We start from the raw sequence: 57,671 nt of genomic DNA on the forward strand, positions 1-57,671 counted from the left end.
CGTTCTTTGCCAGATCGATACCAACGGTCGTAACCTTCATGATGGGCGTTCCCTCTGGTTAAGTGGTGGCTGACACTTCCACTTTGGCACATCGATGCCGTGCCGGGCGGGGGCGTCCATTCCATTAGCAGAGGTCGTAGTAGTCACAGGACAGGTCGATGAGGCTGAAGCTGGTGACGAAGGGCCGAACGGGAAGGAGTGTCCAGCGTCATGTCGATGCGACAGGCAATGCGTCAGATGCCCGTGCGAGCGGGGCGAGCGGGAAGCATACGCGGTGAAGCTGCGTCTATGCCCGTGAGCGACGAAGGCTGTTGCCCGCGCCATGAATCCGGGGACACGGGGTCATCGCTGCTGATGGCGGCGCTGACGAGGGAGAACCTGAAGCAGGCGTTCAAACGGGTACGGGCCAACAAGGGAGCCGCTGGCGTGGACGGTCTGGATATTGACCAGACGTCGCGCCATCTGGTGACGGCGTGGCCCGCGATCCGTGAACAGTTGATGAAGGGGACGTACCGGCCCAGTCCGGTACGGCGGGTGACGATCCCGAAACCGGACGGAGGCGAGCGCGAGCTTGGCATCCCGACGGTGACGGACCGGCTGATCCAGCAGGCGCTGCTGCAGGTGCTGCAACCGGTTCTGGATCCTGGCTTCAGCGAGCACAGCTACGGCTTCCGGCCTGGACGGCGTGCGCACGATGCGGTGCTTGCCGCGCAGTCGTACGTGCAGTCGGGTCGGCGAATCGTGGTGGATGTTGATCTGGAGAAGTTCTTCGACCGGGTCAACCACGACATCCTGATCGACCGACTGCAGAAACGTATTGGGGACGCCAGCGTGATCCGGCTGATCCGGGCGTATCTGAACAGCGGCATCATGGATGGCGGCGTGGTTCAGCAACGCGAACAGGGCACGCCACAGGGCGGGCCGCTATCGCCGTTGCTGGCCAACGTGTTGCTCGATGAGGTGGACAAGGAACTGGAGCGGCGAGGCCACTGCTTTGCGCGCTATGCCGACGATGCGAATGTCTATGTTCGTAGCCGCCGTGCTGGCGAGCGGGTGATGGCGCTGCTGCGTCGTCTGTATGGGCAACTGCGGTTGAAGGTCAACGAGACCAAAAGCGCAGTCGCCAGTGTGTTCGGTCGCAAGTTTCTGGGCTACAGCCTATGGGTAGCGTCCGGCGGTGTCATCAAGCGCAAGGTGGCGGCCAGAGCGCTGCTGGCGTTCAAACGCCGCATTCGTGAACTGACCGGCCGTAGCGGCGGGCGCAGCATGAAGGACGTGGTGGAACGGTTACGGCCCTATGTATTGGGCTGGAAGGCGTACTTCCGGATGGCGCAGACGCCACGAGTCTGGCTGGATCTGGACAAGTGGATGCGTCACCGGCTGCGTGTCATCCAGCTCAAACACTGGCGCCGCGGTCCGACCATCTACCGGGAACTGCGTGCGCTGGGCGCACCGTCCGCTGTGGCGCAACAGGTGGCGGCGAACAGCTGTCACTGGTGGCGTAACAGCGGCAAGCTCCTGAATAGTGTATTGACCCTCGCGTACTTCGATCGGCTGGGTGTGCCCCGACTCTCATAACCTCAACTTCCCGAACCGCCCGGTGCGGACCCGCATGCCGGGTGGTGTGGCAGGGGTACGGCCTCATGGCCGTCCCCTATGCCGATTGCGGGTTCCCGCTTTCTTTCGTCGCATGAACGATCGTCGCCGCTCGTCGCGCTGCCGGATGGAATAACCGGCCGTCGCCGTCCGTTTACATACCGAGTTCCGGCACCGCCGGCCGGCGGGATAATGATCGCGACGCAGCCGATCGTCCCGTCCGGCGGCACCGTGTCGCGACACGACGCCAAGGAGAACGGGAATGAAACGGATGATCTTCGCTGCCGCGCTGACGGCGGCGATCGCGCGGCCGGCGGCCGCCGAACCGCCACAGGCCGGCGACGGGAAACTGGTCGACGAAGCGCACATGACGCTGTACGTATTCGATCGCGATGCGCCGGGCAAGAGCATGTGCGACGGCACGTGCGCGGCCAACTGGCCGCCCGCGCTCGCCGACGCGTACGACAAGGCGTCGGGCGCGCTGAGCCTCGTCGCCCGCGACGACGGCAAAAAGCAGTGGGCGTACCGCGGCCGCCCGCTGTATCGCTGGAAGATGGACCACAAGGCCGGGGACGCGGGCGGCGACGGAATCGGCGGCATGTGGCACGTCGCGCGGCCATGACCGCGCGGCGACGCGCGAGGCATCCCGATGAGCTATGAGTCGGACCTGCTGGTGTGGCTCCCGCATCTCACGCGCTATGCGCGTGCGCTGACGGGCGAGCGCGCATGGGCCGACGACCTCGTGCAGGACACGCTCGAGCGTGCGCTGAACCGGCCGCCGCGCGACGGCGGCCACCTGCGCGCATGGCTGCTGACGCTGTTGCGGCACCGCTTCATCGACCAGTTGCGCGCGCGGCACGAGATCGCGGTCGACGACGCGACGGCGCCGTGGCAGACGATGGCCGCGCCTGCGGGCGCGGTCGGCGGGCTGGAGTTGCGCGACGTGCAGCGCGCGCTGTACCGGCTGCCGGTCGAACAGCGCGAGGTGCTGCTGCTGGTCGCGCTCGAGGAGTTGAGCTATCGCGATGCCGCGCAGGTGCTCGGCGTGCCGGTCGGCACGGTGATGTCGCGGCTCGCACGGGCGCGCGCGCAGATGCGCGCGTTGCTGTCGGACGCGCCGCCGGCGCACGGCACGGCCACGTTACGGGTGATCGGGAAGCCATGATGGACGATCCGCGCAAGCCTTCGAACCAGCAGGACGACGATGCGTCGGCGCAACTGCTGTCCGCGTTGCTGGACGGCGAATTGTCCGGGCACGAACGCCGCGAGATGCTCGAGCGCCTGCAGTCCGATCCGCAGGAAGCCGAACGATTTGCGCATTACCGTGCGCAGCGCGATGCGCTGAAGGCGCTGTTCCCGTTGCCGGGTGCCGCGCCCGCGTTGTTCGTGCAGCGCCGCGCGCCGCGCTGGCGCGCCGTCGCGCATGCGTTCGCGGGGCTGGCGGCCGGCCTGCTGCTCGGCGTCGCGCTGCATGCGGGCTGGGCGGCATTCGGCCGCGCACCGGCGTTCGCCGCGCGCGCCGATGTCGCGTACGCCGTGTACGCCGCCGACCGCGAGCATCCGGTGGAAGTGGGTGCGGCCGATCCCGCCCGTCTCGCCGCGTGGCTGTCGGCGCGCATCGGCCGGCCGGTACGCGCGCCGTCGCTCGACGAATACGGTTACGCGCTGCTGGGCGGCCGGTTGCTGCCCGGCGACGCGGGGCCGGCCGCGCAGCTCATGTACCAGCGCGCGGACGGCGCGCGCGTGACGCTGTACATGACCGCATACGATGCGCGCCGCCTCGCGCCGCGGGCGATGTCGGCCGACGGTCGCTACACGTATTTCTGGTCGGATCGCGGCATGGGTTATGCGCTGTCCGGCCGTGGCGACGAACGGCGTCTGCGCGAACTCGCGATCGACGCATGCGGTGCGCTGGGCGGCCCGACCGACGCGTGGAAGGGATGACGCGCGGCGCCCGCAGGGAGCAGGCAATGAAGACGGCGACGATGAAGGGGTTCGTGCTGGCGGCGTGCGTCGCGGGCACGATGCTTGCGCGAGCGCAGGGCGATGCGCCGGCGCGCGTGCCGGTCGATGCCGATGGCGTGCAGCGGGTGACGATCGTCGGCGGCAGCTATTTCTTCCGGCCCAACCACGTGATCGTCCGCGCGCACGTGCCGGTCGAGCTGACCGTATCGGCCGAACCCGGCGTCGTGCCGCACAGCTTCGAGATCGACGCGACGCCGCAGGCGGGCATCGCGGTGCATACCGAACTCGGCACGACGCCGAGAACGTTTCGTTTCACGCCGCAGCAGCCGGGGCGGTTCGCCTACTATTGCACGCACCGGCTGCTGTTTTTCGGCAGCCATCGCGCGCGCGGAATGGAAGGCGTGCTCGATGTCGAGGCGGCGCCATGATCGCCGCGTTGCTGGCCGCGAGCCTGATAGGAGCGAGCATGACAGCCGATCCCGTGACCGTCGCGCAGGCGCATTTCGACCACGTCCGCTCGTACCGCGCGACGATCCGCTCGTCGGCGCGCGACGGCGAGCACACCGAAATCCGCTACGCGTACCTGAAACCGGGCTTCGTCCGGATGGACTTCGTGTCGCCGCATCGCGGCGCGGTGCTCGCGTACGATCCCGGCGACGGCAAGGTGCGGCTGCGCCCGTTCGGCACGCATGCGCCGCCCGCGTTGACGCTGTCGCCGTCCAATCCGCTCGTGCGCGACCGCACCGGCCACCGGGTCGACCGCTCGGACGTCGGCGAACTGCTGCGCAACGTGCATGCGCTGCAGCAGGGCGGCGCGACGGTGACCGAAGGCGAGGAGGCCGTCGGTGGCCGGACCGCGCTGCGCGTGCTGGTCACGGGCGCGCCCGCGCACGCGGTCGACGGCGTGCATCGCTACCGGCTGTGGCTCGACGCCGCGGACGGTTTTCCGCTGAAGGTCATCAGCTACGCGAACGATGACGACACGCCGCTCGAAACCGTGACGCTCGACGACGTGGAGATCGACGTCGCGTTTCCCGAGCGTTTCTTCGCGCCCTGACGGCGCGCCATCCGCGTTCCTGACGCGCATGCCGGAGGCTGCATGGCGGAGTACCGGTTTTCGACGACCTGGCGGGTGGACGCGCCGCTCGCGGCGGTCTGGGACGCGATCTACCAGGTCGACCGCTGGCCCGACTGGTGGAAGGGCGCCGTGCGTACCGTCGAGCTCGAGCCCGGCGACGCGCGCGGCGTCGGCGCGCTGCACCGGTATACCTGGAAGGGCGCGCTGCCGTACCGGCTGACCTTCGACATGCGCGTGCGGCGCGTCGAGCGGCCGCATGCGCTCGAAGGCCATGCGAGCGGCGCGATCGAGGGCGACGGCCGCTGGTCGTTCGTCGCCGACGGCGCGCGCACCGTCGTGCGCTACGACTGGCACATCCGCACGCACGTGCGCTGGATGAACTGGCTGGAACCGCTCGCGCGGCCGCTGTTCCGGTGGAATCACGACGTCGTGATGCGCGAAGGCGCGAAAGGGCTCGCACGGCGGCTCGGTGCGGCCGTCGAGACGGACGGCCGGACCTTTCGGCCGCTGTCGGGCGCGGACTGCGCCGATGCGTGAGGATCGGCCCGGCGAAGCCGACTGACGGACGTGTCGCGACGGACGAAATCGGCGTCCGCGCGGTTTTTTCGATGCGATGTCAGTGGTCTTGGGAACTCCGGGCTTACCCGGTGTCCAAACGGGGCTGGATGAGATGCGCGGGCCGCACGAGCCTGCGGGCGGAGCCGGGTGTGTTCGGTTTGTCATTGTTTTAAAAGGGTTTTTTGTCGCTTTTGTCTGTTTTTCCCGCCGCGCCGCCGCCCCGAAAATTCCTCCGGTTCCCCTTCTTGAATTTGTCAAAACCCGTCCATATAATTAGCACTCGCTGCACGAGAGTGCTAACAATTCTCTGCCGGGCGATGAGCCGGGCAGATTCCCTAAGCGTTCTTCAATCTCAGTCAAGAGAGGAGTGAATATGAACCTTCGTCCTTTGCACGATCGCGTGATCGTCAAGCGCCTGGATCAGGAAACCAAGACCGCCTCGGGCATCGTGATCCCCGACGCCGCTGCTGAAAAGCCGGATCAGGGCGAAGTCCTGGCCATCGGCCCGGGCAAGCGCGACGACAAGGGTGCGCCGATCGCGCTCGACGTGAAGGTCGGCGATCGCGTCCTGTTCGGCAAGTACGCAGGCCAGACCGTGAAGGTCGACGGCCAGGAACTGCTGGTCATGCGCGAAGAAGACATCATGGCCGTGGTCAACGCCAAGTAAGCGTCATCCGACGGTACATATTCCCAAGAATTCAAGGAGTTAGAAGATGGCAGCTAAAGACGTCGTATTCGGCGATTCCGCCCGTTCGAAGATGGTCGAAGGCGTGAACATTCTCGCCAACGCAGTCAAGGTCACGCTGGGTCCGAAGGGCCGCAACGTCGTGCTCGAGCGCAGCTTCGGCGGCCCGACGGTCACCAAGGACGGTGTGTCGGTCGCGAAGGAAATCGAGCTGAAGGACAAGCTCCAGAACATGGGCGCGCAAATGGTCAAGGAAGTGGCTTCCAAGACCAGCGACAACGCAGGCGACGGCACGACGACGGCAACCGTCCTCGCGCAATCGATCGTTCGCGAAGGCATGAAGTACGTCGCATCGGGCATGAACCCGATGGACCTGAAGCGCGGCATCGACAAGGCAGTCGCAGCGGCTGTCGAAGAGCTGAAGAAGATCAGCAAGCCGTGCACGACCAACAAGGAAATCGCACAGGTCGGCTCGATCTCGGCGAACAGCGATTCGTCGATCGGCGATCGCATCGCTGAAGCGATGGACAAGGTCGGCAAGGAAGGTGTCATCACCGTCGAAGACGGCAAGTCGCTGGCCGACGAACTCGACGTCGTCGAAGGCATGCAATTCGACCGCGGCTACCTGTCGCCGTACTTCATCAACAACCCGGACAAGCAAGTCGCCGTCCTCGACAACCCGTTCGTGCTGCTGCACGACAAGAAGGTGTCGAACATCCGTGATCTGCTGCCGGTGCTCGAGCAAGTCGCGAAGGCTGGCCGTCCGCTGCTGATCATCGCAGAAGACGTCGAAGGCGAAGCGCTCGCGACGCTGGTCGTCAACAACATCCGCGGCATCCTGAAGACCGTTGCGGTCAAGGCGCCGGGCTTCGGCGATCGTCGCAAGGCGATGCTGGAAGACATCGCGATCCTGACCGGCGGTCAAGTCATCGCGGAAGAAACCGGCCTGACGCTCGAGAAGGCAACGCTGGCGGAACTGGGCCAGGCGAAGCGCATCGAAGTGGGCAAGGAAAACACGACGATCATCGACGGCGCAGGCGAAGCTGCAAGCATCGAAGCACGCGTGAAGCAAGTGCGCGCGCAAATCGAGGAAGCGACGTCGGACTACGACCGTGAAAAGCTGCAAGAGCGCGTGGCCAAGCTGGCAGGCGGCGTTGCAGTGATCAAGGTCGGTGCTGCGACCGAAGTCGAAATGAAGGAAAAGAAGGCACGTGTCGAAGACGCACTGCACGCAACCCGCGCAGCTGTGGAAGAAGGCATCGTGGCCGGTGGCGGCGTTGCGCTGATCCGTGCACGCACCGCGATCGCAGGCCTGACCGGCGCGAACGCCGACCAGAACGCCGGCATCAAGATCGTGCTGCGCGCGATGGAAGAGCCGCTGCGCCAGATCGTCACGAACGGTGGCGAAGAAGCGAGCGTCGTGGTGGCGGCAGTTGCAGCAGGCAAGGGCAACTACGGCTACAACGCAGCAACGGGCGAGTACGTCGACATGGTGGAAGCCGGCGTCGTCGACCCGACCAAGGTCACGCGTACCGCGCTGCAGAACGCAGCTTCGGTGGCAGGCCTGCTGCTGACGACGGACGCAGCTGTCGCAGAACTGCCGAAGGAAGACGCACCGATGCCGGGCGGCATGGGCGGCATGGGCATGGACATGTAATCGACTTCGGTCGACGGTGTCGGGGGCGCGCAGCGATGCGCGTTCCAGCCAAAAGAAAAGACCCGCAGCGATGCGGGTCTTTTTTTATGTGCGCGCGGTTTTCGATGCGTACGCGAGGCGGCCGGATACGCCACGCCTCAAAGCGTCGAGGCGCGGCGTGCGACGGCGGGGTCTGCCCGCCGCGTCGCGACTCAATGTCGGTGCGACGTCCTCGGCGCCGGGTCGGCCTTCACGGCCGGCGGCGTATCCGAATCGTCGTTGCTGCGCGCCCAGAAGAACCGGTCGGGCAGGTACGCGCCCATGCCGGGCCGGAACGCGTCGCGCACGGCCTGGTACAGGTATTCCTGCGCCTCGCGCACGGCTTCGGGCGGCTCTTGGCCGTTCGCGAGCAGCGCCGCGATGGCCGCGCCGAGCGTGTCGGTGATGCCCATCAGCCGGTGCGGCGAGCGATCCCACATGTCTTCGCGCAGCTGGCCTTCTTCGCCGTACAGCGTATTGACGAGCCGGTGCGAGCCGGTTTCCGACGACAGGATGTATTCGCAGCCCTGCGACAGCAGGTGCGACACGGCCGCGTCGAGATTCGGCGCTTCGGCATCGCCGTCCGGCTGGGCGAGCGCGATCAGCGTCGCGTGGTCGGCGACCAGCAGGGTGGTTTGCGGCGCCAGCAGGTCGGCGATCGATTCGCGCAGGTCGTCGGCGGCGAGCACGTGCTCGTCGTCGAGCGTGAAGTCCGGGGCGAGCACGAGCGGCACGCCGTCGTAGTCGGCGACGACTTCGGCGATCGCGCTCACGACTTCCGCACGCGTCGCCGCGCCGATCTTGAACGCGGCAACCGGCATGTCTTCGAGCAGCATGCGCGCCTGCGCGGCGACGACGTCGGGATCGAGGCCCGTGACTTCATCGCAGGCGGCCGAGTCGCGCACGGTATAGCCGGTCAGGACGGACACGCCGTGACAGCCCATGCTCGCCAGGGTCATCAGATCGGCTTGGAGGCCGGAGCCGCCGGTGGGATCGGACAGGCCGAAGGTGAGGACGATCGGAGGGGCGTTGCTGGACATGTAAAAATGGGGCAAGAGAAAAACGGACAAGCGACGGAAATGCGGACGGCGAGGCGAATGGGCTTTTTTTGCCCTGTGTTGCCCGGCAGGCCGCACTTTTCAACCATTATGCGGTGGAATCCGGCCGGTACGACGGAATTTTTAGCGCAGCGCAACGTAGTTGCCGTCCTCCAGCGCGATTGCTAGGCAGTCCGGCCCCGACACGGTACCATCATGGCTCCCGAATTTACCGACTTTTCCCCGACGCGGCTTAAGATGGAATACAAGAGCTGGATGTGCCTGATTTGTGGCTGGATTTACGACGAAGAAGCCGGGCTGCCGGAAGAGGGCATCGCCCCGGGCACGCGCTGGGAAGACGTCCCGATCAATTGGACGTGTCCCGAATGCGGCGCCCGCAAGGAAGACTTCGAGATGGTCCAGATCTGACCGGGCCGCTGGCCCACGGACACTCCGCTCAGGCCTCGCACCGGCCCGGCGCTCGCGCGCCGCGGTTCGCGCGAGCGACTTGACGATGACAGGCGCGCGTGTCCATGACGTCCGATCCGGCGAACGTTCCCCACCCTGACGCATTGCCCAACCCGCGTGGCGGAGCCGTGCGCGCGGCCGACGCGTGGCTGGCGGCGGCCGCCGACGCATTCGAGCGGCGCGATGACGCAGCGGCGCCGCTTTCCGCGGCCGCGGCCGTGCTGGCGGAAGCCGGCTGGTTGCCGGCCGCACGGTTTGCCGGGCAACTGTCGGCCGCCGTGCCGCTCGTCGCCACCGAGCCGACCTCGGCCGGCTGGCGCGCCGCACTGCGCGATTTTCGTGCGGCCGTCGGACGCCACAACCTGCGCGAGCTCGCGTGCTCGCCCGTTCTCTTCGAGCATTTCCGTGCGTTGCGCGCGCAAAGCGCCGCCGATCTGCGCACGCGCACGCCGCCCGATGCGCTCGCGCTGGTCGGCCGCGCGGTGCCGCCTGCCACGCTGCGCGCGTTGCCCGGCGCATTCGCGCCCCGGATTCGCGCCCGTTACGAGCAGGCGCTGCTCGGCGTACTGCGGGCCGAACACGGCGCACCGGGCGCCGCACTCGACGAACTCGACGCGCTGCTCGCCGCGCTCACCGACGACGGGCCGTACGATTTCTGGCGGCTCGCGGCCGCGTGTACGCGCGCGCTGCGCGCAAGCGGCGCGCCCGAGCTGAAGCGCTTTCTCGCGCGGACCAACCTGCTGCTCGGCGAACACGCGCAGGGCCGACGCAGCGCGCCGCCCGAATTGGTGCGCGAGACGGTGGCGCTGCTGTGGCGCGATTTCGCGCTGTTCGGCGCCGCGGCCGAGGACGTCGCGCTCGTCGACGTATTGCACGACTACGGATTGACGGTCGACTGGCACGTCGCCGGCACGCCCGCGTCCGAAGCGTTGTGGGAGGCCGATGCCGCGCGGGCCGAGCGCGATGCGGTCGCGGCCGCGCCCACTCGCGCGCTCGGCGTCGTGACCGTCAACGCGCATGCCTATGAGGATTTCCTGCAGACCGCCGATGCGTCGATGGCCGATCTGGCGGCCGACCCGGCCACGGCCGACGCCGGCGCCGCGTGGCACGCGTCCGGCGCGGCCTATCGGGTCGGCACGGCCGCATGCGCGCTCGGGCTCGGCCACGCGGCGCTGCTCGCCGACACGCTCGGCCTGGCGTGGCGCCGCGCGGCGCACGGCGTGCCGCTCGCCGACGGCGGCCTCGACGCGCACCGCCACGCGTCCGACATGCTGCGCGCGGCGCTCCTGAAGATCGCGGCCGGCGTCGCGCCGCCGGATCTCACCGCGGCGTCCGCCGCGCTCGGTACGGCGCTCGGCCGGAGCTGACGAACAAGGGGGCGGACACGCGACGGCGGCCCTTGTCGCGCGGGCCTGCAACACGCTGCCGACAGCGCCCGCGCGCGTGTTAGAGTGCCGTGTGATCCGCGCGCGCCGTTGCCAGCGTGGCGCGGCGTTGCTTGTTGATCGCGGCCCGGTCAGGTCGCGGCGTCTTTGCTAAAATTCAAACCATGTCAAAGCCTTCCGATCGCATCAATCTCACCAACCAGTTCCTGATCGCCATGCCCAACATGGCCGATCCGACGTTCTCGGGAACGGTGGTCTATCTTTGCGATCACAGCGAGCGCGGTGCGCTCGGCCTCGTCATCAATCGTCCTACCGACATCGACCTCGAATCGCTGTTCAACCGCATCGACCTGAAGCTCGACATCGAGCCGCTGCTGCACATTCCCGTGTACTTCGGCGGCCCGGTCCAGACCGAGCGCGGCTTCGTGCTGCACGAGCCGGTCGAGGGCGCGAGCTACAACTCGTCGATGTCCGTCGACGGCGGGCTCGAGATGACGACGTCGAAGGACGTGCTCGAGGCGGTTGCGACGGGCACCGGCCCGAAGCGCTTCCTGCTGACGCTCGGCCATGCAGGCTGGGGGGCAGGGCAGCTCGAGGAAGAAATTTCCCGCAACGGCTGGCTGACGGTCGCCGCCGATCCGCGCATCGTGTTCGACACGCCGGCCGAAGAGCGCTTCGAAGCCGCGCTCGGCCTGCTCGGCGTCAGCTCGTCGATGCTGTCCGGCGAAGCAGGGCACGCATGAGTGGCGCGAGCGCGCGCGATGCGACGCTCCTGGCGTTCGACTACGGCGAAAAACGGATCGGCGTCGCGATCGGCAACGCGCTGACGCGTTCGGCCCGCGCGCTCGTCGTGATCCAGAATTTGAACCGCGAACACCGCTTCAAGGCGGTCGGCGACCTGCTGGCCGAATGGCGGCCGGACGCGCTCGTCGTGGGCCTGCCGATGCATCCGGACGGCACGCCGCACGACATGACGCAGCAGGCGAAGCGCTTCGGCAACCAGCTGAACGGCCGCTTCGGGCTGCCCGTCACGTGGGTCGACGAGCGCTATTCGTCGGTCGAGGCCGAGGCCGGACTGCGCGAGCGCAACGTGCGCGGCCGCGCACGCACCGACATGCTCGATGCCGAAGCCGCGCGCGTCATCCTTCAACAGTATCTCGATCAATTGTCCGACCATGAGCACCATTGACGCCGAGGCGCTTTACCGCGTCCTGCTCGACCAGATCCGCGCCGCGTACGGCACGACGTTCGCCGCACCGGGCGGCCCGCGGCTCGCCGGCATTCACAGCGGCGGCGCGTGGCTCGCCGAGCGCCTCGCACGCGATCTCGGCGCACCGGCGTTCGGCGTCGTCAACGTCGCGCTGCATCGCGACGACTACGCGAAGAAGGGGCTGCACAGCCAGGCCAGCCCGACGTCGCTGCCGTTCGAGATCGACGGCGCGCGCATCGTGCTCGTCGACGACGTGCTGTACACCGGGCGCACCGTGCGCGCGGCGCTCAACGAGCTGTTCGACTACGGCCGTCCGGCCGCGGTCGAGCTCGCCGTGCTGGCCGATCGCGGCGGCCGCGAGCTGCCGGTCGCTGCGCGCTTCGCGGGCGGCGCGCTCGACGTGCCGGCCGACGCGACGCTCGTGCTCGCGCGCGACGATGCGCGATTCACGCTGCGTATCGAGGCCCAGAGCGAGTCGCACGGCGCCTGAACGACACGCGAACCGTATCCCGGGCCGCTGGTTTGCACCGCGGCCCGTTTGCATAGTTGGAATCACGCACACCATGACCACCGACACCACTGGCCGCACCGGCAATCCCGCGGCGGCCGCGAGCCCCGACCGGTTTCGCTACGGGTTCCTGAAGGGCAACCCGCAGCTCACGAAAAACGGCGAGCTGAAGCATCTGCTGTCGATCGAGGGCCTGCCGCGCTCGATCGTCAATCACATCCTCGATACGGCCGAGCAGTTCGTCAGCGTGACGGACCGCGAGGTGAAGAAGGTGCCGCTGCTGCGCGGCAAGTCCGTGTTCAACCTGTTCTTCGAGAACTCGACGCGCACGCGCACGACCTTCGAGATCGCCGCGACGCGCCTGTCGGCCGACGTGCTGAACCTGAACATCAACGCGTCGTCGACGAGCAAGGGCGAATCGCTGCTCGACACGATCAACAACCTGTCGGCGATGCATGCCGACCTGTTCGTCGTGCGCCACGCATCGAGCGGCGCGCCGTACCTGATCGCCGAGCACTGCGCGCCGCACGTGCACGTGATCAACGCCGGCGACGGCCGCCACGCGCACCCGACGCAGGGCCTGCTCGACATGTACACGATCCGTCACTACAAGCGCGACTTCACGAAGCTGCGCGTGGCGATCGTCGGCGACATCCTGCATTCGCGCGTCGCGCGCTCCGACATCCACGCGCTGACCACGCTCGGCGTGCCGGAAGTGCGCGCGATCGGCCCGCGCACGCTGCTGCCGGGCGGCCTCGAACAGATGGGCGTGAAGGTGTTCCACAACCTCGACGAGGGGCTGAAGGGCGTCGACGTGATCATCATGCTGCGCCTGCAGAACGAACGGATGAGCGGCGCGCTGCTGCCGTCCGCGCAGGAGTATTTCAAGACGTGGGGCCTGACGCCCGAGCGCCTCGCGCTCGCCGCGCCCGACGCGATCGTGATGCACCCGGGGCCGATGAACCGCGGCGTCGAGATCGATTCGCAGGTCGCCGACGGGCCGCAGTCGGTGATCCTCAACCAGGTCACGTTCGGCATCGCGGTGCGGATGGCGGTGATGGGCATCGTCGCCGGCAACAGCGACTGAGCCCGCTTTCGCGCCTCCTCGTTCAGGCATTCAACGCAATCAACGCATTCACAGACAGCGCATGAAGATTCATATCAAAGGCGGCACGCTGATCGACCCGGTCGCCGGCACCGAAGGGCAGGCCGACGTATTCGTCGCGGACGGCAAGATCGCCGCGCTGGGCAGCGCGCCCGCCGGTTTCAACGCGGACAAGACGATCGACGCGTCGGGCCTGATCGTCGCGCCCGGCCTCGTCGACCTGTGCGCGCGGCTGCGCGAGCCCGGCTACGAACACAAGGCGACGCTCGCGTCCGAGATGGCCGCGGCCGTCGCGGGCGGCGTCACGACCCTCGTGTGCCCGCCGGACACCGATCCCGTGCTCGACGAGCCGGGCCTCGTCGAAATGCTCAAGTTCCGTGCGCGCAACCTCCACCAGGCGAACGTGCATCCGCTCGGCGCGCTGACGGTCGGCCTCAAGGGCGAGGTGATCACCGAGATGGTCGCGCTGACGGAATCCGGCTGTGTCGGCTTCACGCACGCCAACGTGCCGGTGCGCGACACGCAGGTGCTGCTGCGCGCGCTGCAGTACGCGAGCACCTATGGCTACACGACGTGGCTGCGTCCGCTCGACGCGTTCATCGGCCGCGGCGGCGTGGCCGCGAGCGGCGCGCTTGCGTCGCGGCTCGGGCTGTCCGGTGTGCCGGTCGCGGCCGAGACGATCGCGCTGCACACCATTTTCGAACTGATGCGCGTGACGGGCGCACGCGTGCACCTCGCGCGGCTGTCGTCGGCGGCCGGCCTCGCGCTCGTGCGCGCGGCGAAGGCGGAAGGGCTGCCGGTGACCTGCGACGTCGGCGTGAACCACGTCCACCTGATCGACGTCGACATCGGCTACTTCGATTCGCAGTTCCGGCTCGACCCGCCGCTGCGCAGCGAGCGCGACCGCGAAGCGATCCGCGTGGCGCTCGCCGACGGCACGATCGACGCGATCTGCTCGGATCACACGCCGGTCGACGACGACGAGAAGCTGCTGCCGTTCGGCGAAGCGACGCCGGGCGCGACGGGGCTCGAACTGCTGCTGTCGCTGACGCTGAAGTGGGCGGACGAGACGCGCACGCCGCTCGCGCAGGCGCTGCGCCGCATCACGTCCGCGCCGGCCGACGTGCTGCAACTGCCGGCGGGCCGCCTCGCCGAAGGCGGCGCGGCCGACCTGTGCGTGTTCGATCCGCGCGCGCACTGGCGTGTCGAGCCGCGTGCGCTGAAGAGCCAGGGCCACAACTCGCCGTTCCTCGGCTACGAACTGCCGGCCACCGTGCGTACCACGCTCGTGGCTGGGCAGGTCGCGTTCGAGCGCCACTGAACCTCGCCGGACCTTCGCCATGATCGCCTTTCGCAAGCTGCGTCTCGTCTTTCACCTGTTGCGCGGCATGGTGATCGTCGCGCTGCGTTTTTCGCATGTCACGCCCGCGCGCCGCGCCGAGATGACGCGCCGCTGGTCGATCAAGATGCTGCGGATCTGCGGGATGCGCCTCGTCGTCCACAACGACGGCGCGCGGCTCGACGCGAGCGCGCTCGTCGTGGGCAACCACGTGTCGTGGCTCGACATCTACGCGGTCAACGCGTGGCGGCCGACGCCGTTCGTGTCGAAGGCCGAGGTGCGGCAATGGCCGGTCGTCGGCTGGCTCGCCGAGAAGCTCGACACCGTGTTCCTGCAGCGCGAGAAGCGCACCGAGGCGATGCGGATCATGCACGAGATGGCCGAGCGCCTGCGCACCGGCGGGCTGATGTGCGTGTTTCCGGAAGGGACGACGTCCGATGGCCAGGAGCTGCTGCCGTTCCATGCGAACCTGTTCCAGGCCGCGGTCTCGGCCGGCTGCGCGGTGCAGCCGATCTGCCTGATGTACGAGGACGCGAGCGGGCGACAGTCGGTCGCGCCGGCCTACACGGGCGACCTGTCGCTCGGCAAGTCGCTCGACATGGTGCTGCGCGGCGGCCCGCTCATTGCGCATCTGTACGTGTGCGAACCGATCGCGCCGGGTGGCGACCGTCGCGCGACGTCCGCGGCGGCGCGCGACGCGATCGCCGCTGCACTGGCGACGCTGCAGGAGAAGGTCGGCAAGCCGACGGCCGAATCGCTCGCCGAATTGCAGAAGCATGCGTATCCGGCGACCGAGCTCGGTGCCGGTGCGGCGGGCGAGGCGACGACCGACGCGCCCGTGCCGGGGCGCGAGGGCTGACGCGCCGCCCGGCCGGGGCCGGCCAATCAGCGTGCCGTCACTCGCCGCCCGGCGAGCGGCACGCTTCGCACTGCACCTGCGTGACGGTGCGCTGCGCCGGATCGGCCGTGAGCCGCACGGCCGACAACTGGTTTCCCCATACGCATCCCGAATCGAGCGCGACGACGTTGTCGCGCAACATCAGGCCGAGCGCGGCCCAGTGCCCGAACACGACCGTCACGTCCTCGGTGCGGCGCCCGGGCACGTCGAACCACGGCAGGTAGCCGGGCGGCGCGCTGTCGGGGCCGCCGTTCGCCTTGAACTCCATCGCGCCGTCGGGCGTGCAGAAGCGCAGGCGCGTGAACGCGTTGAACGCGACGCGCATCCGGTCGCGTTTTTTCAGGTTCGGACTCCATTGATTCGGCTCGTTGCCGTACAGGCCTTGCAGCGTGTCGCGCCAGTCGGGGGCACGGAGCGCGCGCTGGAGCTCGTCCGCGAGCTCGAGCACGAGCGTGGCGTCCCATTGCGGCAGCACGCCTGCGTGCACGAGCAGCATTCCGTGCTCCGCATGCACGAACGGGCGGTGGCGGACCCAGTCGAGCAGCGCGTCGGCGTCGGGCGCATCGAGGATCTCGCCGATGGTGTCGCCCGGGCGCTCGGTGCGCAGCCCGGCGGAAACCGCGAGCAGGTGGAGGTCGTGATTGCCGAGCACGACGGTCGCGCGCGGGCCGAGGTCGACGAGCGCACGCAGCGCGGCGAGGGAGCCGGGGCCGCGGTTGACGACGTCGCCGGCGATCCAGAGCGGCGTGTCGGCGGGGGGCGAAAGCTTTTCGTACAGCGCCTGGAAAGCGGAGTGACAGCCTTGGATGTCGCCGATGGCGATGGGGGTATGAGTCATGAGGCGACGTAGGTTCCGTGTTTCGGCTGCGTAGGAATATTGGTCGAGTTGACATTATTTCGCACAATTTTCCATGAAAAAATCTCAACGAATTGGCATAAAATTTCATGGTCAGTACGGGTTCGGAGCGCTGTATCAAGTTGTTAGCGGCATGGCTTTTGCGTGAGGCGCCTCCCTATAATTGTGCTTCTCCCCAACAAAATTAGCATTTGATGACTTTGGAGGCCATGTCGACCGGTTAAAATCCGCGGTTTGGCGTAGTAGTCACGAGTTGCCAGTGACGAGCATTTGCGAATTTGATGCGGCGAGCGCCTCGAGGGGGTTCGCCGTGTATTACTAAAGGGAGCCTCATGATCCTGGTTACGGGCGGCGCGGGTTTTATCGGTGCCAATTATGTACTCGACTGGTTGCGCGCATCCGACGAAGCCGTGCTCAACGTCGACAAGCTGACGTACGCCGGGAACCTGCGCACGTTGCAGTCGCTTGACCGGAACCCGAAACATGTTTTTGCGCGCGTCGACATCTGCGATCGCGGTGCGCTTGACACGCTGTTTGCCGAGCACAAGCCCCGTGCCGTGCTGCACTTCGCTGCGGAAAGCCACGTCGATCGCTCGATCCACGGTCCGGCGGACTTCGTCCAGACCAACGTGGTCGGCACGTTCACGCTGCTGGAGGTCGCCCGTCAATACTGGAACGGTCTGAGCGACAACGACAAGGCGGCCTTCCGCTTCCTGCATGTGTCCACAGACGAGGTGTTCGGTTCGCTGTCGGCCACCGACCCGCAATTCTCCGAAACGACGCCGTACGCGCCGAACAGCCCATATTCCGCGACGAAAGCCGGCTCGGATCACTTGGTGCGCGCCTACCATCATACGTATGGCTTGCCGACACTGACGACGAACTGTTCGAACAACTACGGTCCGTACCAGTTCCCCGAAAAGCTGATTCCGCTGATGATCGAGAACGCGCTCGCGGGTAAGCCGCTACCGGTGTATGGCGACGGCCAGAACGTGCGCGACTGGCTGTATGTCGGCGATCACTGCAGCGCGATTCGCGAAGTGCTCGCGCGCGGCGTGCCCGGCGAGACATACAACATCGGCGGCTGGAACGAGAAGAAGAACCTCGAAGTCGTCCATACGCTCTGCGATCTGCTCGACCGCGCCCGTCCGAAAGCGACCGGCTCGTATCGCGACCAGATTACCTACGTGACGGATCGTCCCGGTCACGACCGTCGTTATGCGATCGATGCGCGCAAGCTCGAACGCGAACTGGGCTGGAAGCCGGCAGAGACGTTCGAAACCGGCATGGCGAAGACGGTCGACTGGTATCTCGACAACCAGGCGTGGGCCGACGAAGTGGCGTCGGGCGAGTATCGCAATTGGGTCGAGACCAATTACGCGCAGCGCGCTTGAGGAGGGTTGCGATGGGACGTAAAGGCATCATCCTTGCGGGCGGCTCCGGCACACGGCTGTATCCGATCACGCACGTCGTCTCGAAGCAGTTGCTGCCGGTGTACGACAAGCCGATGATCTACTACCCGCTGTCGACGCTGATGGTCGCCGGCATCCGCGACGTATTGATCATTTCGACCCCGCAGGACACGCCTCGTTTCGAGGCAATGCTCGGCGACGGCAGCCAATGGGGCATGAACATCCGGTATGCGGTGCAGCCGTCCCCGGACGGTCTTGCGCAGGCATTCGTTATCGGCCGCGACTTCGTCGGCAACGATCCGTCCGCGCTGATCCTCGGTGACAACATTTTCTACGGGCACGATCTCGCAAAGCAACTCGAGCGGGCGAGCGCAAAGGATGCGGGCGCGACCGTATTTGCGTATCACGTTCAGGACCCCGAGCGGTATGGCGTGGTCGAGTTCGACCGCGAATTCCGCGCGATGTCGATTGAAGAGAAGCCGGCAAAGCCCCGGTCGAACTATGCGGTCACGGGCCTGTATTTTTACGACAGGCAGGTGTGCGACATCGCAGCTGACATCAAGCCGTCGGCGCGGGGTGAACTCGAGATCACTGATGTCAATTCACGCTACCTGGCGGCGGGCCAACTCGACGTCGAGATCATGGGGCGCGGCTATGCATGGCTGGACACCGGCACGCACGATTCGCTGATCGAGGCCGCGACCTTTATCGCGACGCTGCAGAAGCGGCAGGGGCTGGTCGTCGCATGCCCGGAAGAGATCGCCTATCGCAAGCGCTGGATTGACGCGGAGCAACTGCTGGCACTCGCGCGACCACTGGCGAAGAACGGCTACGGAAAATACTTGCAACATATTCTCGAAGATCAAGTGGCATGGCCATCCAAGTAATCGAAACGGCGCTGCCGGAAATCAAGATCATCGAGCCGAAGGTATTCGGCGACGCTCGTGGGTTCTTCTACGAGAGCTTCAACGCGCGCGAGTTCGACGAACAGGTCGCGCCCGGCGTGACGTTCGTGCAAGACAACCATTCGCGTTCGGCGAAGGGCGTGCTGCGCGGACTGCACTATCAGATCCGGCACGCGCAGGGCAAGCTCGTGCGTGTGGTCGAGGGCGAGGTGCTGGACGTCGCGGTCGATATCCGGCGCGCATCGCCGAACTTCGGCAAGTGGGTCGGCGTGCGGCTGTCGGAGCAGAACCACCGGCAGCTTTGGGTGCCGCCCGGTTTCGCGCACGGGTTCGTCGTGCTGTCCGAGTCCGCTCAGTTCCTGTACAAGACGACCGACTACTGGTATCCGGAATTCGAGCGCAGCCTGCTGTGGAACGATCCGGCACTTGGGATCGATTGGCAACTCGACGGTGAGCCGGTGCTCGCGGCGAAGGATGCCGCCGGGAAGTGCCTGTCGGAGGCCGACGTCTATGAATGACACGAAGCGGATTCTCGTTACCGGTGTTGGCGGCCAAGTCGGATTCGAGCTGGCGCGTTCGCTGCAGGGGTTGGGCCATGTCGTCGCGGTCGATCGTACCGCACTGGACTTGGCGGACCCGGACCGGATTCGTGCGGTCGTGCGCGACGTGCGGCCCGCGCTGATCGTCAATCCCGCCGCGTACACGGCTGTCGATCAGGCTGAACGCGACGAGGCGGCGGCGATGCGCATCAACGCCACCGCACCCGGGATCCTGGCGGAGGAGGCGAAGGCGCTGGGCGCCGCGCTGGTCCATTACTCGACCGATTATGTATTCGACGGCACGAAGGCGTCGCCCTATCTGGAGACCGACACGCCGGCACCGCAGAACGTCTACGGCCGCTCGAAGCTCGAGGGCGAGCGCGCGATCGCGGCGGTCGGCGGAGCGGCGATCGTGTTCCGGACGAGCTGGGTGTATGGCACACGCGGCCGCAACTTCCTCCTGACGATGCTCCGGCTCGCGGCGGAACGCCCGGAACTCAAGATCGTTGCCGATCAGATCGGTGCTCCGACCTGGGCGAACACGATCGCCGCGCTGACCGCACATGTCGCCGCGCAGGCGCTCGCGGCCGGCGACGCAGCCGCGTGGTGGACGGCCCGCTCGGGCGTCTACCACCTGACCGCTGGTGGCGAGACGTCATGGCATGGGTTCGCGTGTGCGATCGTCGAGCGCGCGTCGCTCGCGTCGCGTCCGTCGGTCATCCCGATTCCGTCTTCGGATTACCCGACTCCGGCCACGCGCCCCGCGAATTCGTGCCTGTCGAACGAGAAGCTGGCGCGGACTTTCGGACTCGCGGCGCCGGACTGGCGCGATGCACTGGAACTTTGCCTAGCCGGGATCCGGCAGGGCTGACGACGTGCCCCGGCCGGCCGATTCGGCGGGGGCATCATTGATTTGGCGTGCAACGCGGAAGGACGACGCCGACGGGCGACTGTCCCGATCATTCGAAGAATCGCCCCGTTGCCGGTTGTGAAACAGAGAGGTTGTCGTGAATTTGCTACCCATCATCCTGTGCGGCGGTGCCGGGTCCCGTCTGTGGCCCGTTTCCCGCGAAACCCATCCGAAACCGTTCATTCGTCTCGCGGACGGCGAGAGCCTGCTGCAGAAGGCCTTCCTGCGCGCGGCAGCACTTCCGGGCGCGGATGAAGTGCTGACGGTGACGAACCGCGAGCTGTTCTTCAAGACCGAAGACGAGTACCGCGAAATCAACCGCGAGAAGCTGACGACTTCGTTCATTCTCGAGCCGTTCGGTCGCAACACGGCCGCGGCCATCGCAGCGGCAACGCTGCACGCGGCGCGCGCGCATGGCGAGCAGGTGACGTTGCTCGTGCTGGCTGCCGATCACCTGATCGCCGACCAGGCGGCCTTTGCCGATGCGGTCGGCAAGGCGGTCGCATTTGCGGCGGCAGGCCGGATCGCGACGTTCGGCGTGACGCCCGACGTTCCGGAAACGGCCTACGGCTATATCGAGGCCGATGGGGACAAGGTCGTGCGCTTCGTCGAGAAGCCGGATCTCGAGCGTGCGCGCGAATATGTCGCGTCGGGCCGCTTCCTGTGGAATTCCGGGATGTTCTGCTTCACCGCCGGCACGATGCTTCGCGAGCTTGAGGCCCATTGCCCGGACGTGCTTCGCACAGTCAAGGCATGCATCGACGCGTCGCCTTCGTCGGACGGTAGCGGCGGCGCACAGATTCGCCTCGAACCGAATACGTTCGGCGCGGTGCCGGACATATCGGTCGACTACGCGGTGATGGAGAAATGTCGCGACGCGGCGGTGGTACCGTGCAGCATCGGCTGGAGCGACGTCGGCTCGTGGACTGCGCTGGGCGATCTCGCAGCGCCGGACGAGCAGGGCAATCGTGTGCAGGGCGAGGCGCTGTTGATTGACGTGAAAGACACGTACGTGCAGAGTGACGACCGCCTGATCGGCGCGGTAGGCGTCGAGAACCTGATCGTCATCGACACGCCTGATGCGCTGCTCGTCGCGTCGCGCGAGCGCGCACAGGACGTGAAGCATATCTATGCGGAGCTGAAAGCGACCGGCCACGACGCATACAAGCTGCACCGCACGGTGCACCGCCCGTGGGGCACGTACACGGTGCTGGAGGAGGGGCCACGTTTCAAGATCAAGCGGATCGAGGTGAAGCCTGGCGCGAGCCTGAGCCTGCAGATGCACCATCACCGCAGCGAACACTGGATCGTCGTGAGCGGCATGGCCAAGGTTGTCAACGGTGATCGCGAGTTCTTCGTCGCGACCAACGAGTCGACCTACATCCCGGCCGGCCACAAGCATCGCCTCGAAAATCCGGGCGTCGTCGACCTCGTAATGATCGAGGTGCAGAGCGGCGAATATCTAGGCGAAGACGACATCGTCCGCTTCGAGGACAACTACGGACGTGCGTGATATGGATGCTACCTTCGTCAACGACGACGCCGAACTCGGCAACCATACCGGCAGCGACGACCTGATCGTCGGCGTGATGGCGACGCGCGTATGGGGCACGCTCGGATGGCATGACATCCGGCAACGTTATCGCCGTTCGGTCATCGGCCCGTTCTGGTTCACGCTGAGCACCATCGTGATGGTGGCCGTGCTCGGCGCGCTGTATTCGCAGCTGCTGCACCAGGAAATTTCGAACTACCTGCCGTATCTGTCGATCGGCCTCGTCGTGTGGGCCTACATCGCATCGGTGGCGAACGAAGGCTGCACCGCATTCATCAACGCGGCCTACCTGATCAAGCAGATCCGGTTGCCGTTGACCGTGCACGTCTGCCGCATCGCGTGGCGTAACTTCGTGATCCTGCTGCACAGCCTGCCGGTCGTAATCATCCTGTTCGTGATTTTCGGCCACATGCCATCGTGGGAATTCCTGCTCGTGCCACTGGCACTGGTGATCCTGCTGCTGCACGGCGTCTGGCTCGGCGTCACGCTCGGCATCCTGTGTGCGCGCTTCCGCGATATTCCGCCGATCGTGACGAACCTGATCCAGGTCGTGTTCTTCTTCACACCGGTCATGTGGTCGCCGGAAATCCTGAAGGACCGCGCATGGGTTGCGGAATACAACCCGCTCTATCACCTGATCGAAACGGTACGGGCCCCGCTGACCGGGCGGCCGATTCTGTGGGAATCGTGGGCCTGGTCGATCGGCCTGCTGATCGTCGGGTTCGCGTTCGCCCAATACCTGATGAAGCGTTTCCGTAACCGTGTTCCTTATTGGCTTTGATTACCGTGAGTTCCTCATCGATTGTCGCTCGTAACGTATTCGTCGAATTCCCGATCTACGAGAATTCACACCGCTCGCTGAAAAAGGCGGTGCTGAATCTCACGACGGGCGGGCGGATTGGCCAAGACGCAGGCCGTCATACGGTCGTCCGCGCACTCGACGATCTGAACTTCACCTTCTCGGACGGCGAGCGCATCGGCCTGGTCGGCCACAACGGGTCCGGCAAGACGACGCTCCTGCGCACGCTGTCGGGTGTCTACGCGCCCGTGCGCGGCGAACTCAAGGTGATCGGCAAGATCGCTTCGCTGCTAGATGTGTCGATGGGCCTCGATCCGGACGCGACGGGCTTCGAGAACATCTATCTGCGCGGCATTCTCGATGGCCTGAAGCCGGCGCGCATCCGGAGCAAGATCGACGAGATCGCTGATTTCAGCGAACTCGGCGATTACCTGAACCTGCCGGTGCGGACCTACTCGAGCGGGATGATGCTGCGACTGGCGTTCGCGATTTCGACGAGCGTCGAGGCCGACATCCTGATCATGGACGAATGGCTGAGCGTCGGCGATGCCGAGTTCAGCCTCAAGGCCGCCGAGCGGCTGGAACACCTGGTCGGAAAGGCGTCGCTGCTCGTGGTCGCGTCGCACGATCCCAAGCTGGTCGAACGCGTGTGCACACGCAAGATCTCGATGGAGCATGGCAAGGTCATCGGCGACGAGCCGGTCGTCGCACCGCCACCGGAGCCGGAGTCGCCGGCAATTGAACCGCCGCCGGCCGGTAATTCCGCGGGACTGCTGCATTGAACGCGACAGCCGCCGGCGGAGGTGCTCGCTTCGCCGGTGGCCGCGCGAGAAGGTCCCCAATACATTGCCGATCCAACGGCATTCGCATCCGCCCTGCGCGGGTGCCACGAGGTTGAATTCCCATGCGAGCTGATCATCCATTTCTTCGCCATTCCGGAGCCTTGTTCGGGCGGCAGCCGTTCCGCACGCTGAAGGGGTTCGCGGGCGGGTATATCGCATACCCGATCGCGGAAAGCCGGGAAAAGCGCAGCGTGCGCCCCAAGATCGCCGAACTGCGACAGTATTACGGGCTGCCGCTCGAAGCGCGCCGCCGTATCGCGATCGATCGTCTCGTCGACACGCTCGAATTTGCCGGCGCGTCTGTACCGTACTATCGCGACCTGTTCGCCGCGCGGCAGTTCGATCCGCAACGTGTGCGCGACGACGTGCGCCATCTCGATGCGCTGCCGTATCTGACGAAGGACATCATTCGCGATCAGGGCGACCGTTTGCTGTCTGTGCCGCTCGATAGCGTGCGGCATCACGTCTGCAAGACGGGCGGCTCGACCGGCCTGTCCTGCACGATCTTCTACGATCAGGACGGCGCGGACTATTCGTCGGCGGTGACGTTCTACGCGCGCGAGCGCATCGGCAAGCTGCGCCATCGTTTTGAGCTGCATTTCGCGTGTCGCTTTCCCGATGACGTCGTGCCGGAATGGCCTTCGCGAGAAGATTTCAAGTGCTTCGCAATGAACCGCAGCAACATCTTCTTCGATCGCATCGACGATGCGGGTCTCGAGGAAATGTGGCGCACGCTGAAAAGCCGCCGGCCTTATCTCGCCCATTCGCATCCGTCGACCATGTACGCGCTCGCTTGCTACGTGCAGCGCAAGTACGGCGGCGGCAATGCGTTCGCGGTGTTCGAGTCGAGCGGCGAGCTGCTCGAGCCGCATGCGCGCGAGGTCATCGCGTCCGCGTTGAGATGCCGCGTGATCGATCGCTATGGCCTCGCCGAACTCGGCGTGATGGCGTATGAACTCGACGGGCATGAAGGCGGTTTTCGCGTCATGGATTCTGAAGGCTGGCCGGAAAGCCGGCCCGTCGATGGCGGGGCGGACGGTGCGCACGAACTCGTATTTACAGGCTTCCGGAACCGGTTGATGCCGCTCATCCGCTACGCGACCGGTGACCTGGCCCGTGTGCAGGACGACCCGGTGAAAGGGTTCGTGCTGACCGACGTCGTCGGGCGGATCCACGACGTCGTGCCGATCAACGGCATCGCGCACCCGACGCACCATATTCAGGACATGCTCGATCATCGGGTTGGCGGTATCCAGGAGTTCCAGATCGATCTTCGCACCACGCCACCGACATTGCGGATCGTGCTTGAGCCGTGGGCCAATGCCGACGATACGACCGCGAAGCTGCGGCATTTCTGGGGCGATGCCTTCACGATTTCCTTCGTCGGCCATGACGATCTCGTACGCGTTGGCCGACGCGCCAAATTCCGCCACGTGGTGACCGCATGATCGGTGTTCTTTTCAATAATGATGCCGCGCAAGCGGGGCAATTCGTCCTCGCGGCGCTTCGGCGCTCCGTAACCGCGACCCAGGCGCGTCCGATTTCGCGTGGCGCGTTGCGCGCGGGGGCGGACAGCGTGATAGTGGCCGTCGACCTGCCCGACGCGTGGGGCGACGACTTGTTGGCGTGGCTGCGTGCGCAGCCGCGCAAGCTGATCGTGTTCGGGCGGATGCCGGCCGCGCTCGCTGCGGCTCTCGGCGTGCGCGTGGACGTGGCGTTTCCCGATGAACTGGCCGGCGCGAGCCGCAGCGAACCGGCGCCGACCGGCGACACGCGGGCGAGCCGAGCCGTGGTCGGTTATACGGCTGCCGCCGCGACGCTGAGTGGCGACACATGGCAACGGCCGTTCGAGCGTTTTGACTTCACCGACGAATGGAACAATCTGGGCAACGGCGCGATTCGCTGCGACGGTTCTATCTGGTCGATCGCGCAACCGGCCCGCGTTGCATCGGACGCGGAGCTCGCGAGCGTGCAGATCGACGGCGTGTCGGCCGGGTCGTACGCAGCGCTGTGGGATGACGATGCCTGGAGCGTGCTGTGGTTCAACCGTGCGGTCGGGCCGATCGATTCGTTCGAGTGGCGAATCGTCGAGCGCTTCCTGTCGGCACATCGCGCGGACAGGCTGCCGTGCCATGCGGTACTCGGCGAGTTGCCCTGGGGGTGCGATGCGGCGATCACGTCGCGCCTCGACTGCGACGAGGATATCGAAGCATCGCGGCCGCTGTGGGACGCGTATCGACGCCTGGACGTACCGTTCTCGTTGGCAATCCATACGCAGAATCTGCGCGATCCGAAGCATTATCGGATCCTGCGCGAGCTGCTCGACGAGGGTGGCGCCGTGCTGTCGCATACAGCGACGCATGCGCCGAACTGGGGCGGCAGCTACGAGGCCGCGCTCGCCGAGGGCCTGCAATCGGCCGAATTGATTCGGGAGGTGACCGGCCAGCGCGTGCGCTATGCGGTGTCGCCGTTTCACCAGTCGCCGCCGTACGCGCTGCGTGCGCTCGCGGATGCGGGCTACGAAGGTTGCATCGGCGGGATCATTCGCAATGATCCGGAATTCCTGATCGCGCGCGGCGGCGAACTGGCGGGGATGCCGACCGGGTTCGTCGGTCACAGTCAGCAGTGCATGCTGCACGGCGATTGCCTGCTGGCAGCGGGCGATCCGCTTGCCGTCTACAAACAGGCGTTCGATCTCGCGTACCAGACGCGCACGTTGTTCGGCTATCTCGATCATCCGTTTTCCGAACGCTATCAATACGGCTGGCGCGACGAACCGCAGCGCATCGACGCGCATGAGCAACTGATCGCGTACATCCGCGGGAAGGCGCGCAATCCGCTATTCATGACGGAAGAGACCGCGCTGGACTTTCTCGCGGCGCGGGCCCGCGTGAGCATCGTCGAGGAGGCCGGCGGCATCCGCGCATGCGTGCCGCCCGGCGCGCCCGGCGCATTCGCGATGGGCGTCGAATGGCGTGGCGAGCATGTCGAATTCGCCGACGGGATGATGCTGCAATGAAGGTGATGGTCTTGATGGGCACGCGCCCGGAAGCGATCAAGCTTGCTCCGGTGGTCGCCACGTTGCGCACGGAAGTGGAGACGATCGTGTGCTCGAGCGGACAGCATCGCGAGATGCTTGCGCAGGCGCTGGGTTTTTTCGGCATTGCACCCGATATCGAGCTCGACGTGATGCGACCGCGGCAGACGCTCAACGGGTTGTCGGCGCGACTGCTCACGGGGCTCGATGCAGTGCTGGACGACATCCGGCCTGACTGGATGCTCGTGCAGGGCGACACGACGACCGCGATGTGCGGCGGCCTCGCCGCGTTCCATCGCGGGATCGCGGTCGCACATATCGAGGCGGGGCTCAGGACCGGCGATATGGCGAGCCCGTTTCCCGAGGAGGCGAATCGCAGCCTGCTCGGTCGCATTGCGAAGCTACATTTCGCGCCGACCGGCGCCGCTGCGCGCAACCTGCTCGCGGAAGGCATTCCCGCTTCGCAGGTGCTGGTCACGGGTAATACGGTCGTCGACGCGATTTCGCTCGTCCGCGAGGTCTGGAAAACGCGCGACCTGGCCGCCACGCTGCCTGAATGGATGTGCGACGGCCGCCCGCAGGTGCTTGTGACCTGTCACCGTCGCGAGAATTTCGGCGACGTGCTCGAGAGCATCTGCAAGATGCTGCGCGATCTGTGCGCACGCTACGATACGTATCGCTGGGTATTTCCGGTTCATCTGAATCCGGCCGTGCGCGAACCGGCCCACCGCGAATTGGCCGGCATTCCGAACCTCAGGCTGATCGAGCCCGTCGACTATCCGACGAGCCTGTACCTGATCAGCCGCAGCACGCTCGTCGTCAGCGATTCGGGAGGTATCCAAGAGGAGGCGCCGTCGTTCGGCGTACCGGTCGTCGTGATGCGCAATCACACTGAGCGGCGCGAAGGCGTGGACGCGGGTTTCGCGACGCTGGCCGGCCAGTCCGTCGAGCGGATCGAGCAGGCGGTCGTCGCGTGGCTCGACGATCCCGCGCGCCGCGCCGAGCTGGCCGCGCGCGCGAATCCGTACGGCGACAGCCGTGCATCGCAACGCATCCTCATGAGTCTCCTGGGGCGTGAGGCCGAGGTTTTCCGTGGATGAGCGCGTGCAAGACAGCCTGATGCCGCGCGACTGTGTGATGTTCTCGACCGCGGACTGGGACGAACCGTACTGGACGAACAAGCAGCATACGGCGAGCCTGCTTGCCTCGCGCGGATGGCGTGTGCTGTATGTCGAGAGCGTGGGGTTCCGTTCGCCGAAAGTCGGCAGCGGTCGCGACTGGGCGCGCCTGTGGCGGCGTTTGTGGCGAGGGGTGCAGTCGCTTGTACTCGGGCCGCCGCGCCGCGCACGGAATGTCTGGGTGCTGTCGCCGCTGATGATTCCCGCGAAACATCACTGGCCGCTCGTGCGTGCGCTGAACCAGTTCCTGTTGCGCACGACGGTCAGCCGGTTCGCGCGCGGCAAGCGTTTCGACGCGCCGGTCGCGTGGACCTACCATCCGTTCATGCTCGACGCAATCCGCGGCCTGCGGCGCGGGCCGCTCGTCTACCATTGCGTGGACGATATCGGCGCGGTGCCCGGCGTTGACGTCGACGCATTCGGCCGCGCGCAGCGCTTGCTGCTGGGCGCAAGCGACGCGGTGTTCACGACGGCGCCGGCTTTGCAGTCGCAATGCGCGCCGCACAATCCGAACACGTACTATTTCAGCAACGTCGTCGATGCCGCGCATTTCGGCGCAGCGCTCGACGACGCACCGTTGCCGCCGGAGCTGGCAGCGATTCCCGAGCCGCGTCTCGTCTATCACGGCGTGCTGTCCGACTTCAAGATCGACATGCCGTTGTTGCTGGCCGCCGCGAAAGCCCGGCCCGAATGGCACTGGGTCATCATCGGCGAGGAGCGCGAAGGGCAGCGCAGCCCGTTGCTCGCGGAATTCGCGCAGTTGCCGAATGCGCACCTGCTCGGCTACCGGAACTACAGCGACCTGCCCGCCTATTTGCGCGGGATGCGTGTCGGCGTGCTGCCGACGCTGCTGAACGACTACACGCGCTCGATGTTTCCGATGAAGTTCTACGAATACCTCGCGGCGGGCCTGCCGGTGGTGTCGACGCCGCTTGACTTCACACGCGATCCGCATGCCGGGCTCGAAGTCGGTGGGGATCTGCCGTCGTTCGTCGCGGCGATCGAGCGTCAACTCGAACGCGGCAAGCTCGATCACCGGGAGGCGCAAGCAGCGGTCGGCGACAACACGTGGGATCGCCGGCTTGACAAGATGCTCGCCCTCACGTTCGGCGACGCGCTCCGGCAACCGGCACAGCGGGGCATCGCGGTCGGGGGGCGCGCATGAACGTCGTGCACGTCTACCGAACGTATTTTCCGGATCCGCCGGGCGGCCTGCAGGAGGCGATTCGCCAGATCGCGATGGCGACGCGTCGCTACGGTGTCGACGCGCGCATTTTCGCGCTGTCGCCGACGCCCGAACCGACTTGCGTCGAGCGCGACGAGGGGCGCGTCGTGCGGGCCCGTTCGTGGGCGGCGCCTGCATCGTGTGATCTCGGCGGCATCGACGCGTTGCGGCGCTATCGTGAACTCGTCGATTGGGCGGACGTCGTCCACTTCCATTTCCCGTGGCCTTTCGCCGATGTGCTGCATCTGCTCGGCCGGACCCGCAAGCCGGCCGTGATGACGTATCACTCGGACATCGTGCGGCAGAAGCTGCTCGGCGCCGTCTACGGGCCGTTGATGCGGCGCACACTGAAGGCGATGGCGGCTGTCGTCGCGACGTCGCCTACGTATGCGCGAACCAGCCCGGTGCTGATGTCGGCCGTTTCCGCGCGGCAACTTCATACGATTCCGCTCGGCATCGCCGACTATCGCGACACGCCGCGCGTGCTGGCGCTCGAGCAGGCGCGACCTGAACTTGCCGCGCTGGCGGGCAGGCCGTTCCTGCTCGCGCTAGGCGTGCTGCGCTACTACAAGGGCTTTCACACGCTGATCGACGCGGCGGCTCAGATCGGCGCGCCGATCGTGATTGCCGGGTCGGGACCCGAGCAGACCAACCTGCATGCGCAGGCCGAACGACTCGGCGCGCGCAACGTGGTCTTTGCGGGGCAGGTGTCCGACGACGAGAAGATCGCGCTGCTTGCGGCGTGCCGGGCGCTCGTGTTGCCGTCGCATCTGCGCTCGGAAGCGTTCGGCATGGTGCTGGTTGAGGCGCAGATGTTCGGCAAGCCGACCGTCTGCTGCGAAATGGGTTCGGGTACGTCCTACGTGAACGAGGACGGCGTCACGGGGTTCGTTGTCGCGCCGGAGCAGCCGGCAGCGCTGGCGGATGCCGCCGGCCGGCTGCTTGCCGACGATGCGCTGGCCGCCCGGATGGGCGGTGCGGCGCGTGCGCGGTACGAACGGCTGTTTTCGAGCGACGCGCTGGGCCGGGCGTATGGCGCGCTGTACGAGCAGGTGCGGGGCTGATCGGGTCGGGCGTGCCGCCCCGTGTCATTTCGGTGAATTGACCGACGAGCCGGTCCGGTAAAATCGTCGCTCAGATCCACGGCCGTGATTCGAGCCCCTTTTGTTGCAACTGAGACAAAATCTATGAAGGTACTCTTTGCCACTTATCCAATGGCATTTCATACGCCAGGCGGCGGAGAGGTGCAGTTGCTGGCGTACCACAAGCATCTGCCCGCGCATGGCATCGACGCGACGCTGATGAATATGTGGGAGCCGCGGTTTCTGGAACACGATGTCGTGCATTTCTTCTCGTGTATCAGCGGTTCCTATCATTTCTGCCACTTCGTGAAGCGGCTCGGCTTGCCGCTCGTGATCTCGGCAAGCCTGTGGATTACCGACGCGACCCGGCATCTGTATCCGATCGACGAGATTCGCGCGCAGCTTGGCCTTGCCGACGTCATCGTCACGAATTCCGCCGTGGAGAGCAACACGCTGGCCGAGGTGCTGGACCTTCCACGCGAGCGCTTCGCGCACGTCTACAACGGGATCGACGACCTGTTCCTGCGGCCGGTGTCGCCGGACGTGTTTCGCCGGCACTTCCGCCTCGAAGGGAAGTTCGTGCTCAACGTCGGCAACATCGAGCCGCGCAAGAATCAGCTCGCGCTCGTGCGCGCGATGAAGGCGCTGCCCGACGTGAAGCTCGTGCTGGTGGGCGCGAAACGCGATACCGCGTATGCCGATGCGGTGCTGGAAGAGGGCGGCACGCAGGTCATCTATCCCGGCGTGATGCCGCACGACGACCTGCTGTTGTCCGGCTATGCGGGCTGCGATGCGTTCTGCCTGCCGAGCACGCTGGAGACACCGGGCCTCGCGGCGCTCGAAGCCTCCGCGCAACGTGCGCCGCTGCTGATCACGTCGGAGGGGTCGTGCGCCGAGTACTTTGGCGCGCGCGCCGACTACGTCGCGCCGGACGCGATCGACACGATGAGTGCCAAACTGCGCGCACTCGTCGATGCGGGCCGTGACGCACAGCTCGCGGTGGCACCCGGCTTCGATCCGGCGGCGTTCACGTGGGGGCGCACGACCGCGGCGCTGGGCGACATCTATCGCCAACTGATATGACCGACGCTACGGTTCGCGAGTCAAGCACGGACCGAAGCGTGCTGCAAGGCATGGGAATTTATGAAATCTGATTTGTTCGCGCCCGTACGGGTGCAGTCGACGCCGCACGTGATGATGGTCACGCATGTGCTGCCGTATCCTCCGGCGGCCGGCAACGAGATCCGCATCTACAAGATGCTGTCGTGGTTCCGGCAGCGCGGGTATGGCATCACGCTCGTATTGAAGCCGCTCGGTGACACCGAAGTGCCGAACGAGTGCATCGTCGGTTTGCGCGACGTCGTCGATCAGCTGTACGTTTTCGACAATCGCTTCGTGCCCGGCGCAACGGCGCGCGCTGTCGACCCCGGGTTCGACGATCCGGCACTGGCGCAGATCCAGGACGGGTTCTGCCCGGCCTGGTTCGTCGACGAAGTCGCTGCGATCGCTGCAGCCCTTCAGCCCGACGTCGTGATTGCGCAATACGTGTTCATGAGCCGCGTCCTCGAATTGCCGGAATGCGCGGACGCACTGAAGATCATCGATGCGCATGACCTTTTTTGCCGCAAGCAGGCGACGGTCGAACAGTACGGCATCAAGAACTACGGCCTCAGCCTGACGGAGGACCAGGAGCGCCGGCTGTTGCTGCGCGCCGACGTCGTGCTCGCGATCCAGCGCGTCGAACTGGACGAAATCGCCGCGTTCGTACCGTCGCGCAAAGTGCTGCTGACGAGTTTCGACCTCGTGCCGCAACAGGACGACGGGACCTCGGTCGTGCCCGGACGCGTGCTGATCGTCGCGTCGGGCAATGAGTTCAACGTGCGCGGCACGCAGGATTTTCTCGACTTCACGTGGCCGCTGGTTCGGCAGGCTTGTCCGGACGCGCGGCTGCACGTGATCGGCAAGGTGTGCCGCGAGGTCACGTGCGACGATCCGACGGTGGCGTTGCTCGGTTTCGTCGAAAGCCTGGACGCGGAATATGCGCAGGCCGAAGTGGTCGTGAATCCCTGCCGCGTCGGAACTGGTCTGAAGATCAAGACGATCGAGGCGCTCGCATGGGGCAAGGCACACGTCGCGTGGCCTTCGGCGGCGGACGGGCTGCGCGAGCTCGGCGAGGTGCCGGCCGTAATCGCGACCGATGTGGTCACGTTCTCCGACGCGATCGTCGACGTGCTGCGCTCGAGCGAACGACGCGTGGCGATGCAGTCGGCGTCGCATGCGTTCATTTACGAACATTTCCGCGCCGAACGCGTGTATGGCGACCTGTGCGCGGCCATCGAAGCGCGTCGGCCTGTGGGTACCCTGGAGGAACGGAATGGATAACGCGATCGCGATTATCGTCACGCCGGATGCCGGCAATCATGCCGGTACGGCACAACTGGCCGCATGGCGTGCCCACGCAAGCCGTGTCGTCGTATTCGCGCATGCGGGCGATCAGGCTACGCTGGATGCAGCAGTCGCTGCGGACTGCGAAGGGATTGCGGTCGCCGACGCAGCCGCTTTCTACGCCGCGCTGAACCGCACGCTGCATCCGCTGATCGAAGCGAACACCGACATGCTATTCGTTGGGCCCGCCTACGGCTTCGGTGCGCCGGCGCTGGATGCGTTGCGCGCCTGCATCGCCGCCGATCCGTTGTACGGTTTTGCGTTGCCGCGCACGAACGTGGGCGGATCCGCTGCGGTGCCGCGCAGGCCCGGCGAACCGGCGCTCGATCGTCCGGACGCGTTCGAGCGCTTTGTCGCGGCGTTGCCCGAGCGCTTTGGCGGCGGCCTCGTGCAGGCCGCGCCGGTGCTCGTGCGCGCCGGCGTGCTGTACAACTTCGGCCGTCTCGAAGGCAAGACCTTCGATCTGTCCGATGCGCTCGCATTGCTTTTCATTCGCGCCAATCGCCGTGGCTACAGTGCAGTCGTCAGCAATCGCGCGTTGTTTCTGGCACGCGAGTCGGGCGATGTGCCTGAACCCGCCGCGCCGCCCGTCATCGATCGTGCGTCCGACTTCTACCGTGCGCTCGAGCGTCAGACCGAGTTTCCGGAACAGCGGGTGCAGAAGCTGCTGTGGCAGGCCGTCAGGCCGAAAGACGTACGCCGCGTGCTCTTCGATATCCGCAATCTGGCGCCGGGCTACAACGGGACGGCGCAGCATATTCTATCCCTGATGCAGCCAATCTGCGGGCTGGCGGCCGAATATCGCATCGAGCCATGCTTTTGGGTGCTTCCGGAGTCGGCCGATTTTCACGCGTTGCGGGACATCCCGGGCTGCACGCTCGCATTCGAGCTCGGCGAGCACGACCTGTTCGACGCATGCGTGCGGCTGTCGCAGCCGTGGAGCTTCAGCGAGCTGCGCGATCAGGCGTGGCGATCCTTGGTCAACATGTATGTGATCCTGGATGCGATCGCCTGGGACTGCCATTACATCCGGATGCCGCACATCGACGGCGTATGGCGCACGGCGGCCGATCATTCAGACGGCTTCGTGTATAACAGCCACTACACGCGCCGTGCGTTCCAGGAGCGCTTCCCGGCCGCGCGCAACGTGCCTACCGCGGTTTCGTATTGCTCGCTCGACCCTGCCGAATATTTCACCGAGGAAACCGGCGCGGCACTGCCCGCAGCGCAGCCGTACGTTCTCGTGGTCGGCAACCAGTACTACCACAAGGGCCTTGCCGAGGCGGTCCGCGTGCTCGCCGCTGGGTTCCCCGAGGTCAGTATCAAGGTGCTTGGCGAGACTGGCGAGCAGTATCCGAACGTCGAGCAACTGCCGTCCGGCAGGCTGTCGAACGAGGATGTCGACCGTTTGTTCCGCGAGTGCGCGTGTCTCGTATTCCCGTCCTACTACGAAGGGTTCGGCCTGCCCGTCCTGAAGGCATTGTCGTTCGGCAAGCAGGTCATCGCGCGCGACAGCGCGCTGATCGACGAAATCCGCGAGCGCGTGAGCCCAATCGACGACATCGTGCCGTATAGCCGCAGGACCGAACTGTTGCGTGCGATGCGCGCCGTGCTCGACGATGCCCCCACGCGCAGCGCGACGCGCACGCAGGCGCAACGGCCGCAGGCGATCTTCGGCTGGGTCGAAGCCGCTCGTGAAGTCCTAGCGCTTGTCGGCGATCGTATCGACGAGGTGAGTGTCGAGCGCAGCCTCGGGCGGCTGGAATTCTTCTACCGAATCGCCCAGTTCGACATCGAACGGGCCGGCTGGGTGAACGCCGACCAGAACAAAGTCATCTTCGAGGTGGAGTTGGAGGAATGAAGTTACTCACCCTGTTCGTGCGCTACGGCGACACGGATTATGAGGGCGCATTCAAGCGGTTGTGCCAGATGTACCAGCGCGTCGGCGGCCTCGACTACGATGCGCTGCTGATCGACACCGCGTTGCCGCCTGGCGTGCATGCGAGGCTCGGGCCGCGGGCCTTGCTGATCGGCGGCGACAACACGCGCCGCGAATTCAGCGGCTGGGATACGGCACTTGCGCATCTCGGGTCGGAGATCGACCGGTACGATCTCGTCCATGTCGTGACGTCTGCGTACGAGAACGCGTACAACGGCTTCTACCCGTATATCAATTACGGGATGTTCGAGTTCGCGGCGAAGAATCGCCATGTCGTCCTCGCGCATATCGACGCGTATCCGGCGCCGGCACGCCTGGTCGGGCGGAGCTTCCAGACCTGGGGCTGCTCGAAGTTCCTGATCGCGGTGCCGGAGCGCATTCGCGCGCTGGGGACGTTCGCGGGGCAATTCCCGCCGGACCTGTTTTTCACGTCGTCCCGCACTGCGCCATTCCGGCAGGATGCGCCGTTGTCGGAGAACTATCGCCAGTACCTGATCGACTGGTTGACCGGCGAAGGGCTGCCGCATGGCCAATGGCATTCGGTGTTCGATCTGTCCGACGCGAACCTGCAGCGGTTTCGCGAGAAGGCGATGTCGATCATCGACGAACACAGCCTGTCGATGCGGCTGCGCGAGAGTGGAACTCAAATCGTCGACTACACGTGGCTGCATTCACGCGGGCTCAGCCGCGACGGGACGAAGATACCCGACGAATGCACGCAGGTCGTCGAGCGCAATCTGTACCTGTTCGGCAACCCGATCGTCGAGCCCGGTATCGATCTGACGAACCATCGAGAAACCAACGGGTTCGAGCAGATGTTCCACCTGCCGGGGCACCAGCCATTCGGCCGCACCAGCGTGATCGACGCGCTGTGGCTGGGCAATGCCGTACTGCGCCAGTATCTGGATCCCGCGCGACCGCTGCACTGCGCTGCGATTCACTTGAACCAGGGCGTCGCGATCGATGACGAACAGCGTGCGTGGCTCGCGGAGCCCGACGACGATCTGCCACAGGACGGCGTGTTGCCGCTGACGCGCGGGCTGCATGCGGTCTACCTCGCGCGCGACGACCTGCACGATGCGTTCAATTTGAACGACGCCGCGGGACGCCGCGACCTGATCCGCTGGTGGTGCAACGACGGCCGGGCGAACCCCGTCTACCGCGACTTCATTGCGTCATCCGTCTATCTGGAACCGAGCGAGTCGGTCGAGCAGGACCTGCCGATTCCGCTGACGCGCGGCCTGTGTGCGCTTTGCGATGCGCGTGACGACCTGCGCGGCCAGATCGACCTGTCGACCCGGGAAGGGTGTCGTGCGCTGGTCGCGTGGTGGGTCGCCGAAGGGAGGCGCGATGCGCGCTATCGCGGCTTCATGCCGACAAAAATTTATGCGGAACCCGCACCGGGTGTCGTGCAGGATGCATCGCTGCCGATTACGCGCGGCCTGCTGACCCTGCATATCGCCCGCGAGGATCTGGCACGCATCGACCTGTCGACGCCGGCTGGCCGTGAGGCGCTGATTTCATGGTGGATGAACGATGGCCGGCTCAACCACACGTTCAACGACTTCATGCCGGCATCGGCTTACGTGCAGCCGTCCGCTGCAGTCGAGCAGGACACGCCGCTGCCGATTACGTGCGGACTGCTGGCGTTTGCACGTGCGCGCTCCGATCTTGCCGGTCTCGATCTGGCGACGCCGGCTGGGCGCAACCAACTGATTGCCTGGTGGATGAACGAGGGGCGCAAGAAGCCCGCGATCGCGAAGCTGATTCCCGCCGACGTCTTCGACGAGGTAGACCCGGCCGTGACGCAGGATACGAGCCTGCCGATCACGCGCGGCATGCATGCCTTCCATCATTCGCGCGACGACTTGTCGCAATCGATGGATCTCGGCACGGCGGCCGGCCGGCGCGCGCTCGTCGGCTGGTGGATTGCCGAGGCGCTGCAGGATCCGGAACTGAGCAGCTTCATGAATCGCGATGTCTGCGTCGCTCCGGCACCCGACATCGTTCAGGACACTTGCCTGCCGATCACGCAGGGGTTGCGCGCGCTGCATGCGGCGCGCGCCGATCTCTCCGAGCTTGCCGATCTCGGCACGCCGGAAGGCCGCGCGGCATTTGTCGAATGGTGGATCGCGTTCGGCATGCACGACTCGCGGCTCGCGCCGCTCGTGCCGGCGAGTGCCTATGTCGAGATCGACCCGTCGATCGAACAGGATGCGCCGATGCCGATCACCCGGTTCATGCGTCAGCTGTGCGCGCGCGACGGTGAGATCGACGTGGCGCGGCCGGCTGGGCGCCGCGCGCTAACGCTGTGGTGGGCGCGCGCGGTCATTGGCGGCCGCCTGCAGTTGCCGTTCGCGTTGACGCGCGAAATGCTCGGCATCGGCGACAACGCCGATCCGGCTACGTGGCGCGCTGTTCATCCGCTTGCACAGGCCCTGCACGAGGCGCGCGACGATCTGCGCGCTGCGTTCGACCTCGAGACGGAGGAGGCGCGCGCGGGGCTCAACCAGTGGCTGATGGATTTCGGGCGCTTCGAGATCGGCCTGCCGCCGCCGGCGCAGGATGCGCCCGTCATCCAGGTCGGCCGGACGGTCCCGTGGGAAGGTGCGTGGCGTAATGGCGGCGTCAACATTGTCGGTTTCGGGCGCGGCGAACTCGGTATCGGCGAGGATGTCCGGATGGCGTCGCTTGCACTCACGGAAGTCGATTGCGATCAATGCGTACCGCGCCTGCCGCTCGCGATCGGCGCCCGCCAGGGCGACCGGACACTCGAATACTTCGAGGTCGACAAGCCGCTGTACCGGACGAACCTGATTTTCCTGCCGCACTATGAGACGATCCGGCTGCTCGGCGCGACGGGCAACGCGATACTCGGCGGCCGCTACAACATCGGCTGCTGGCAATGGGAATTGCCGCGCTATCCGGCCGGTCTGGAAGCGGCACTCGATGTCGTGGACGAGGTATGGTCCAGCACGAATTTCACGGCCGACGCGATGCGCGGGGCAACCGGCAAGCCGGTCCACGTGATGCCGATGGCCGTGTCGCTGCCGCCGCTCGCGCGTGCTTATGCACGCAATGACTTCGGCGTGCCGCAACACGCGTTCACGTTCCTGCATATCCTCGACGGCAACTCGAGCGTCTATCGCAAGAATCCGCTGGCTGTTGTGCATGCGTTCCTGCGGGCATTTCCGAGTAATGTGCCGGGCGTGCATCTCGTGCTCAAGACCATGAACATGGGGAAGTCGTCGCCGCAATGGGATGAGGTGCTCGAACTCGTGCGCAACGATCCGCGTGTAACGATCATTTCGGAGGCGTTCGAACGGGAGCGCGTGATCGGCCTGCAGTCGGTGTGCGATTGCTTCGTGTCGCTGCACCGCGCCGAAGGCTTCGGGCGCAACATCGCGGAAGCGATGCTGCTCGGCAAGCCGGTCATTGCTTCGGATTTTTCGGGCAACCGCGACTTCACGACCGAGGCGACTGCGTTTCCGGTGGGCGGTGAGGCGGTGCCCGTGCTTGCCGGGGAGTACAGTTTCGGCGACGGGCAGTTCTGGTGGGATGCCGACGTCGAGGCTGCCGCGCAGTGCATGTTGCGCTGCGTCGAAGATCCGGTGGAACGCGATCGTCGTGCCGCCAATGGCAAGGCCCATATCATCGAACACTATGCGCCGGCGGTCGTCGGGCGCAACTACGTCGGGCGTCTGCGGACGCTCGGCCTGCTGGAGTAAGGAATCGTCATGCGTCTTTTCATCGCGGCCCCCGACATTTTCCCCGGCGATGCAGTAGGCAACCACTGTTTCGGCGTCGCGCGCGTCGCGCGCCGGCTCGGCTACGACGTCAGCCTGCACGCGCAGCACTACGCGGGTGATGTCGAGCCGATGGAAGCTCTGTTCGACACGATCACCGACGACGACACGCTGTGGGTCAGTTACTCGATCCACGATCCGCTGCTCGAGCGCGTGCTGGCGTTGCCGGGGAAGAAGCTCTGCTATTTCCACGGCGTGACGTCGCCCGATCTGCTACGCGAATTCGAGCCGATGACGGCCGATCTTTGCGCAAAGTCAATCGAGCAGTTCCCGATGCTCGCCCGATTCGGCTCGCTGCTCGCGAATTCGCGGTTCACCGCCGGTTCGCTCGCGCCGCATGTCGCGTCCGAAGACGTGCGGATCCTGCCGCCAGTAGCGGCCGATATGGCGGTGTTCCGACACGTCTCGCCTCCGCGTGCCGAGCGTGCTTCGGGTGCGCCGTTCGTGCTGCTCGTGGTCGGTCGTGTCGTGCCGCACAAGCGTATCGAGGATGCGATCGATATCGTCGCCAGCGTGCGCGAACGGGGTGTCGATGTGCGACTTCAGGTGATCGGTACGGCGCCCAATGGCCAATACGCGGGTTTCCTGGTCGAGCGCGCACAGGCGCTTGGTGTGGCACCGTTCGTGGAGTTCGCGGGAATGGTCGACGACCAGAACCTGTTCGATCGCTTCGATCGCGCCGACGCATTGCTGTCCGTGAGCCGGCATGAGGGTTTTTGCGTGCCCGTCCTGGAAGCGATGCATCTCGGCCTTCTGTCGTTCGTGCGCGACGGGACGGCGGCGAGCGAGGTGGGCGCGGGCGCTGCCTTTATCTTCGATTCGGCGTCGGCGGCGGTCGATGCGATCGTTGCGGTGGCGTCCGACCCGGCGCGGGCGACGCACGCGGCGGCATCAGGCAAGCGCCGCGCCGCCGCGCTGCTGGATGAGACCAGCGACGACGTTTTTCGTGCCATTCTGGGTTCGGCACGCTAATATTGCCGGCTATTTTCGTTGGATATCAAAGTGTTGGATCCTCGCGTACTGATTACGACCTACCATCAGGCATTCCTCGTGCGTGGCGGTGGCGAGTACGAGATCTTCTCCGTTGCGGATAGCCTGAAGCAGCGCGGCATGATCGTCGATATCTACGGGCCCTATGCGCGCTCGATCGACGACTACGACGTTGTGTTGCATTTCTCGGTGCATGGCGGCGGTCTCGAATTACTTGAAGCGGTCAAGGCTCGCGGCAAGCCGGTCGCGCTGTGGCCGAACCTGTGGGTGCGTGATGCCGCCGAGACGCCGGCGGCGCTCGTCAACCGTCACGTCAGCCTGGCCGACGCGGTTATCTTCAAGTCGGCCGCCGAGCAGCAGCACTTCGCGCAACGGTTCGGGTTGCCCGCCGACAAGGCGCGCCGGATTACCGTGGGCGCCGATGCGGCGTATCGGCGCCCCGCGCCCCAGGGGCTGTTCAAGAGTCTCTATGGCGTTGATCGCTACGCGATCTGGTTCGGCGTGATCGAGCCGAACAAGAACCAGCTGGCTGCCGTGCGCGTGCTGCGCGAGAAGGGCATTCCGCTCGTGCTCGTCGGCCGCAGCCGAGACGAAGCATACTACCAGGCATGCCGGGCGGCCGGCGGCGACAACGTGCTGTTCATCAAGGGACTGCCGCAGAAATCGGAAATCGTGCGTGCCGCGCTGCAGGAGTCGTTGTTCTATGTCGAACTGTCGCATGAGCCGCCGGGCCTGTCGGCGATCGAGGCGGGCTTGGCCGGTTGCCGGCTGTTGCTGAGCGACTCCGACTGGTCGCGCGAGCATTTCGACGATGCGGCGATCTACGCGAATCCGGGCGACGAGGTCGATATTGCGCGGGGCGTCGACGCGGTACTCGCGATGCCGCCCGAGAATCCGTCGCTGGTCGACGGACTCACGCGATTCTGCCTGCCGGACGCAATCGATCCGCTGATCGATATCCTGCGAGGCATCGTGAAATGATGCTCTATCTGATCAGGCATGGTCGTTCGCGCGCGAACGAAGCCGGTCTCGTGACCGGGACGCCGGTGGACGTGCTGAGTGACGAGGGGCTTGCACAAGGCGCACGCATGGCGGCCTGGCTGGCCGAGACCGGTATCGCGGCTGACCGCCATGTCGTCAGTCAATGGGCGCGCGCGCGCCAGACGGCCGAGTTGCTGCTTCCGCAGGCGCGATGGGAGGTCGATGCGCTTCTGGGCGAAACCGACGCCGGCGAGGTGGCGGACTGGACGCTTGCGCGTTTTCTCGCTGCCGAACCGCATTTTCACGATGATCCCGCTAATCGCTATCCGGGCGGCGAATCGCATCTGGAGTTGAACGAGCGTGTGCTGGGCTGGTTGCGTACGCAACTCGAGCAGCGCTGTGAGCGCGTGATGGTCGTCGCACACTCCGGGCCGATCTCGTGCATGCTGCAGCAGGTGACGGGGATCGGTATGGCGCGCTTTCCGGCATTCCTGCCCGGTCATGCGAGCCTTTCCGTCGTCGATGTGCGGCTGCACGACGGCGAGCCGACGGGCCGGTTGCTCGGCTTTTCGCTCGGCCCCGCATCGAATTTGCCGGTTGCCATGCATGGCGCGGGCGGGCAGCGCGCATCATGATGAAAATCCTGGCTTTGCAGCGTGAGTCGCATGTCGCGTTCGGGGTTCCGTCGCTGTCGGTCGCGGCGCGCATCACCGAAGTGCTCGAATTCATGGAGGCGCGCGGTGAACTGTCATTCACCGCGATTTCGGAAAACGACGAATGTGCGCCGGCCGGTGTCGACTGGTGCGACGTGCTGATCCTGAGCAAGCACAGTTCGCGGCAGGCCGTCGAACTGGTCAAGCGTGCACGCGAACGTGGTGTGCGCGTCGTCTATGACGTCGACGACTGGATCTTCTCGTTTCCGCGCTATAGCGGCGGCCAGGGCAACAACACGAAGCTCGGCCTGATCCATGAGCTGATCGGCCTGTCCGATGCGGTGACGGTCGCGAATACCACGCTCCTGCGCAAGATCCAGCCGATCGTGCCGCACGCGATACTCGTGCCGAACGGCATGTGGGTCGAGAAATATGTGACACCTGCCTGCGCTGCCGGCGAGGAAGCGTCGCCACCGCGCATCGTGTTCACCAATGCGGATTTCCTGAAACTGCAGGCAGCGAAGGACATGCTGCTGACGGCGCTGCAGGTGTTCTTTCTGCGTCATCCCGAGTACGTGCTCGACTTCTACGGCGATCCGTTCCCGGAGATGTTCTCGCTGCCGTTCCTGCATTTCACGAACCGGATGCCGTACGCGGACTACATGCATGCGCTCGTCTCCGGCCGCTACCAGTTCGCGATTACACCGCTCGGTAGCAGCGAGGATGCGGAGGCGGCCGAGTTCAATGCATGCAAGAACCCGTTCAAGTATCTGAATTACGGTGCGGCGCAGGTGCCGGGGATCTACTCGCGCGCACCGATCTACGTCGATAGCGTGTCGGACGGCGTGACCGGCCTGCTCGTCAGCAACGACTTCGATGGGTGGGTCGACGCATTCGAACGGCTCGCCGGCGATCCTGCGTTGCGTACCGGTATCCGGACGGCGGCATTCGATGACGTGATGCGTAACCACCACGTAAGCGCGAGCGCCGATGTGCTGTCTGAAGTGATTTCGGGCAGCCGGCGGTAACGGCTCCCATTCGAGCGATGGCGGACGACGCATGATTGCAGTGACGGGAGCGAATGGATTCGTCGGCCAGGCCGTGCTGAGGCGGCTTGCCGGATACGGTCATGACGCGGCCGGTATCGTCAGGCGCGCGCAGGTACAGCCGATTGCGCGGGAATGGGTATTCGACGCGGCCGATTTCTCGGGTATCGAGGCCGCGTGGCCGGACTGGCTGCGCTGCGATGCTGTGATTCACCTGGCCGCGCGCGTGCACGTGATGGACGACGACGACGCGAACCCGCTGGCAGCCTATCGCCGGACGAATGTCGACGGCGCATTGCGTGTCGCGCAAGCCGCCCGGCGCGCGGGCGCACGGCGTTTCGTCTACGCGAGCAGCATCAAGGCGGTCGGCGAGAGCAGCGGCGGGCGGGCGCCGCTCGACGAGTGCGACGAACCGCACCCAGACGATCCGTACGGGCGCTCGAAGCTGGAGGCGGAGCAGGCGCTGCGAGAGTTCGGCGTCCGCAGCGGCATGGAAATCGTGATCGTCCGGCCGCCGCTGGTCTACGGGCCGGGCGTGCGCGCGAACTTCCTGCGCTTGATGGGCGCCGTGGCTAAAGGGGTGCCGTTACCGCTTGGCGCCGTTGACGCACGTCGCAGTCTTGTCTTCGTCGACAATCTGGCCGACGCGCTCGTACGGTGTGCCGTCGACGCCGCAGCCGCGGGCGAAACCTTTCATGTGGCCGACGATCACGACCCTGGGGTCGCGGAACTCGTCCGATTGATGGCGGCCGCGCTTGATGTCCGCCCGTGTCTGATTCCGATCCCCCCGGCGTGGCTGCACGCCGCCGGGCGGTTGACCGGGCGTTCCGCGCAAATTGATCGGCTTGCGGGCGAGTTGAGGCTCGACACGCGGCACATCCGGGAGGTGCTCGGCTGGCAGCCGCCATTCACGCTCAAGGACGGATTGCGCGAGACGGCCCGGTGGTATCGCACCACACACTGAGTCTATGCAAATCGCCCCCTTTCTTTCCCATACAACGACGCACGTAATTGTTGGTGCGGCCGCCTCGGCCTGCCTGAGTGCGGGCATTCTGTGGCTCCTGCTGCGCTCGGGGCTGGCATGGTCGCTCGCGACCGACGTTCCCAACGATCGTTCGCTCCATACGCGCCCGACGCCACGGGTGGGCGGCTGGGGTATCGTGCCGGTCGCCTGCGTACTGGTGTGGGTTGCCTCGCCGTCGCTGCGGGTCGTCGCGCTCGCAGCGGCTGCGCTCGCGCTGCTGTCGCAGATCGACGATCGGCGCGGGCTGCCGGCCCGCGTGCGATTCACCGGTCACGTCGCTGCAGTCGCCGCGTTTTTGGTGGCTTATCCGGCCGGGCTGCCGTGGTGGATGCTCGTCGGGATCGGCTTCCTAATGGTCTGGCTGGTCAATCTCTACAATTTCATGGATGGCGCGGACGGGCTCGCCGGCGGGATGGCGGTGTTCGGATTTGGCGGCTACGCCCTCGTCGCACTGACCGGCCTGCGTCCGTCAGCCGATCTCGCGTTGTGCGCGGCAGTGGTCGCTGGCGCCGCCGCCGGTTTTCTCGTGCTCAATTTCCATCCGGCCCGTATTTTTCTCGGCGATGCGGGGTCGATTGCGCTGGGCTTTCTTGCGGGTGCGTTCGGGTTCTATGGATGGCGAAGCGGTGTCTGGCCAATCTGGTTGCCCGCTCAGCTGTTCGCGCCGTTCATTGCAGATGCATCGGTTACATTGCTGAAACGTTTGTTGCGCGGCGAACAGTTCTGGCAAGCGCATCGTGAGCATTATTATCAGCGAATGGTGCGCTCCGGGGTCGGACATGCACGTACGGCATGCTGCTGGTACGCGATCATGGGAGCAGGCATAATCGCCGCTACTTGGGCGCTGCGCCTGCCGGCGCATCTGCAATGGGCTGTCGTGCTGGCGTGGTATGGCATGCTGGCGGTGCTAGGGTACATCATCGATGTGCGCTGGCGTAGATTTCAAACAACCGTTTTAAAATAAATCGAGGTGTGACGCCGATGTCTCGCCGTAAAGCGTCATGGCTGTCGTTCAGTGCATTCCTGTTCGACCTGCTGGCCGTCGTGGCCTCGTGGCTGGTCGCCTATCTAGTCCGTTTCAACGGAGATGTTCCGGCCGGATTCCTGCATGGGGCATTCAGGGCGCTCGGCTGGGTCCTGCCCGTCTACGCACTGATGTTCCATATGTTCGGCCTGTACCGTGGCCTCTGGGTGTTCGCGAGCTTGCCCGACCTGATGCGCATCTCGAAGGCTGTCATCGGTGGCAGCCTCGTCGTGATGGTCGGGGCTGTTATGTTCCAGCCGCACCCGATCATTCCCCGCTCGGTACTGCTGCTCTCGCCGATTCTGCTGTTCCTGATCATGGGGGGGGCACGTGCGCTTTACCGTACCACGAAGGAGTTCTATCTTTACGGTGGCCTCGTCGGCCAAGGCAAGCCGGTGCTGGTGCTCGGCGCCGGCACGGCCGGTGCCAGTCTGGCGCGCGAGTTGTCTCGCTCGGGCGAGTGGCGGCTCGTCGGGCTGCTCGACGACGATCTCACGAAGCAGGGTCGAGAGATCTACGGCTACAAGGTGCTCGGTTCGATCAACGATCTCGCGCACTGGGCTGAAGCGCTGAAGGTCGAATACACGATTTCCGCGATTCCGTCGGCGTCGGTCGAAACCCAGCGTCGCGTCGCGACCCTGTGCGTGCGCGCCGGCGTGAAGGCGATGGTGCTACCTTCGTTGACCGCGTTGATGCCGGGGCAGGGCTTCCTGTCGCAGGTACGGAACATCGATCTCGAGGATCTGCTCGGCCGCGAGGCCGTGACGATCGACACGCCGCACGTCGAAGCACTGCTGCGCGGCCGCGTCGTGATGGTGACGGGCGCGGGCGGCTCGATCGGCTCCGAGCTGTGCCGGCAGATCCTGCGCTTCGCCCCTGCGCAGCTCGTTGCGTTCGATTTGTCCGAATACGCGATGTACCGGCTGACCGAGGAACTGCGCGAGCGATTTCGGGATTTGCCCGTCCTGCCGATCATTGGCGATGCGAAGGATTCGCTGCTGCTCGACCAGGTGATGTCGCGCCATGCGCCGCACATCGTGTTCCATGCGGCCGCCTACAAGCACGTGCCGTTGATGGAAGAGCACAACGCATGGCAGGCGTTGCGCAACAACGTGCTTGGTACATATCGGGTCGCGCGTGCTGCCATCAGGCACGACGTGCGGCACTTCGTGCTGATTTCCACCGACAAGGCAGTCAACCCGACGAATGTGATGGGCGCGAGCAAACGTCTGGCCGAAATGGCGTGTCAGGCGCTCCAGCAGACAAGTCAGCGCACGCAATTTGAGACCGTGCGCTTTGGCAACGTGCTGGGTAGCGCCGGCAGCGTGATTCCCAAGTTTCAGCAGCAGATTGCGAAGGGCGGCCCTGTGACGGTCACGCACCCGGAAATCACGAGATTCTTCATGACGATTCCCGAGGCGTCGCAGCTCGTACTGCAGGCTTCGAGTATGGGGCGCGGTGGTGAGATCTTCATTCTAGACATGGGCGAGCCGGTCAAGATCGTAGATCTCGCGCGCGACCTGATTCGACTTTACGGTTTCTCGGAGGAACAGATCCGGATCGAATTCACCGGCCTGCGTCCAGGCGAAAAGCTTTACGAAGAGCTGCTTGCGGACGACGAGACAACGACGCGCACGCCGCATCCGAAGCTGCGGATCGCACGTGCGCGGGAAGTTCCGGATCATCTGCTCGACGAGCTATTGCCATGGCTAATGCAGCACCGCGTGCTGAGCGACGAGGAAGTGCGGCGCGATTTGCGACGCTGGGTGCCGGAATACCAGTCGGCGGCAGTGCCGCTCTTGCACAGCCTCTCGATGCGAGGCTCGTCAAGTGCCGACGAACGATCGAGAACGATCGATCGGGTATCCGGCATCGATTACGTTCGCTCTCGGTAGAGAACCGTGGCAGGGTGGGCGCCGTTGTCCGCCTTGGTGGCAACCTGTCGCTGCGTCCATGACTCCCGTCGGTAGCGCTCCTGGAGCATGGCACACGCTCCAGCGTGTGTCAGCTCGGTTGGTGGCGAGCGGAGGTTGCCGCGAACGTTGAGCTGTTGCGGGATGCATGGTAGAACCCCGATCCCCTCAAGTAGTATTACGGCCGACTGGCATACCCGTCTCAAAATGGAAAAAAAGCCCTTTCACGCGAACTACATCGATGGTTTGCGCGCCATTGCCGTCCTCTCCGTCGTCATTTATCACCTGAATGCAAAATGGCTACCTGGCGGATTTGCGGGCGTAGACGTCTTCTTCGTGATCTCGGGATTCGTTGTAGCGATGTCGGTGAGTGAACTTGGCCCGATCAAGCTGCATCGCTTCCTTGCGTACTTTTATGCGCGGCGCCTTGTCCGGATCACCCCCGCGCTCGTAGGTATGCTGCTAGTAACGTTTCTCGCCTCGGCCTTGTTCATACCGGAAGCGTGGCTATCATCGTCGAACCAGAAGACGGGGTTGTTCGCGTTCCTGGGCCTGTCAAACTTTGTGCTGTCTTCCAATACGGGTAACTATTTTTCACCAATCGCGGAATTCAATCCATTTACCCATACATGGTCACTTGCGGTGGAGGAACAGTTTTACCTGGTATTTCCCTGGTTGTTCGTTCCATGGCTTCGAGGCAAGCGGGCCCTTTCGATCAGCATGTTTTCAATCGCCCTTGTCGCGTCAGTCGCCTGTTCGATTTGGTTAGGCAAAGTCGACGAAACGAAAGCGTTTTACATGACGTGGTCCCGATTCTGGGAACTCGGCGCAGGGGTCTTGCTATTTCAGTTCATGCACGCACGCGGACACTCGTTCGATACGGAGAGTTCACCGAGTCGAGTATTTTCCGTCCTGGCAGACTTGGGACTACTGATGCTCGTCGTTGGTCTCGTGCGTGCTCGACCCGACGCGGCACCATTTCCTGCGTGTGTTTTGCCCGTCGTGGGCACAGCCGTCTTGATCGGTGTTTTGCACGGTCGCCGTGGCGGCATTGCCTATGCGTTGCTGACATGGAAGCCTGCTAGATTTGTCGGCACGATTTCCTATTCCCTGTACTTGTGGCATTGGCCGGTATTCGTGCTCTTCCGGTGGACCGTCGGTCTGGAATCGCATCGCTGGCAGATGGCTGCGCTCGCTCTTACGGCTGCGTTCTCCGTGTTGTCGTATCGATTCGTGGAGCAGCCACCGCGGCGCATGGCGCGTGCGGCCCGAAAGGCTGTCATGATTGCAGCGGGCCTCGGGCTCGTGGCCTTCGGCTATGTGGCTTCCGCGGCCATTGCGGCGAATCAGCCTGCCATTTCGCTCAGCACTGTGACGCGCCACATGGATCTTTGGTATCCCGAAGGCCCGAGCGTGGTACGTACCTCAAGCGGATGCGGCGTGACCTCTTCATCGCGCAGTTTTGACGGCGGACTTGTGTTCATGCACGAAAGAAGCGGCTGCGAGGCGCCTTCGACGTTTGCGCATACGGTGTTCGTGCTCGGGGATTCTCACGCGATGGCGTACTCCGGCTTGATGAAGCAGTTTGTCGTTCGCACGGGGGCGACAGTGTATGCGTATAACGTAGGCGGTTGCCCGTTCATCAGTTTGCAGGCTTGGGTGCCTGGTCGAGACGACACTTGCAAGAAATTCGGTGATGCAGCCATTGCCGACGTGATGTCCCGGATCAAATCGGGCGACGTCGTGTTTCTCGCTTCGTTGCGCCTTCCTCGCATGGTTGATCAGTGGGCGGTATTCGGTGTGGAAGCGGCGAGGGGCAACATGTTTAGTCAAACCGCCCAGAAGGGGCGCGATCAAGCCGTAGAGGCAGCGATTCCAGTACTTCGTGGATTGGTAGGGCGCGGCGCCCGTGTAATATTCGAGGCACCGACACCGATGCTTGAAAGCATCCCCTATCGATGTTCGGACCCGTTCAATCGCAACAACCCGATTTGCGAGAAAGGTATGTCGGTTTCGAAATCGTTGCTCGAGGAACTTCGTGCTCCTATTCTCGCGTCATATGCCAGCATGGCTCAATCCGTTCCGGGGATATCAGTTTGGGATCCGATGCCCGTGTTGTGTCCGGACAGTGAGTGCCATGCCTTTCGCGACGGGAAGCCGTTGCTCTTTGATGGAGACCACCTGAGCTATTTTTCCAATATGCTGTTATTACCGTCATTCTCTGCCTTTGTCGGAGATCGGATGCCAGTCGACAAATTGTCGGTGGGCTCGTCGCACTGATGGTCGCCGACCGGCGGGAGGATTGCTGCGCATTGGGAATTACCTAGCGTGGACAGATATCTTGGGAACTGAGAGTGTGCCTAGGTCGAAGCATCGGGAAGCATTATTCGAAGTGTTGCACGAGCATAGCCACTTACCGGACTCTGAATGGATTCGTCGAGGATGCCCCTGTGTGACGTACGACTCGTCCCACGCCGCGTCAATGCCGTCCTCGCGCCTTCCTCACCACCATCCACCTCGGCGCCTTGAATCGCACGATGCTGAGATAAAGCCACACATAAGTCACCGCGAACAGCACGACGAACGCGAACAGGTGCACCGTATGCCTCCAGAACAGCGTCGCCGGTATCACCGCGACGAGGCACAGCAACCACAGATAAGGTGAAGTCAGCGAATTCCGCCGCGTCAGGTCGTGCGCATGCTTCGTACCGACGGCCCAGCGCATCAACCGCTTGTACACGAGCATGTGCAGGTGCACGCCGTCCGGAATCCCTGGCGACATCCCGCGAATGAACTTCTTCCGGTAGATCGAGAAGCAGGTCTCGAAGATCGGATACATGAACAGCAGCACCGGGTACCACGCGGACACTTCGCGGTTGCGCATCACGAGCATGATCGCGAGTTCCGCGAGCATGAAGCCGATGAAATACGCGCCGCCGTCGCCGAGGAAGATCAGCCCGGCCGGGAAATTCCACAGGAAGAAGCCGAGCACGGCGCCCATCATGATGATCGACGCGGACATCACGACCGGGTCGTTGACGTGGAACGCGACATACGCGAGTGACGCGAACATCATGAAGCTGACCATCGACGCGAGCCCGTTGAAGCCGTCGATGATGTTGATCGCATTCGCGAGCGCGGCGACCGCGAGCACGGTGACGAACGCCGAAATGGCGACGTAGCCGAGCAGGAAGTCGAGCGGCGGCACGCTGATGCGCGTGACCGCGATGTGCATCAGCCAGAATGCGAGCGCGGCCGCGCCCATCGTGCAGAGCAGCCGCGCGCGCGGCGATACGCGCTTGGTCAGATCCTCGACGAGACCGGACAGGAAAGCCGGCATCCCGCACGCAACGATCCCGAGAATGCTGCCGGAGATCGTCGGATAGCGCCGGAACAGCACCAGCGCGGCAACGACGACGCCGGCGAGGATCCCGATGCCGCCCACCCGCGGCACCGGCCGCACGTGGAATTTCTGCACGCCGGCCAAGTCGCTGTCGATCGAGAATTTCTCGTGAAGGTGCGCGTAGCGCACGATGAACAGCGTGACGAGCAGGGAGACGATGAAGCCGGACGCGAAGCTGAGCATGGGACCGCTCGGAAAATGGACAGCGGATTATACAAAACCGCGCGGGTTCCCCTCCTGCCATCGCCAGTGGTCGGCACACATTTCCTCGATGCCGAGCGTCGCGCGCCAGCCGATGATGTCGGCCGCGGCCTGCGGGTTCGCATAGCACTCGGCGATGTCGCCCGGGCGGCGCGCGACGAGTTCGTACGGCACCGGGCGACCCGACGCCTTCTCGAACGCGCGCACCACTTCGAGCACGCTGTAGCCTTGCCCGGTGCCGAGATTCACGACGAAGCTCGCGTCGCGCTTCGCGAGCGCGTCGAGTGCGGCGATGTGCCCCTTCGCGAGATCGACGACGTGGATGTAGTCGCGCACGCCGGTGCCGTCCGGCGTCGGGTAGTCCGAGCCGAACACGCGCAGCTTTTCCAGCTTGCCGACCGCGACTTGCGCGACGTACGGCATCAGGTTGTTCGGGATGCCGGCCGGGTCCTCGCCGATCAGCCCGCTCGCGTGCGCGCCAACCGGGTTGAAGTAGCGCAGCGTCGCGATTCGCCACGACGGGTCCGAGACTTCGAGATCGCGCAGAATCTGTTCGGCGATCAGCTTCGACTGGCCGTACGGGTTCGTCGCGGACAGCGGGAACGATTCGTCGATCGGCGAGCGCTCGGGCACGCCGTACACGGTCGCGGACGAGCTGAACACGAACTGCCTGACGTTGCGCTCGCGCATGACCTTGAGCACGGCGAGCAGCCCGCCGATGTTGTTCTGGTAGTACTCGAGCGGCTTCGCGACCGATTCGCCGACGGCCTTGAGCGCCGCGAAATGAATCGTGCCGGTGATCGGATGCGCGTCGAACACTTTCGCGAGCGCGGCTTCGTCGCACACGTCGACCTGGTGGAACGCGGGCGTCTTGCCCGTGATCCGCTCGATCCGGCCCACCGATTCGGCCTTGCTGTTGACGAGGTTGTCGACGATCACGACGTCGTAGCCGTTGTCGAGCAGCTCGACGGCCGTGTGCGAGCCGATATAGCCCGCGCCGCCGGTAACGAGGATGGTGCCTTTAGCGGTCATTGCTGATGCGCTCCTTCAGAGTGTGAATCCTGTCAACGAATGGATGGTCTCCCTGTAGCGTTCGACGACCTGCTGTTCGTCGAATTCCGCCGCGACCTTGTGCCGGCCGCGTGCGCCCATCGCCGCCCGGCCTTGCGGCCCGAGCGCGATCATGCGATTCAATTGTTCGGCAAGGCTCGCGCTGTCGCGCACGCGGCACAGGTAGCCCGTTTCGCCGTCGGCGACGACGTCGCGGCAGCCCGGCACGTCGGTCGCGACGATCGGGCGGCCCATCGCCGATGCTTCCATCAGCGTGCGCGGCACGCCTTCGCGGTACGACGGCAGCACGACGCAGTCGGCCGCCGCGATGTGCGGTCGGACGTCGTGCGCTTCGCCGAGATATTCGACGATGCCTTCGTCGACCCACGCGTCGACATCCGCGCGGCCGATCGCGCTCGGATTGTCGACGCCGAGCGGCCCGAGCAACTGGAAGCGCGCGTTCGGGAAGCGCTCGCGCACGAGACGCGCGGCCTCCACGTATTCGCGCACGCCCTTGTCCCACAGCAGCCGGCCGATCAGGATGAACACGGGCGCGTCGCCGGCGGGCAGCGGCACGGGCGCGAACTGTTCGAGATCGACGCCTTCGCCGTGCAGCAGCCGTGCGCGATCGGGGTGCGCGAGCAAGCGCTCGTCGGTGAAGGTCGCGAGATCGTCGCGGTTCAGGAACCACACTTCACGCGGGAAGCGGAACGCGAACCGGTACAGGCGCTTGGCGACGCTCGCCGCGCGGCTCTTCTGGATGAACACGTAGCCGAGGCCCGTCGTCACCGCGATCGACGGCACGCGCGCGAGCCACGCGGCCACCGAGCCGTAGATGTTCGGCTTGATCGTGTAATGGAACACGAGGTCGGGCCGCAGCGCGCGATAGTGGCGCACCAGCGCGGCGAGCGTGCCGAGATCCTCGCGCGGGCTCGTGCCTTTCGACGCGACCGCGAGCGCCACGTAGCGGCAGCCCATCTGCTCGAGCAACGGCACGGTGCGGTCGTGCGGTGCGATCACGACGACCTCGGCGCCGCGCGCGACGAGCGCACGGATCAGCCCGTGGCGATACGTATGGATCGCCCAGGCCGTGTTGCAGACGAGCGCGATGCGCAGCGGGGAGGTGGCGGACATGAAAAAAAGAAAAAATAAAGCGTCGAAATTGCCGAACGGGCCGGATGCACGTCAGGCGGACGGCCGCGCGGCGAACAGCGTCTGCTTGATGCGCTGCAGCGTACGGTACGGCGTCACGAAATGCAGCAGGTTCTTGGCGAGGCCGGCCCAGTCGTACGGGTTCAGCACGTTGAAGTGGCGCAGCAGCAGCGTGAGCGTCGACACCAGCTGGCGCCGGCGTTTGGTCGCGCTGATCCCGCCCTCGTTAAGCTCGTAATACAGGCCGAGTTCCGGCAGGTTCGCGCAATCGTAGCGTTGCATTAACCGTAAAAAAAGATCGAGATCCTCGGCCGCGCGGTACTTTGCCCGATAGTTGCCCACTTCGCGCACGGCGTCGATGCGCAACATCACAGACGGATGCACGAGCGGCGAGCGCAGGAAGCGCGTGCGGCGCAGCGTGCGCGGATCGGCGGCCGGCGTGAGCATGAAGCGCGGCTCGCCGGCGCGCGACACGACCTGCGTCCACATGCCGACGCAGGCTACGCGCGGATGGGCGCCGAGATAGGCGCGCTCCTTCGCGAGGCGCTGCGGCGCGGCGAGATCGCCGGCGTCGATACGGGCCGCGTAGCGGAAGCCGCGCGCCGCGAGCGCGTCGATGCCGGCCGCCAGCGCGCGTTCGATGCCGCCGTTCCGGGGCATGCGCAGCACGTCGATCGACAGGCCCGGCAGATCGGGCGCGACGATCGGCGGCGTGCTGCCGTCGTCGACGATCAGCACGTGCACGGGCGCGTCCTCGCGAAACGACGCGAGGGTCCGGACGACGTCGTCGTGCCCGTTGTAGGCCGGCATCAGCACGGCCACGTCGTCGAGCGGGGTCGGGCAAGCAGGGGACGTCATGTTCGCAGCTTGAAACGGATGTAATAAAAGTTGACGGCGGCCGCGGCCAGGTAGCCGGCCGCCAGCCCGACGAGCGCGCCGTACAGGCCGAGCCGCGGGATCGCGAACAGGTTGACGAGCGCGGCGATGGCCAGCGCGAGCAGCCATTTCGACAGCAACACGAATTTTGCTTGATATTTGAGAACGATAAGATTGCCTATCGCCTCGATGCCGGCCGGCACGGACAGCCAGACGGCCCAGCGGAAGATGTCGACCGACGCCTCGTAGCCGCGGCCGAACACCTTGCCGACGACCAGCGGGGCGGCGGCGTCGAGCACGAGCGCGCCGGCTGTCATCAGGCCGGCCGTCATCGCGATCAGCCGGACGATGTTGCGGCGCAGCCGCGCGACGTCCTGCACGCGGTAGACGAAGGCGGGCGCGATCGTCTGCGCGAGCATCAGTGCGAGCGTGATCCAGTTCTCGTTGAGCTGCTGCGCGGCCGAATAGCGGCCGAGATCGGCGAACGACACGTGGCGCTCGAGCATCAGGCGGTCGAGCTTCAGGAACAGGTACATGCAGATGAGGCCGAGCCAGAACACGGTGCCGGCCGTTGCAAAGTGCCGGAACAGCGGCTTGTCGAACGTCCAGCCGAGCGCACCGCCGTTACGATGGCGGTAGTACAGCAGCAGCGCGAAGCCGATCGCGGCGGCTTCCAGCGCCCACAGCCACGCGAAGCGGGCGGGGCCGGCGGCCGCGCGGACCAGCAGCCAGACGAGCAGCGCCTTGGCGAGCGCGGTGACCATGCTGGTGACGAGCTGCGGCTTGCTGTAGGTCATGCTCTGCAGCCACGCGTTGATCACGCCGACGAACGGCTCGCGGAACACCATCGTGACCGCGAGGCCCGCGAGCATCGCGCCGACCAGCGGGTCGAAGGCGCCCGCGGCGATCGCGATCCAGGTCGCGGCGAGCGCGGCGGCCGACACGGCGATGCGCAGCACGAACGCGCTGCCGAGCACCGCGCCGAGCTGCGCGGGCGGGCGCTGGACGATGGTCGGGACGAGGATTTCCGCGCCGCACACCCAGGTGAGCGGCGCCAGTACCAGGAGAAGCGTATTCGCATACTGCCATTTGCCGAACACATCTGGCCCGAAATAACGGGCCAGCAGGCCGCTGATCGCGATCGCGACGCCGATCTGGGTGAGCCGTTCGAGCCCCAGCCAGACGAGGTTCGCGACGGCCTTCGCGACGTCCGGGTTGCCGAAGCGCTTCAGCATGCGCGGCAGCGGCGGCGCGCGCGAGGGGCGGCCGGAGGCGGCAGGTGGGCGGCGGCGGGGCGGCTAGGCATTAAAATGGGCGACATGCGCGTCATCGAAACCCGCGATTATAAGTGGGATCGCGGCCGCTCCAGCCGTTGCGCCCCGTGTTCCGCCGGCAGGCATGTATCATGCGCGGCACCCGCGAGCGGCGGCCACGCAAGCCAGACAATTTTTCATGCACGCAACCGAGAGAAGAGAATCGATGATCTCCCAATCCATCTTCAAGGCATATGACATTCGTGGCGTGGTCGGCAAGACCCTCGACGTCGACACGGCGCGCGGGATCGGCCGGGCATTCGGCAGCGAAGTGCGTGCGCAGGGCGGCGATGCGGTCGTCGTCGCGCGCGACGGCCGCCTGTCCGGGCCGGAACTGGTCGGCGCGCTGACCGACGGCCTGCGTGCGGCCGGGGTCGACGTCGTCGACGTCGGCATGGTGCCGACGCCGGTCGGTTATTTCGCGGCGAACGTGCCGCTCGCGCTGAAGGGCGGCGAGCGCCGCGTCGATTCGTGCATCGTCGTCACGGGCAGCCACAACCCGCCCGACTACAACGGCTTCAAGATGGTGCTGCGCGGCGCCGCAATCTACGGCGAGCAGATCCAGGCGCTGTACCGCCGCATCGTCGACGAGCGGTTCGAGACGGGCAGCGGCACGTATGAAGCAATCGACGTCGCGGATCAGTACATCGCGCGCATCGTCGGCGACGTGAAGCTCGCGCGGCCGCTGAAGCTCGTCGTCGACGCCGGCAACGGCGTCGCGGGCCCGCTTGCGACGCGCCTGTTCAAGGCGCTCGGCTGCGAACTCGTCGAGCGCTTCACCGACATCGACGGCACATTCCCGAACCACCACCCCGATCCTGCCCACCCGGAAAACCTGCAGGACGTGATCCAGGCGCTGAAGGACACCGATGCGGAGCTCGGCTTCGCGTTCGACGGCGACGGCGACCGTCTCGGCGTCGTCACGAAGGACGGCCAGATCATCTATCCGGACCGCCAGCTGATGCTGTTCGCGGAAGAAGTGCTGGCGCGCAACCCCGGCGCCCAGATCATCTACGACGTGAAGTGCACGCGCCACCTCGCGCAGTGGGTGAAGTCGAAGGGCGGCGAGCCGCTGATGTGGAAGACCGGCCATTCGCTCGTGAAGGCGAAGCTGCGCGAGACGGGTGCACCGCTGGCCGGCGAAATGAGCGGCCACGTGTTCTTCAAGGATCGCTGGTACGGCTTCGACGACGGCCTGTACACGGGCGCGCGCCTGCTGGAAATTCTCGCGAAGACGGCCGATCCGAGCGCGCTGCTCAACAGCCTGCCGGACGCGATGAGCACGCCGGAACTGCAGCTCTGGCTCGACGAAGGCGAGAATTTCCGCCTGATCGAGCAGTTGCAGAAGGAAGCGAAGTTCGACGGCGCCGACGAAGTCGTGACGATCGACGGCCTGCGTGTCGAGTACCCGGACGGTTTCGGCCTCGCGCGTTCGTCGAACACGACGCCGGTCGTCGTGATGCGCTTCGAAGCCGAGACGCAGGAAGGGCTCAAGCGCATCCAGGAAGACTTCCGCCGCGTGCTGACGGCCGCGAAGCCGGACGTCAAGCTGCCGTTCTGAGCGCCGGCGGCCGGCGGGCCGCCCGTACGACGCCCGGCTCATCGGCCGGGTTTGTCTTGAAAAGCGGCGCGCGCCCCGGGCGCGTGACCGCTTTTTGTCTGTCCGGCCCTCCGGGCGGGATAAAATCCCCCCTTTATGTCTGTCGCCGGCTGCCAGCCGGCGTTTTTTCAGCGTGCAAAAGATCCTGATCGTGCGTGTGTCGTCGCTGGGCGACGTCGTGCACAACATGCCGGTGATCGCCGATATCCGGCGCCGCCACCCCGATGCGCAGATCGACTGGCTCGTCGAGGAAAGCTTCGTCGACCTCGTACGGCTCGTCGACGGCGTGCGCAACGTGCTGCCGTTCTCGCTGCGCCGCTGGCGCAAGAAGCCGTTCTCGGGGGCCACGTGGCGCGAGATCCGCGCGTTCCGCCGGCGCCTCGCGGCCGAGCAGTACGACCTCGTGATCGACTGCCAGGGCCTCATCAAGACCGCGTGGGTCGCGAGCTGGGCCCGCGGCCCGCTCGTCGGGCTCGGCAACCGCACCGACGGCGCCGGCTACGAGTGGCCGGTGCGCTTCTTCTACCGCAAGCGCGTGCCGATCGCGCCGCGCACGCACGTCGTCGAGCGCTCGCGCCAGTTGGTCGCGGCCGCGCTGGACGACCCGGCGCCGACCCCGGCCGACCCCGTCGCGTTCGGCCTCGACACGCGGGCGGCAGCGCTCGCGGTGGCCGCGCTCGGCCTGAACTTGCCGGTGCCGTACGTCGTGTTCGTCCACGCGACGTCGCGCGCCGACAAGCAGTGGCCGGACGCCGCGTGGATCGAGCTCGGCCAGGCGCTGGTGCGGCGCGGCGCGTCGCTCGTGCTGCCGTGGGGCAACGACGCGGAACGCGCGACCAGCGAGCGGCTCGCGAAGGAATTCGGCGCGGCGGCGATCGTGCCGCCGAAGCTGTCGCTGCCGGCCGTGGTCGGGCTGATCGACGGCGCGGCCGCGACGGTCGGGGTTGATACAGGTCTGGTTCACATCGCGGCCGCGCTGAAGCGCCCGACGGTCGAACTGTACAATTTCGCGACGGCCTGGCGGACCGGCGGCTACTGGTCGCCGAACGTCGTCAATCTCGGCACGGCGGGGCAGCCCCCGTCGATCGCGCAGGTGAAGTCGGCGCTCGCGGGCTTCGGCCTCCTGTAACGCTGTCCACACGCGAACCGATCATGAGCGAATCCCAGATCATCGAAGTCCCGTCCGCCGACTGGAGCGGACACAACCTGTCGGCGCCGCGCGAGCAGTTGCTGGCCGCGGTCGAGGAAGGCAAGGTGCTGTATTTCCCGCACCTGCGCTTCGCGATCGAAGGCGGCGAGGAAGCGCTGCTCGATCCGGCGCTCGCCGATCCGAAACGCAAGAACATCAGCCTCGCGCCGAACGGCGGCGCGCTCGCCGGCGTGCTCGGCGACAGCGTCACGCAGTCGGCCGTGCGCGCGCTCGTCGCGCGCTTCCAGCAGCAGGCCGGCACGCTCGTCGACGGCCTCTTTCCCGAATACCGCGGCAAGCTGCGCGTCGCGCCGACGAGCCTGCGGCTGATGCAGGTCGAAACGCGCCAGACGTCGTGGCGCAAGGACGACAGCCGGCTGCACGTCGACGCGTTCCCGTCGCGGCCGAACTACGGCGAGCGCATCCTGCGCGTGTTCACGAACGTGAATCCGGCCGGCGCACCGCGCGTGTGGCGTGTCGGCGAGCCGTTCGAGGACGTCGCGAAGCGCTTCCTGCCGAAGATCCGGCCGCAGTTCCCGGGCTCGGCGTGGCTGCTGAACCTGCTGCACGTGACGAAATCGCCGCGCAGCGCATACGACCACCTGATGCTGAACCTGCACGACGGGATGAAGGCCGACCTCGACTACCAGAAGACGTGTCCGCAGCAAACGATGCCGTTTCCGCCGGGCAGCGTGTGGATATGTTTTTCCGATCAGACTTCGCACGCTGTGATGTCGGGCCAGTTCATGCTCGAGCAGACCTTCTTCCTGCCGGTCGACGCGATGGTTCGCCGCGAATGCGCGCCGCTCGGCATTCTCGAACGCCTGACGGGCAGGGCGCTGGTTTGAGCGCGCGCCTGCTTCGACGCAATACCCGGGCGGCCGCATGCTGAGGGCGATCTATCGCGCGCTGTGGTGGCTCGTCGCGCCGGCCGCGGTCATCCGGCTCTACGTGCGCTCGCGCAAGGAGCGCGGTTATCGCGAGCATATCGCCGAGCGCTTCGGTCACGTCGCGGGCCGCTCGCGCGACGACCGCGCACCGCTGATCTGGGTGCATGCGGTGTCGGTCGGCGAGACGCGCGCCGCGCAGCCGCTGATCGATGCGCTGATGCGCGCGCGCCCCGATGCGCGCATCCTGCTCACGCACATGACGCCGAGCGGCCGCGCGACGGGCGAACAGATCTTCGGCGATCGCGTGCTGCGCTGCTACCTGCCGTACGACA

General features: G+C 65.7%; 52 protein-coding genes (1 of these 52 running past the window's edge). 45 read left to right on the forward strand and 7 right to left on the reverse strand.

From position 1 onward, the window contains the following. Window positions 1-210 precede the first annotated feature (210 nt). The 9 genes from ltrA (at window position 211) to groL (ending at window position 7,539) form a co-directional block, all read left to right on the forward strand. Window positions 211-1,578: a group II intron reverse transcriptase/maturase gene (ltrA, locus tag H0X95_RS04600; protein WP_062884172.1), complete on the forward strand. Its 1,368-nt coding sequence runs from the start codon at window positions 211-213 to the stop codon at window positions 1,576-1,578. A gap of 280 nt (window positions 1,579-1,858) precedes the next feature. Next, window positions 1,859-2,218 (forward strand): COG4315 family predicted lipoprotein, encoded by a 360-nt coding sequence (locus tag H0X95_RS04605; RefSeq protein WP_034200933.1) that lies wholly within the window; start codon window positions 1,859-1,861, stop codon window positions 2,216-2,218. Window positions 2,219-2,245: 27 nt separating this feature from the next. Continuing rightward, window positions 2,246-2,761 carry a sigma-70 family RNA polymerase sigma factor gene (locus H0X95_RS04610; protein ID WP_006496678.1) on the forward strand — a complete coding sequence of 172 codons (516 nt, stop codon included), beginning with the start codon at window positions 2,246-2,248 and terminating at the stop codon, window positions 2,759-2,761. Further along, a complete protein-coding gene (locus H0X95_RS04615) occupies window positions 2,758-3,540 on the forward strand; it encodes an anti-sigma factor family protein (protein WP_059721606.1) in 783 nt (260 codons plus the stop codon). Before H0X95_RS04610 ends, H0X95_RS04615 begins: the two co-directional genes overlap by 4 nt. Window positions 3,541-3,566: 26 nt before the next feature. After that, on the forward strand, window positions 3,567-3,989 hold the full coding sequence (locus tag H0X95_RS04620) for a quinol oxidase (RefSeq protein ID WP_196445897.1): 423 nt from the start codon (window positions 3,567-3,569) through the stop codon (window positions 3,987-3,989). Then, window positions 3,986-4,618, forward strand: coding sequence for a LolA family protein (locus H0X95_RS04625; RefSeq protein WP_048986303.1), 633 nt, complete (start codon window positions 3,986-3,988; stop codon window positions 4,616-4,618). The genes H0X95_RS04620 and H0X95_RS04625 overlap by 4 nt, the downstream gene beginning before the upstream one ends. A gap of 42 nt (window positions 4,619-4,660) precedes the next feature. Continuing rightward, window positions 4,661-5,176: an SRPBCC family protein gene (locus tag H0X95_RS04630; protein ID WP_048986301.1), complete on the forward strand. Its 516-nt coding sequence runs from the start codon at window positions 4,661-4,663 to the stop codon at window positions 5,174-5,176. Between the two features lie 394 nt (window positions 5,177-5,570). Then, the gene (gene groES / locus H0X95_RS04635) at window positions 5,571-5,864 is read left to right on the forward strand and encodes a co-chaperone GroES (protein ID WP_004186661.1); all 294 of its coding nucleotides are present in this window, start codon (window positions 5,571-5,573) and stop codon (window positions 5,862-5,864) included. Between the two features lie 46 nt (window positions 5,865-5,910). Next, window positions 5,911-7,539, forward strand: a complete 1,629-nt coding sequence (groL, locus tag H0X95_RS04640) for a chaperonin GroEL (protein WP_196445898.1) — start codon at window positions 5,911-5,913, stop codon at window positions 7,537-7,539. Between the two features lie 191 nt (window positions 7,540-7,730). Here the strand turns inward: groL and H0X95_RS04645 are convergent, their stop codons facing one another. Beyond that, on the reverse strand, window positions 7,731-8,597 hold the full coding sequence (locus tag H0X95_RS04645) for a hydroxymethylpyrimidine/phosphomethylpyrimidine kinase (protein ID WP_012492910.1): 867 nt from the start codon (window positions 8,595-8,597) through the stop codon (window positions 7,731-7,733). A 255-nt stretch (window positions 8,598-8,852) separates the two neighbouring features. Between H0X95_RS04645 and H0X95_RS04650 the strand changes: the two genes are divergently transcribed. The 8 genes from H0X95_RS04650 to H0X95_RS04685 all read left to right on the forward strand — a co-directional run bounded on the left by H0X95_RS04650 (window position 8,853) and on the right by H0X95_RS04685 (window position 15,468). After that, on the forward strand, window positions 8,853-9,023 hold the full coding sequence (locus tag H0X95_RS04650) for a rubredoxin (protein ID WP_004186709.1): 171 nt from the start codon (window positions 8,853-8,855) through the stop codon (window positions 9,021-9,023). A gap of 104 nt (window positions 9,024-9,127) precedes the next feature. Next, complete coding sequence (locus tag H0X95_RS04655; RefSeq protein WP_124550297.1) at window positions 9,128-10,429, forward strand: hypothetical protein; 1,302 nt, start codon at window positions 9,128-9,130, stop codon at window positions 10,427-10,429. Window positions 10,430-10,611: 182 nt separating this feature from the next. Then, complete coding sequence (locus H0X95_RS04660; RefSeq protein WP_006491354.1) at window positions 10,612-11,190, forward strand: YqgE/AlgH family protein; 579 nt, start codon at window positions 10,612-10,614, stop codon at window positions 11,188-11,190. Then, on the forward strand, window positions 11,187-11,636 hold the full coding sequence (gene ruvX / locus H0X95_RS04665) for a Holliday junction resolvase RuvX (RefSeq protein ID WP_006476737.1): 450 nt from the start codon (window positions 11,187-11,189) through the stop codon (window positions 11,634-11,636). The genes H0X95_RS04660 and ruvX overlap by 4 nt, the downstream gene beginning before the upstream one ends. Beyond that, entirely contained in the window at window positions 11,623-12,147 is a 525-nt protein-coding gene (gene pyrR, locus H0X95_RS04670) for a bifunctional pyr operon transcriptional regulator/uracil phosphoribosyltransferase PyrR (protein ID WP_006493013.1), read from the forward strand. Before ruvX ends, pyrR begins: the two co-directional genes overlap by 14 nt. Window positions 12,148-12,220: 73 nt before the next feature. Next, window positions 12,221-13,252, forward strand: coding sequence for an aspartate carbamoyltransferase catalytic subunit (locus H0X95_RS04675; protein WP_006476735.1), 1,032 nt, complete (start codon window positions 12,221-12,223; stop codon window positions 13,250-13,252). 61 nt (window positions 13,253-13,313) lie between these two features. Beyond that, entirely contained in the window at window positions 13,314-14,591 is a 1,278-nt protein-coding gene (locus H0X95_RS04680) for a dihydroorotase (protein WP_080322917.1), read from the forward strand. Between the two features lie 19 nt (window positions 14,592-14,610). Continuing rightward, window positions 14,611-15,468: a lysophospholipid acyltransferase family protein gene (locus tag H0X95_RS04685; protein ID WP_080322916.1), complete on the forward strand. Its 858-nt coding sequence runs from the start codon at window positions 14,611-14,613 to the stop codon at window positions 15,466-15,468. Between the two features lie 37 nt (window positions 15,469-15,505). On the opposite strand, the gene H0X95_RS04690 is transcribed toward H0X95_RS04685, so the two are convergent. After that, on the reverse strand, window positions 15,506-16,345 hold the full coding sequence (locus tag H0X95_RS04690; RefSeq protein WP_196445899.1) for a symmetrical bis(5'-nucleosyl)-tetraphosphatase: 840 nt from the start codon (window positions 16,343-16,345) through the stop codon (window positions 15,506-15,508). 350 nt (window positions 16,346-16,695) lie between these two features. Between H0X95_RS04690 and rfbB the strand changes: the two genes are divergently transcribed. The 24 genes from rfbB (at window position 16,696) to H0X95_RS04810 (ending at window position 47,945) form a co-directional block, all read left to right on the forward strand. Then, window positions 16,696-17,757, forward strand: coding sequence for a dTDP-glucose 4,6-dehydratase (rfbB, locus tag H0X95_RS04695; RefSeq protein ID WP_196445900.1), 1,062 nt, complete (start codon window positions 16,696-16,698; stop codon window positions 17,755-17,757). Window positions 17,758-17,768: 11 nt separating this feature from the next. Further along, the gene (gene rfbA / locus H0X95_RS04700) at window positions 17,769-18,662 is read left to right on the forward strand and encodes a glucose-1-phosphate thymidylyltransferase RfbA (RefSeq protein ID WP_196445901.1); all 894 of its coding nucleotides are present in this window, start codon (window positions 17,769-17,771) and stop codon (window positions 18,660-18,662) included. Then, entirely contained in the window at window positions 18,647-19,198 is a 552-nt protein-coding gene (gene rfbC, locus H0X95_RS04705) for a dTDP-4-dehydrorhamnose 3,5-epimerase (protein ID WP_062910955.1), read from the forward strand. The genes rfbA and rfbC overlap by 16 nt, the downstream gene beginning before the upstream one ends. Continuing rightward, window positions 19,191-20,090 carry a dTDP-4-dehydrorhamnose reductase gene (rfbD, locus tag H0X95_RS04710; RefSeq protein ID WP_230878147.1) on the forward strand — a complete coding sequence of 300 codons (900 nt, stop codon included), beginning with the start codon at window positions 19,191-19,193 and terminating at the stop codon, window positions 20,088-20,090. Before rfbC ends, rfbD begins: the two co-directional genes overlap by 8 nt. Before the next feature lie 136 nt (window positions 20,091-20,226). Further along, entirely contained in the window at window positions 20,227-21,642 is a 1,416-nt protein-coding gene (locus H0X95_RS04715) for a mannose-1-phosphate guanylyltransferase/mannose-6-phosphate isomerase (protein ID WP_196445902.1), read from the forward strand. A gap of 1 nt (window position 21,643) precedes the next feature. After that, window positions 21,644-22,462: an ABC transporter permease gene (locus H0X95_RS04720; RefSeq protein WP_062910952.1), complete on the forward strand. Its 819-nt coding sequence runs from the start codon at window positions 21,644-21,646 to the stop codon at window positions 22,460-22,462. A 5-nt stretch (window positions 22,463-22,467) separates the two neighbouring features. Next, window positions 22,468-23,262, forward strand: coding sequence for an ABC transporter ATP-binding protein (locus tag H0X95_RS04725; protein WP_062911447.1), 795 nt, complete (start codon window positions 22,468-22,470; stop codon window positions 23,260-23,262). Window positions 23,263-23,384: 122 nt separating this feature from the next. After that, entirely contained in the window at window positions 23,385-24,770 is a 1,386-nt protein-coding gene (locus tag H0X95_RS04730; protein WP_062910951.1) for a phenylacetate--CoA ligase family protein, read from the forward strand. Beyond that, a complete protein-coding gene (locus H0X95_RS04735; RefSeq protein WP_196445903.1) occupies window positions 24,767-26,341 on the forward strand; it encodes a polysaccharide deacetylase family protein in 1,575 nt (524 codons plus the stop codon). The genes H0X95_RS04730 and H0X95_RS04735 overlap by 4 nt, the downstream gene beginning before the upstream one ends. After that, window positions 26,338-27,459, forward strand: a complete 1,122-nt coding sequence (wecB, locus tag H0X95_RS04740; protein WP_196445904.1) for a non-hydrolyzing UDP-N-acetylglucosamine 2-epimerase — start codon at window positions 26,338-26,340, stop codon at window positions 27,457-27,459. The genes H0X95_RS04735 and wecB overlap by 4 nt, the downstream gene beginning before the upstream one ends. 19 nt (window positions 27,460-27,478) lie before the next feature. Further along, window positions 27,479-28,702, forward strand: coding sequence for a glycosyltransferase (locus H0X95_RS04745; protein WP_062911446.1), 1,224 nt, complete (start codon window positions 27,479-27,481; stop codon window positions 28,700-28,702). After that, window positions 28,699-29,826 (forward strand): glycosyltransferase, encoded by a 1,128-nt coding sequence (locus H0X95_RS04750; protein ID WP_062910948.1) that lies wholly within the window; start codon window positions 28,699-28,701, stop codon window positions 29,824-29,826. Before H0X95_RS04745 ends, H0X95_RS04750 begins: the two co-directional genes overlap by 4 nt. 180 nt (window positions 29,827-30,006) lie before the next feature. Then, on the forward strand, window positions 30,007-30,927 hold the full coding sequence (locus H0X95_RS04755; RefSeq protein WP_230391076.1) for a glycosyltransferase family 4 protein: 921 nt from the start codon (window positions 30,007-30,009) through the stop codon (window positions 30,925-30,927). Between the two features lie 60 nt (window positions 30,928-30,987). Beyond that, window positions 30,988-32,226: a glycosyltransferase gene (locus H0X95_RS04760; RefSeq protein WP_062910946.1), complete on the forward strand. Its 1,239-nt coding sequence runs from the start codon at window positions 30,988-30,990 to the stop codon at window positions 32,224-32,226. Continuing rightward, window positions 32,219-34,150 (forward strand): glycosyltransferase, encoded by a 1,932-nt coding sequence (locus tag H0X95_RS04765; RefSeq protein ID WP_062910945.1) that lies wholly within the window; start codon window positions 32,219-32,221, stop codon window positions 34,148-34,150. Before H0X95_RS04760 ends, H0X95_RS04765 begins: the two co-directional genes overlap by 8 nt. Continuing rightward, window positions 34,147-37,956, forward strand: a complete 3,810-nt coding sequence (locus H0X95_RS04770) for a glycosyltransferase family 4 protein (protein WP_196445905.1) — start codon at window positions 34,147-34,149, stop codon at window positions 37,954-37,956. The genes H0X95_RS04765 and H0X95_RS04770 overlap by 4 nt, the downstream gene beginning before the upstream one ends. Window positions 37,957-37,965: 9 nt before the next feature. Then, the gene (locus H0X95_RS04775; RefSeq protein ID WP_196445906.1) at window positions 37,966-39,006 is read left to right on the forward strand and encodes a glycosyltransferase; all 1,041 of its coding nucleotides are present in this window, start codon (window positions 37,966-37,968) and stop codon (window positions 39,004-39,006) included. A gap of 30 nt (window positions 39,007-39,036) precedes the next feature. Beyond that, a complete protein-coding gene (locus H0X95_RS04780) occupies window positions 39,037-40,005 on the forward strand; it encodes a glycosyltransferase (RefSeq protein ID WP_241300314.1) in 969 nt (322 codons plus the stop codon). After that, a complete protein-coding gene (locus H0X95_RS04785) occupies window positions 40,002-40,640 on the forward strand; it encodes a histidine phosphatase family protein (RefSeq protein WP_062910942.1) in 639 nt (212 codons plus the stop codon). Before H0X95_RS04780 ends, H0X95_RS04785 begins: the two co-directional genes overlap by 4 nt. After that, window positions 40,637-41,686, forward strand: coding sequence for a glycosyltransferase (locus H0X95_RS04790; RefSeq protein WP_062910941.1), 1,050 nt, complete (start codon window positions 40,637-40,639; stop codon window positions 41,684-41,686). The genes H0X95_RS04785 and H0X95_RS04790 overlap by 4 nt, the downstream gene beginning before the upstream one ends. Before the next feature lie 31 nt (window positions 41,687-41,717). Beyond that, a complete protein-coding gene (locus tag H0X95_RS04795) occupies window positions 41,718-42,668 on the forward strand; it encodes an NAD-dependent epimerase/dehydratase family protein (protein WP_196445907.1) in 951 nt (316 codons plus the stop codon). Between the two features lie 4 nt (window positions 42,669-42,672). Beyond that, window positions 42,673-43,692 carry an MraY family glycosyltransferase gene (locus H0X95_RS04800; RefSeq protein ID WP_196445908.1) on the forward strand — a complete coding sequence of 340 codons (1,020 nt, stop codon included), beginning with the start codon at window positions 42,673-42,675 and terminating at the stop codon, window positions 43,690-43,692. 17 nt (window positions 43,693-43,709) lie between these two features. Continuing rightward, a complete protein-coding gene (locus H0X95_RS04805; protein ID WP_062910938.1) occupies window positions 43,710-45,647 on the forward strand; it encodes a polysaccharide biosynthesis protein in 1,938 nt (645 codons plus the stop codon). A 225-nt stretch (window positions 45,648-45,872) separates the two neighbouring features. Next, window positions 45,873-47,945 (forward strand): acyltransferase family protein, encoded by a 2,073-nt coding sequence (locus H0X95_RS04810; RefSeq protein ID WP_196445909.1) that lies wholly within the window; start codon window positions 45,873-45,875, stop codon window positions 47,943-47,945. 199 nt (window positions 47,946-48,144) lie between these two features. Here the strand turns inward: H0X95_RS04810 and H0X95_RS04815 are convergent, their stop codons facing one another. The 5 genes from H0X95_RS04815 to H0X95_RS04835 are packed head-to-tail and all read right to left on the reverse strand — an operon-like array spanning window position 48,145 to window position 53,582. Beyond that, window positions 48,145-49,251: an MraY family glycosyltransferase gene (locus tag H0X95_RS04815; protein ID WP_062910935.1), complete on the reverse strand. Its 1,107-nt coding sequence runs from the start codon at window positions 49,249-49,251 to the stop codon at window positions 48,145-48,147. A 27-nt stretch (window positions 49,252-49,278) separates the two neighbouring features. Continuing rightward, entirely contained in the window at window positions 49,279-50,301 is a 1,023-nt protein-coding gene (gene galE / locus H0X95_RS04820) for a UDP-glucose 4-epimerase GalE (RefSeq protein ID WP_196445910.1), read from the reverse strand. A gap of 15 nt (window positions 50,302-50,316) precedes the next feature. Continuing rightward, window positions 50,317-51,453 carry a glycosyltransferase family 4 protein gene (locus H0X95_RS04825; protein WP_196445911.1) on the reverse strand — a complete coding sequence of 379 codons (1,137 nt, stop codon included), beginning with the start codon at window positions 51,451-51,453 and terminating at the stop codon, window positions 50,317-50,319. Between the two features lie 51 nt (window positions 51,454-51,504). Continuing rightward, window positions 51,505-52,329 (reverse strand): glycosyltransferase, encoded by an 825-nt coding sequence (locus H0X95_RS04830; RefSeq protein ID WP_006485112.1) that lies wholly within the window; start codon window positions 52,327-52,329, stop codon window positions 51,505-51,507. Continuing rightward, window positions 52,326-53,582, reverse strand: a complete 1,257-nt coding sequence (locus H0X95_RS04835) for a lipopolysaccharide biosynthesis protein (RefSeq protein WP_196445912.1) — start codon at window positions 53,580-53,582, stop codon at window positions 52,326-52,328. The genes H0X95_RS04830 and H0X95_RS04835 overlap by 4 nt, the downstream gene beginning before the upstream one ends. 244 nt (window positions 53,583-53,826) lie before the next feature. Between H0X95_RS04835 and H0X95_RS04840 the strand changes: the two genes are divergently transcribed. The 4 genes from H0X95_RS04840 to waaA form a co-directional block, all read left to right on the forward strand. Continuing rightward, a complete protein-coding gene (locus tag H0X95_RS04840) occupies window positions 53,827-55,221 on the forward strand; it encodes a phosphomannomutase/phosphoglucomutase (RefSeq protein WP_196445913.1) in 1,395 nt (464 codons plus the stop codon). 172 nt (window positions 55,222-55,393) lie between these two features. After that, window positions 55,394-56,389, forward strand: a complete 996-nt coding sequence (waaC, locus tag H0X95_RS04845) for a lipopolysaccharide heptosyltransferase I (RefSeq protein ID WP_034200910.1) — start codon at window positions 55,394-55,396, stop codon at window positions 56,387-56,389. Window positions 56,390-56,412: 23 nt separating this feature from the next. Continuing rightward, window positions 56,413-57,297 carry a Kdo hydroxylase family protein gene (locus H0X95_RS04850; RefSeq protein ID WP_006485119.1) on the forward strand — a complete coding sequence of 295 codons (885 nt, stop codon included), beginning with the start codon at window positions 56,413-56,415 and terminating at the stop codon, window positions 57,295-57,297. Window positions 57,298-57,334: 37 nt separating this feature from the next. After that, window positions 57,335-57,671 carry the 5' portion of a lipid IV(A) 3-deoxy-D-manno-octulosonic acid transferase gene (gene waaA / locus H0X95_RS04855; protein ID WP_006496637.1) on the forward strand. The gene runs 1,025 nt beyond the window's last position, so the window shows 337 of its 1,362 coding nt (coding positions 1-337); it begins with the start codon at window positions 57,335-57,337; its stop codon lies off the right edge, out of view.

The sequence above is a fragment of the Burkholderia sp. 9779_493 genome, from assembly GCF_015712215.1.
GTDB lineage: Bacteria > Pseudomonadota > Gammaproteobacteria > Burkholderiales > Burkholderiaceae > Burkholderia > Burkholderia cenocepacia.

Excerpts from the sequence above, each read along its gene's own strand:
- ltrA (WP_062884172.1), top strand. The coding sequence starts at position 211 with ATGTCGATGCGACAGGCAATGCGTCAGATGCCCGTGCGAGCGGGGCGA.
- H0X95_RS04605 (WP_034200933.1), top strand. The coding sequence starts at position 1,859 with ATGAAACGGATGATCTTCGCTGCCGCGCTGACGGCGGCGATCGCGCGG.
- H0X95_RS04610 (WP_006496678.1), top strand. The coding sequence starts at position 2,246 with ATGAGCTATGAGTCGGACCTGCTGGTGTGGCTCCCGCATCTCACGCGC.
- H0X95_RS04615 (WP_059721606.1), top strand. The coding sequence starts at position 2,758 with ATGATGGACGATCCGCGCAAGCCTTCGAACCAGCAGGACGACGATGCG.
- H0X95_RS04620 (WP_196445897.1), top strand. The coding sequence starts at position 3,567 with ATGAAGACGGCGACGATGAAGGGGTTCGTGCTGGCGGCGTGCGTCGCG.
- H0X95_RS04625 (WP_048986303.1), top strand. The coding sequence starts at position 3,986 with ATGATCGCCGCGTTGCTGGCCGCGAGCCTGATAGGAGCGAGCATGACA.
- H0X95_RS04630 (WP_048986301.1), top strand. The coding sequence starts at position 4,661 with ATGGCGGAGTACCGGTTTTCGACGACCTGGCGGGTGGACGCGCCGCTC.
- groES (WP_004186661.1), top strand. The coding sequence starts at position 5,571 with ATGAACCTTCGTCCTTTGCACGATCGCGTGATCGTCAAGCGCCTGGAT.
- groL (WP_196445898.1), top strand. The coding sequence starts at position 5,911 with ATGGCAGCTAAAGACGTCGTATTCGGCGATTCCGCCCGTTCGAAGATG.
- H0X95_RS04645 (WP_012492910.1), bottom strand. The coding sequence starts at position 8,597 with ATGTCCAGCAACGCCCCTCCGATCGTCCTCACCTTCGGCCTGTCCGAT.
- H0X95_RS04650 (WP_004186709.1), top strand. The coding sequence starts at position 8,853 with ATGGAATACAAGAGCTGGATGTGCCTGATTTGTGGCTGGATTTACGAC.
- H0X95_RS04655 (WP_124550297.1), top strand. The coding sequence starts at position 9,128 with ATGACGTCCGATCCGGCGAACGTTCCCCACCCTGACGCATTGCCCAAC.
- H0X95_RS04660 (WP_006491354.1), top strand. The coding sequence starts at position 10,612 with ATGTCAAAGCCTTCCGATCGCATCAATCTCACCAACCAGTTCCTGATC.
- ruvX (WP_006476737.1), top strand. The coding sequence starts at position 11,187 with ATGAGTGGCGCGAGCGCGCGCGATGCGACGCTCCTGGCGTTCGACTAC.
- pyrR (WP_006493013.1), top strand. The coding sequence starts at position 11,623 with ATGAGCACCATTGACGCCGAGGCGCTTTACCGCGTCCTGCTCGACCAG.
- H0X95_RS04675 (WP_006476735.1), top strand. The coding sequence starts at position 12,221 with ATGACCACCGACACCACTGGCCGCACCGGCAATCCCGCGGCGGCCGCG.
- H0X95_RS04680 (WP_080322917.1), top strand. The coding sequence starts at position 13,314 with ATGAAGATTCATATCAAAGGCGGCACGCTGATCGACCCGGTCGCCGGC.
- H0X95_RS04685 (WP_080322916.1), top strand. The coding sequence starts at position 14,611 with ATGATCGCCTTTCGCAAGCTGCGTCTCGTCTTTCACCTGTTGCGCGGC.
- H0X95_RS04690 (WP_196445899.1), bottom strand. The coding sequence starts at position 16,345 with ATGACTCATACCCCCATCGCCATCGGCGACATCCAAGGCTGTCACTCC.
- rfbB (WP_196445900.1), top strand. The coding sequence starts at position 16,696 with ATGATCCTGGTTACGGGCGGCGCGGGTTTTATCGGTGCCAATTATGTA.
- rfbA (WP_196445901.1), top strand. The coding sequence starts at position 17,769 with ATGGGACGTAAAGGCATCATCCTTGCGGGCGGCTCCGGCACACGGCTG.
- rfbC (WP_062910955.1), top strand. The coding sequence starts at position 18,647 with ATGGCCATCCAAGTAATCGAAACGGCGCTGCCGGAAATCAAGATCATC.
- rfbD (WP_230878147.1), top strand. The coding sequence starts at position 19,191 with ATGAATGACACGAAGCGGATTCTCGTTACCGGTGTTGGCGGCCAAGTC.
- H0X95_RS04720 (WP_062910952.1), top strand. The coding sequence starts at position 21,644 with ATGGATGCTACCTTCGTCAACGACGACGCCGAACTCGGCAACCATACC.
- H0X95_RS04730 (WP_062910951.1), top strand. The coding sequence starts at position 23,385 with ATGCGAGCTGATCATCCATTTCTTCGCCATTCCGGAGCCTTGTTCGGG.
- H0X95_RS04735 (WP_196445903.1), top strand. The coding sequence starts at position 24,767 with ATGATCGGTGTTCTTTTCAATAATGATGCCGCGCAAGCGGGGCAATTC.
- wecB (WP_196445904.1), top strand. The coding sequence starts at position 26,338 with ATGAAGGTGATGGTCTTGATGGGCACGCGCCCGGAAGCGATCAAGCTT.
- H0X95_RS04745 (WP_062911446.1), top strand. The coding sequence starts at position 27,479 with ATGCCGCGCGACTGTGTGATGTTCTCGACCGCGGACTGGGACGAACCG.
- H0X95_RS04750 (WP_062910948.1), top strand. The coding sequence starts at position 28,699 with ATGAACGTCGTGCACGTCTACCGAACGTATTTTCCGGATCCGCCGGGC.
- H0X95_RS04760 (WP_062910946.1), top strand. The coding sequence starts at position 30,988 with ATGAAATCTGATTTGTTCGCGCCCGTACGGGTGCAGTCGACGCCGCAC.
- H0X95_RS04765 (WP_062910945.1), top strand. The coding sequence starts at position 32,219 with ATGGATAACGCGATCGCGATTATCGTCACGCCGGATGCCGGCAATCAT.
- H0X95_RS04770 (WP_196445905.1), top strand. The coding sequence starts at position 34,147 with ATGAAGTTACTCACCCTGTTCGTGCGCTACGGCGACACGGATTATGAG.
- H0X95_RS04775 (WP_196445906.1), top strand. The coding sequence starts at position 37,966 with ATGCGTCTTTTCATCGCGGCCCCCGACATTTTCCCCGGCGATGCAGTA.
- H0X95_RS04785 (WP_062910942.1), top strand. The coding sequence starts at position 40,002 with ATGATGCTCTATCTGATCAGGCATGGTCGTTCGCGCGCGAACGAAGCC.
- H0X95_RS04790 (WP_062910941.1), top strand. The coding sequence starts at position 40,637 with ATGATGAAAATCCTGGCTTTGCAGCGTGAGTCGCATGTCGCGTTCGGG.
- H0X95_RS04795 (WP_196445907.1), top strand. The coding sequence starts at position 41,718 with ATGATTGCAGTGACGGGAGCGAATGGATTCGTCGGCCAGGCCGTGCTG.
- H0X95_RS04800 (WP_196445908.1), top strand. The coding sequence starts at position 42,673 with ATGCAAATCGCCCCCTTTCTTTCCCATACAACGACGCACGTAATTGTT.
- H0X95_RS04805 (WP_062910938.1), top strand. The coding sequence starts at position 43,710 with ATGTCTCGCCGTAAAGCGTCATGGCTGTCGTTCAGTGCATTCCTGTTC.
- H0X95_RS04810 (WP_196445909.1), top strand. The coding sequence starts at position 45,873 with ATGGAAAAAAAGCCCTTTCACGCGAACTACATCGATGGTTTGCGCGCC.
- H0X95_RS04815 (WP_062910935.1), bottom strand. The coding sequence starts at position 49,251 with ATGCTCAGCTTCGCGTCCGGCTTCATCGTCTCCCTGCTCGTCACGCTG.
- galE (WP_196445910.1), bottom strand. The coding sequence starts at position 50,301 with ATGACCGCTAAAGGCACCATCCTCGTTACCGGCGGCGCGGGCTATATC.
- H0X95_RS04825 (WP_196445911.1), bottom strand. The coding sequence starts at position 51,453 with ATGTCCGCCACCTCCCCGCTGCGCATCGCGCTCGTCTGCAACACGGCC.
- H0X95_RS04830 (WP_006485112.1), bottom strand. The coding sequence starts at position 52,329 with ATGACGTCCCCTGCTTGCCCGACCCCGCTCGACGACGTGGCCGTGCTG.
- H0X95_RS04835 (WP_196445912.1), bottom strand. The coding sequence starts at position 53,582 with ATGCTGAAGCGCTTCGGCAACCCGGACGTCGCGAAGGCCGTCGCGAAC.
- H0X95_RS04840 (WP_196445913.1), top strand. The coding sequence starts at position 53,827 with ATGATCTCCCAATCCATCTTCAAGGCATATGACATTCGTGGCGTGGTC.
- H0X95_RS04850 (WP_006485119.1), top strand. The coding sequence starts at position 56,413 with ATGAGCGAATCCCAGATCATCGAAGTCCCGTCCGCCGACTGGAGCGGA.